General features: G+C 68.4%; 40 protein-coding genes, 1 tRNA gene and 1 pseudogene (2 of these 42 cut by a window edge). 22 read left to right on the top strand and 20 right to left on the bottom strand.

The genetic code is table 11. The features are described from left to right. Nucleotides 1-72 carry the beginning of a hypothetical protein gene (locus ACFWPH_RS07885; protein WP_378748825.1) on the bottom strand. Its footprint begins 183 nt before the window's first position, so 72 of the gene's 255 nt are visible here — the first part of the coding sequence; its start codon is at nt 70-72; the stop codon falls past the left edge of the window. Nucleotides 73-284: 212 nt separating this feature from the next. Here ACFWPH_RS07885 and ACFWPH_RS07880 point away from each other — a divergent pair, with 212 nt between their 5' ends. Genes ACFWPH_RS07880 through ACFWPH_RS07870 form a run of 3 tightly spaced genes read left to right on the top strand, consistent with a single transcriptional unit; the run spans nt 285 to nt 6,564 of the window. Continuing rightward, nucleotides 285-4,802: an AMP-binding protein gene (locus tag ACFWPH_RS07880; RefSeq protein WP_378748824.1), complete on the top strand. Its 4,518-nt coding sequence runs from the start codon at nt 285-287 to the stop codon at nt 4,800-4,802. An 8-nt stretch (nt 4,803-4,810) separates the two neighbouring features. Then, the gene (locus ACFWPH_RS07875; RefSeq protein ID WP_378748823.1) at nt 4,811-5,536 is read left to right on the top strand and encodes a DUF6875 domain-containing protein; all 726 of its coding nucleotides are present in this window, start codon (nt 4,811-4,813) and stop codon (nt 5,534-5,536) included. Between the two features lie 41 nt (nt 5,537-5,577). Next, on the top strand, nt 5,578-6,564 hold the full coding sequence (locus ACFWPH_RS07870) for an alpha/beta hydrolase (protein ID WP_378748822.1): 987 nt from the start codon (nt 5,578-5,580) through the stop codon (nt 6,562-6,564). A 6-nt stretch (nt 6,565-6,570) separates the two neighbouring features. On the opposite strand, the gene ACFWPH_RS07865 is transcribed toward ACFWPH_RS07870, so the two are convergent. Then, the gene (locus ACFWPH_RS07865) at nt 6,571-7,332 is read right to left on the bottom strand and encodes a hypothetical protein (protein ID WP_378748821.1); all 762 of its coding nucleotides are present in this window, start codon (nt 7,330-7,332) and stop codon (nt 6,571-6,573) included. Between the two features lie 487 nt (nt 7,333-7,819). On the opposite strand from ACFWPH_RS07865, the gene ACFWPH_RS07860 reads away from it, so the two are divergent. The 4 genes from ACFWPH_RS07860 (at nt 7,820) to narI (ending at nt 15,060) form a co-directional block, all read left to right on the top strand. Then, a complete protein-coding gene (locus tag ACFWPH_RS07860) occupies nt 7,820-11,512 on the top strand; it encodes a nitrate reductase subunit alpha (RefSeq protein ID WP_378749431.1) in 3,693 nt (1,230 codons plus the stop codon). Nucleotides 11,513-11,560: 48 nt separating this feature from the next. Next, nucleotides 11,561-13,477, top strand: a complete 1,917-nt coding sequence (gene narH, locus ACFWPH_RS07855) for a nitrate reductase subunit beta (RefSeq protein WP_378748820.1) — start codon at nt 11,561-11,563, stop codon at nt 13,475-13,477. 31 nt (nt 13,478-13,508) lie between these two features. Next, on the top strand, nt 13,509-14,189 hold the full coding sequence (gene narJ / locus ACFWPH_RS07850; RefSeq protein ID WP_378748819.1) for a nitrate reductase molybdenum cofactor assembly chaperone: 681 nt from the start codon (nt 13,509-13,511) through the stop codon (nt 14,187-14,189). Between the two features lie 130 nt (nt 14,190-14,319). After that, a complete protein-coding gene (gene narI, locus ACFWPH_RS07845) occupies nt 14,320-15,060 on the top strand; it encodes a respiratory nitrate reductase subunit gamma (RefSeq protein WP_378748818.1) in 741 nt (246 codons plus the stop codon). Between the two features lie 132 nt (nt 15,061-15,192). Here the strand turns inward: narI and ACFWPH_RS07840 are convergent, their stop codons facing one another. The 6 genes from ACFWPH_RS07840 to ACFWPH_RS07815 form a co-directional block, all read right to left on the bottom strand. Further along, a complete protein-coding gene (locus tag ACFWPH_RS07840) occupies nt 15,193-15,612 on the bottom strand; it encodes a PIN domain nuclease (protein ID WP_378748817.1) in 420 nt (139 codons plus the stop codon). Then, the gene (locus tag ACFWPH_RS07835) at nt 15,613-15,867 is read right to left on the bottom strand and encodes a type II toxin-antitoxin system VapB family antitoxin (protein WP_378748816.1); all 255 of its coding nucleotides are present in this window, start codon (nt 15,865-15,867) and stop codon (nt 15,613-15,615) included. Between the two features lie 148 nt (nt 15,868-16,015). Continuing rightward, on the bottom strand, nt 16,016-16,735 hold the full coding sequence (locus tag ACFWPH_RS07830; RefSeq protein WP_378748815.1) for a MerR family transcriptional regulator: 720 nt from the start codon (nt 16,733-16,735) through the stop codon (nt 16,016-16,018). A gap of 185 nt (nt 16,736-16,920) precedes the next feature. Beyond that, entirely contained in the window at nt 16,921-18,978 is a 2,058-nt protein-coding gene (locus ACFWPH_RS07825; RefSeq protein WP_378748814.1) for an NTP transferase domain-containing protein, read from the bottom strand. A 59-nt stretch (nt 18,979-19,037) separates the two neighbouring features. Continuing rightward, nucleotides 19,038-19,334, bottom strand: coding sequence for an MGMT family protein (locus ACFWPH_RS07820; RefSeq protein ID WP_378748813.1), 297 nt, complete (start codon nt 19,332-19,334; stop codon nt 19,038-19,040). A 7-nt stretch (nt 19,335-19,341) separates the two neighbouring features. Then, nucleotides 19,342-20,118 carry an alpha/beta hydrolase gene (locus tag ACFWPH_RS07815; RefSeq protein ID WP_378748812.1) on the bottom strand — a complete coding sequence of 259 codons (777 nt, stop codon included), beginning with the start codon at nt 20,116-20,118 and terminating at the stop codon, nt 19,342-19,344. Nucleotides 20,119-20,355: 237 nt separating this feature from the next. Between ACFWPH_RS07815 and ACFWPH_RS07810 the strand changes: the two genes are divergently transcribed. Both ACFWPH_RS07810 and ACFWPH_RS07805 read left to right on the top strand, forming a co-directional pair. Continuing rightward, the gene (locus ACFWPH_RS07810) at nt 20,356-25,053 is read left to right on the top strand and encodes a PD-(D/E)XK nuclease family protein (protein WP_378748811.1); all 4,698 of its coding nucleotides are present in this window, start codon (nt 20,356-20,358) and stop codon (nt 25,051-25,053) included. Next, nucleotides 25,050-28,445, top strand: coding sequence for a UvrD-helicase domain-containing protein (locus tag ACFWPH_RS07805; protein WP_378748810.1), 3,396 nt, complete (start codon nt 25,050-25,052; stop codon nt 28,443-28,445). The genes ACFWPH_RS07810 and ACFWPH_RS07805 overlap by 4 nt, the downstream gene beginning before the upstream one ends. Nucleotides 28,446-28,630: 185 nt before the next feature. Here the strand turns inward: ACFWPH_RS07805 and ACFWPH_RS07800 are convergent, their stop codons facing one another. After that, on the bottom strand, nt 28,631-29,035 hold the full coding sequence (locus tag ACFWPH_RS07800; RefSeq protein WP_378748809.1) for a hypothetical protein: 405 nt from the start codon (nt 29,033-29,035) through the stop codon (nt 28,631-28,633). A gap of 139 nt (nt 29,036-29,174) precedes the next feature. Here ACFWPH_RS07800 and ACFWPH_RS07795 point away from each other — a divergent pair, with 139 nt between their 5' ends. From ACFWPH_RS07795 to ACFWPH_RS07775, 5 genes are all read left to right on the top strand, one after another. Then, complete coding sequence (locus ACFWPH_RS07795; protein WP_378748808.1) at nt 29,175-30,251, top strand: potassium channel family protein; 1,077 nt, start codon at nt 29,175-29,177, stop codon at nt 30,249-30,251. Nucleotides 30,252-30,291: 40 nt separating this feature from the next. Further along, the gene (gene nudC, locus ACFWPH_RS07790) at nt 30,292-31,242 is read left to right on the top strand and encodes an NAD(+) diphosphatase (RefSeq protein ID WP_378748807.1); all 951 of its coding nucleotides are present in this window, start codon (nt 30,292-30,294) and stop codon (nt 31,240-31,242) included. 211 nt (nt 31,243-31,453) lie between these two features. Beyond that, the gene (locus tag ACFWPH_RS07785; RefSeq protein ID WP_378748806.1) at nt 31,454-32,896 is read left to right on the top strand and encodes a zinc-dependent metalloprotease; all 1,443 of its coding nucleotides are present in this window, start codon (nt 31,454-31,456) and stop codon (nt 32,894-32,896) included. A gap of 188 nt (nt 32,897-33,084) precedes the next feature. Then, entirely contained in the window at nt 33,085-33,948 is an 864-nt protein-coding gene (locus tag ACFWPH_RS07780; RefSeq protein WP_378748805.1) for a hypothetical protein, read from the top strand. A gap of 107 nt (nt 33,949-34,055) precedes the next feature. Next, nucleotides 34,056-35,375: an ABC1 kinase family protein gene (locus ACFWPH_RS07775; protein ID WP_378749429.1), complete on the top strand. Its 1,320-nt coding sequence runs from the start codon at nt 34,056-34,058 to the stop codon at nt 35,373-35,375. A gap of 135 nt (nt 35,376-35,510) precedes the next feature. Here ACFWPH_RS07775 and ACFWPH_RS07770 read toward each other — a convergent pair whose 3' ends face one another. Both ACFWPH_RS07770 and ACFWPH_RS07765 read right to left on the bottom strand, forming a co-directional pair. After that, nucleotides 35,511-35,792 carry a WhiB family transcriptional regulator gene (locus ACFWPH_RS07770; protein ID WP_378749427.1) on the bottom strand — a complete coding sequence of 94 codons (282 nt, stop codon included), beginning with the start codon at nt 35,790-35,792 and terminating at the stop codon, nt 35,511-35,513. A gap of 658 nt (nt 35,793-36,450) precedes the next feature. Beyond that, complete coding sequence (locus tag ACFWPH_RS07765; protein ID WP_378748804.1) at nt 36,451-38,580, bottom strand: ATP-dependent DNA helicase UvrD2; 2,130 nt, start codon at nt 38,578-38,580, stop codon at nt 36,451-36,453. Between the two features lie 634 nt (nt 38,581-39,214). On the opposite strand from ACFWPH_RS07765, the gene ACFWPH_RS07760 reads away from it, so the two are divergent. Further along, on the top strand, nt 39,215-39,445 hold the full coding sequence (locus ACFWPH_RS07760) for a mycoredoxin (protein ID WP_033243570.1): 231 nt from the start codon (nt 39,215-39,217) through the stop codon (nt 39,443-39,445). A 95-nt stretch (nt 39,446-39,540) separates the two neighbouring features. Beyond that, nucleotides 39,541-40,566: a PDZ domain-containing protein gene (locus tag ACFWPH_RS07755; RefSeq protein ID WP_378748803.1), complete on the top strand. Its 1,026-nt coding sequence runs from the start codon at nt 39,541-39,543 to the stop codon at nt 40,564-40,566. Between the two features lie 19 nt (nt 40,567-40,585). Here the strand turns inward: ACFWPH_RS07755 and ACFWPH_RS07750 are convergent, their stop codons facing one another. Beyond that, the gene (locus ACFWPH_RS07750) at nt 40,586-41,179 is read right to left on the bottom strand and encodes a PPA1309 family protein (RefSeq protein WP_378748802.1); all 594 of its coding nucleotides are present in this window, start codon (nt 41,177-41,179) and stop codon (nt 40,586-40,588) included. Nucleotides 41,180-41,359: 180 nt separating this feature from the next. Between ACFWPH_RS07750 and ACFWPH_RS07745 the strand changes: the two genes are divergently transcribed. Further along, on the top strand, nt 41,360-44,356 hold the full coding sequence (locus tag ACFWPH_RS07745; RefSeq protein WP_378748801.1) for a UPF0182 family protein: 2,997 nt from the start codon (nt 41,360-41,362) through the stop codon (nt 44,354-44,356). Nucleotides 44,357-44,473: 117 nt separating this feature from the next. On the opposite strand, the pseudogene ACFWPH_RS07740 reads toward ACFWPH_RS07745, so the two are convergent. Further along, nucleotides 44,474-44,806: pseudogene (locus tag ACFWPH_RS07740) on the bottom strand (transglycosylase family protein); the annotation flags it as partial. 537 nt (nt 44,807-45,343) lie between these two features. Here ACFWPH_RS07740 and ACFWPH_RS07735 point away from each other — a divergent pair. Further along, nucleotides 45,344-45,417 (top strand) — tRNA-Met (locus ACFWPH_RS07735). 668 nt (nt 45,418-46,085) lie between these two features. Next, a complete protein-coding gene (locus tag ACFWPH_RS07730; RefSeq protein WP_378748800.1) occupies nt 46,086-46,523 on the top strand; it encodes a nitroreductase/quinone reductase family protein in 438 nt (145 codons plus the stop codon). A gap of 137 nt (nt 46,524-46,660) precedes the next feature. Here the strand turns inward: ACFWPH_RS07730 and ACFWPH_RS07725 are convergent, their stop codons facing one another. After that, nucleotides 46,661-46,843 carry a hypothetical protein gene (locus ACFWPH_RS07725; RefSeq protein WP_156052248.1) on the bottom strand — a complete coding sequence of 61 codons (183 nt, stop codon included), beginning with the start codon at nt 46,841-46,843 and terminating at the stop codon, nt 46,661-46,663. A gap of 503 nt (nt 46,844-47,346) precedes the next feature. Between ACFWPH_RS07725 and ACFWPH_RS07720 the strand changes: the two genes are divergently transcribed. Continuing rightward, nucleotides 47,347-48,075, top strand: coding sequence for a TetR/AcrR family transcriptional regulator (locus ACFWPH_RS07720; RefSeq protein WP_378748799.1), 729 nt, complete (start codon nt 47,347-47,349; stop codon nt 48,073-48,075). Between the two features lie 48 nt (nt 48,076-48,123). Here the strand turns inward: ACFWPH_RS07720 and ACFWPH_RS07715 are convergent, their stop codons facing one another. Together ACFWPH_RS07715 and ACFWPH_RS07710 are read right to left on the bottom strand one after the other, a co-directional pair. After that, nucleotides 48,124-49,125: a diiron oxygenase gene (locus ACFWPH_RS07715; RefSeq protein WP_378748798.1), complete on the bottom strand. Its 1,002-nt coding sequence runs from the start codon at nt 49,123-49,125 to the stop codon at nt 48,124-48,126. A 318-nt stretch (nt 49,126-49,443) separates the two neighbouring features. Continuing rightward, nucleotides 49,444-50,253, bottom strand: a complete 810-nt coding sequence (locus tag ACFWPH_RS07710) for a nuclear transport factor 2 family protein (RefSeq protein ID WP_378748797.1) — start codon at nt 50,251-50,253, stop codon at nt 49,444-49,446. 156 nt (nt 50,254-50,409) lie between these two features. Between ACFWPH_RS07710 and ACFWPH_RS07705 the strand changes: the two genes are divergently transcribed. After that, nucleotides 50,410-51,204, top strand: a complete 795-nt coding sequence (locus ACFWPH_RS07705) for a DUF6319 family protein (RefSeq protein WP_378748796.1) — start codon at nt 50,410-50,412, stop codon at nt 51,202-51,204. A 67-nt stretch (nt 51,205-51,271) separates the two neighbouring features. Here the strand turns inward: ACFWPH_RS07705 and ACFWPH_RS07700 are convergent, their stop codons facing one another. After that, complete coding sequence (locus ACFWPH_RS07700; protein WP_378748795.1) at nt 51,272-52,789, bottom strand: diguanylate cyclase domain-containing protein; 1,518 nt, start codon at nt 52,787-52,789, stop codon at nt 51,272-51,274. A gap of 297 nt (nt 52,790-53,086) precedes the next feature. On the opposite strand from ACFWPH_RS07700, the gene galK reads away from it, so the two are divergent. Next, nucleotides 53,087-54,232 carry a galactokinase gene (galK, locus tag ACFWPH_RS07695; RefSeq protein ID WP_378748794.1) on the top strand — a complete coding sequence of 382 codons (1,146 nt, stop codon included), beginning with the start codon at nt 53,087-53,089 and terminating at the stop codon, nt 54,230-54,232. 349 nt (nt 54,233-54,581) lie between these two features. Here galK and ACFWPH_RS07690 read toward each other — a convergent pair whose 3' ends face one another. The 3 genes from ACFWPH_RS07690 to ACFWPH_RS07680 all read right to left on the bottom strand — a co-directional run. Continuing rightward, the gene (locus ACFWPH_RS07690; protein WP_378748793.1) at nt 54,582-56,027 is read right to left on the bottom strand and encodes a PepSY-associated TM helix domain-containing protein; all 1,446 of its coding nucleotides are present in this window, start codon (nt 56,025-56,027) and stop codon (nt 54,582-54,584) included. A gap of 166 nt (nt 56,028-56,193) precedes the next feature. Then, entirely contained in the window at nt 56,194-56,748 is a 555-nt protein-coding gene (locus ACFWPH_RS07685; RefSeq protein WP_378748792.1) for a hypothetical protein, read from the bottom strand. 518 nt (nt 56,749-57,266) lie between these two features. Beyond that, nucleotides 57,267-57,671, bottom strand: the 3' end of a protein-coding gene (locus ACFWPH_RS07680) for an acyl-CoA synthetase (protein ID WP_378748791.1). 1,242 nt of this gene lie beyond the right edge of the window; the window shows 405 of its 1,647 coding nt (coding positions 1,243-1,647); the start codon falls outside the window, past its right edge; the stop codon is at nt 57,267-57,269.

The following is a 57,671-nucleotide window of genomic DNA, read 5'->3' as shown; positions in this document are numbered from 1 at the left end:
GAGGCCGCGCTCGGTGGCGGCGATCTTGGCGGCGCGCATGAGTTCCGGCGGTAGGTCGATCGTTGTGCGCATAAAAACATATTAGCGCTGCATCCTGATTCGGCAGAGAGATTGCGCTGGAGAACGGAGCCGGTGCATTACCTTGCTGGGCAGGCGTAGTGTTCGCCGCAGGTGATTCCGCAGGTAGTCGTAGCGGCCGGCCGGGTACCGGACGCGCGTGGATCGGCGTCGCGCGCTGTTCCGCATTTCCGGGCCGACCGGACAATGCAGGAGGCGCGGTCCAGGTGAGGCACCAGGAAAGTACGGGATCGGATCATCCGCTGTCGGCCGCTCAACTGCGGTGGTGGGTGGCGCAGCAGCTGTATCCCGAGATTCCGAACACCGTGGCCATGTACCTGGATCTGCGGGGTCCCGTCGAGGTGGAGCTGATGCGCGAATGTGGGCGCCGCGCGGCCCGGGAGCTGGAATCGCCGTGTGTCCGGGTGCGGGAAGTGGACGGCCGGCCGCGGCAGGTGCTCGCGGAGACGGATCTCCCGTTCTCCGTCTGTAATCTCGCCGATCACACCGAGCCGGTCACCGCGGCGCTCGGCCGGATGGCGGACGACCACTGCGCCCCGCTCGATCCCCGCACCGACGACCTCACCGTCGCGACGCTGTACCGGGTGGCGCCGGACCGGCATCTGCTGTATCTGCGCAGCCACCACCTGGTTCTCGACGGTGCCGGTGCCGTCGCGCTGTTGCGGCGTACCGGTGAGCTGTACCGGGCCGCGCTCACCGGTACCGAGGCGGGCGAGGCCGGCGCGCTGGACACCGCCGGGCTGCTCGCCGCCGAGGAGACCTATCGGCGGTCTGCGCGGGCAGCGGCCGATAAGGAGTACTGGCTTTCCGCGCTGTCGGGCCTGGCCGAGCCGGTGGGCCTGGCCGGGCACCCCGCGGCGCCGCGGCCACGCCCGCACCGGGTTTCTGCGGTGGTCGAACCGGCGACCGCGGGTGCGGTCGCCGCCGTCCGCGAGCGGTACGGTGCCTCGTTCGGCGAACTGCTGATCGCCGCTTTCGCCTGCTACTTCGCCGAGCTGACCGGGAACGGCGACCCCGTGATCACGCTCCCGGTTCCGGCACGCACCACGGCCGTATTGCGCCGGTCGGCCGGGTCGGTATCGAATGTCGTACCCCTGCGGCTCACCGGTATCACCCGTGGAGCCGTCGGTGCCGCGGCGGCCGGGGTACGTACGAAGATCGTTGCGGCGCTGCGTCATCAGCGATACCCATATGAGGAGATCCAGCACGACCGCGGTCGCGGCCGGGTGGAGCGCGGCGGATTCGGGCCGGTGGTCAATGTGCTGGGTTTCGTCGAACCGATGCGGTTGGGACCGCTCACCGGGCAGGCGCAGCTGCTGTCGCTGGGGCCGGTGGAAGATCTGCTGGTCAACGGATATCAGCTGGGTCCGGACGAGAGCAGTATCAGTATCGATTTCCAGGGCAACCCCGCCCGCTATTCGGCTGCGGCACTCGCCTGGTATCACCGCGGATTCCTCACCTACCTGCACCGTTTCCTCGCCGCCGCGCCCGGTGAGCCGGTGGCGGGGCTGAAGGAATCCGAAAAGTATTCGGATGCTCCGGGTTTCGTTCCACGAAAAACAGAGACTTCGTGGGAATCCCCGACGCCTGCCACAAAGGTGCGGCTCCTGCCCGAGCTCCTGCGTACGGGAATGCGCCGCCCGGATGCGGTGGCCGTGAGCGAAGGCGCCCGGTCCCTGACGTATCGCCGGCTGGACGATCTCTCCCGCGGCTGGGCGCAGGAACTGATCGACTGTGGGGCGGGCCCAGGGACGCCGGTCGCGGTGGTCGTCCCGCGGTCGCTCGAATCGGTGCTCGCACTCTGGGCGGTCGCGACCGCGGGCTCTTGTTTCGTACCGATCGACCCCGCCGATCCGCCGCACCGGATCGCGGCGGTGCTCATGGCCACCGAAATCCGGTTCGGTCTCACGGTGGCGGCGCTGCGGCCGGGTTTGTCCGCAGCGGATGCGACCCGTGCGGTGACCGCCGGCCCGGACAGCGGTGAATCGGTGCGCTGGCTGGTGTTGGACGGTCCGCCCGCAAGGGCAGCGTGGTCGCGGCTGCTTGCACGCGATTCGAAAGACGCCGATACCTCGGAGCGCCTACCGGCCGAGGGTCGGCGGGATACTGTCGCTCCCGGTGCCGTACCGAGCGAACCGGATACCAGGCCGGCGCCGGATAGACGATGTGCGGTGAACCAGGACGATACGTGGGCGGAGGTTGCCGCACATCGAGCCGGGTACGACGGCGACGCCGTCGGGCCGTGTTCAGGGCGGAAACCGGATGGTTCGCCCGACGGCCGCCAACCCGGAACGGCACACGGAGGAAGGGGCACGTCCGCGAAAACAGGACCCGTGCACGCCGAGGCACGACCTGGGCGGGGTGCGGGTAGGTGCAGTGGGTCCTCTGGTTCCGTGCAGGCGTGGGAGGCCAGTGAGGACACCGGTGCGCAGCGGGTAGGCGTCCGAAGTGGCGAGGGTCGCGCGCCGGAGAGGCATTCGGCGGCGGGCAGCGGTGATCGGGAACCCTGGGCGGAGCTGCGTCCGGACCATCCCGCCTATCTGATCCATACCTCGGGCACCACTGGAACGCCGAAAGGGGTGCTCGTCGGTCACCGTGGGTTGGGACCGCTCACCGACTACCTTGTCGACCGGTATCGGGTCGAAACGGAGCCCATTGTGCTGCACGCACATTCGCCCGCGTTCGACGCGCACCTGCTGGAGTTGCTCGCGGCGTTTGCGGTGGGTGCGCGGCTCGTGGTCGCCCCCGCGGCTCCGGTGGCCGGGGCACAGCTCACCGAATTGATCCGTACCGCGGAGGTCACGCACCTGCTGAGTACTCCCGCGGTACTGGGCACCCTGGATCCGGCCCGACTGCCGAGCCTGCGGGTTGTGGTGACCGGTGGTGAGTCCCCGGGAAGCGAACTCGTCCGCAGCTGGGCGCCGCGGGTGCGGTTGTACAACGGCTACGGTCCCACTGAGACGACCGTGATGACGATGCAGAGCGAGCCGTTGTCCCCGGCCGACCCGGTTCTGATCGGGCCCGCATTGCCGGATGTGCGAGCGGTGCCACTGGATACCCGGCTGCGGCCGGTACCGGTGGGCGGGCGGGGCGAACTGTATCTGGGCGGACCGGGTGTCGCGCTGGGGTATCTGCACGATCCCGCGACCACGGCTGCCCGGTTCGTGGCCGATCCGGCGGGCACCGGGCAACGCCTGTATCGCACCGGGGATCTGGTGCGCGCCGACCCCGGCGGCTTCGAATACCTCGGCCGGGGCGATCGTCAGCTCGGCCTGCACGGCCGCCGGATCGAACCGGGCGAGATCGAATCGGCGCTCACCGCGGGTCCGGATATCGCGCAGGCGGTGGTGACGGTGACGGGCGAACCCGGACCGGCCGCTCGCCTGGCCGCCTACGTGGTGGTTGCCGCGGGGCACCGGTTCGATTCGGCCGCCACGCTGAGCCGGCTCCGCACCGTACTGCCTGCTGCTCTGGTGCCGGCGGTGGTCGTCGAGATCGATCGGATCCCGTTGACCCCCAATGGGAAGCTGGACCGGAATCGGCTGCCGGAACCGGTGCTTTCCCGTGCCTATCGCGCCCCGGAGACGGATGTGCAGCGGTTGGTCGCGCAGCGCGTGGGCGGTGTGGTCGGCCGTCCGGACATCGGCCTGGACGATGATTTCTTCGCTCTGGGCGGTAATTCACTACTGGGTGTTGGACTTTCGGCCGAACTCGCCGACGCGACAGGCGTTCCGGTGACTGTGCGCTGGTTGTACACCGCGCCGACGGTGGCGGAGCTGGCCGACCGTATCGCGGGGTACCGGCATCCAGGTGTCGTGGCGGAAGAAGGGACGGGCGGGAGCGGGGGGACGGCGAATTCGGTAGCGCTGCGCCGGGGGAGCAGCACGGGCGACGGTAACTGCGGCGACGAAACGGAGGGCCTGCAGATCTTGCTTCCACTGCGACGCAACGGTTCCCGGTCGCCGCTGTTCTGTTTCCATTCCGCGGTACCGCTGGCGTGGTGTTATGCGGGACTGTCGCACCGGATCGCCGACCGCCCGGTCTACGGAGTCCAGTCGCCGGTGCTGACTTCCCCGGACCCGGAGGTCACCACGGCCGATACCCTCGCCGATCGCTATCTGCGCGAGATCCTGCGGGTGCAGCCGGAAGGCCCTTACCATCTGCTGGGCTGGTCGCTCGGTGGTCAACTCGCCCATGCCGTCGGGGTGCGGTTACGCGATCTCGGCCATGAGGTCGCGTTGCTGGCCATGCTCGACAGTGTCGTCTTTCCGCCGGATTCCCCACCACCGCCGCGGCCGCGGATGCGGGATCTGCTCACCCACCTGCTCGGCGACGAACCCGATGCCGATACGGTGGCGCACGCCCCGGAACCGACCGCCGCCGAAGCGGCCGCGGCACTGGCGGCCGCGGGGGCGTCGCTGGGTGCGGGGCTGACCGCCGGCCAACTCGATCGCCTGCACCGGGCCTACATTGCGGGAGTCGAGATCTCGGCCCGATACCGTCCCGGCGTCTTCGACGGTGACCTGCTGTACTTCTCGGCGACCCGCGGCATGACCGAAATGCTCGATGTGCAGATGTGGCGGCCGTTCGTCACCGGGGAGCTGCGCGAGTATCCGGTCGATACCGAGCACGGCCGGTTGATGAATCCCGAATCCGTCGCGTTGATCGCGCCGATCCTGGACCGGTATCCCGCCGGGCGCGCCGCGCGGGCGGGTAGCCGATGAACAGGCCGGTGAATCCCGAGGTCCCCGCACCCGCGACCGCGTATCGCGGGCCGCGGACCGGCCGGAGCTGGCGTGATGTCTACGACGACGCCGAGCTGTGGGCCGCAGAACACCCCGACGCCGCAGTACTCACCCGCTGGATCGCCGAGCATCTCGTGCATCCACATCCGGACTTGGGCCGGGACGGCCCGGTATGCCCGTTCATCCGGCAGACCACGAACCACCACGCCCTGTGGGCCGCGGTGGTTCGCGGGGGCGACGAACTGTCCGTCGAGGACCTCTCGGCGGCCGTCCAGGACGGCCGCGAGCTGTACGACCGGTTGCGGGCCGGGGAGCCCGACGATCGCCGGCTGACCGCGGTGACGATCTTCCCCGGAATCACCCGCACCGACCGTATCGACGCCGTGCACCGCCGCCACAAGACCGAAGTGGTGCGCGACGGCCTGATGCTCGGCCAGTTCTACCCCGGATGCCGGGTCCCGGGCCTGTGGAACGCCGCCTTCCACCCGCTGGACGCGCCCCTGCCGATGCTGGTGATCCGCCCGATGATGACCACCGACTACCCGTTCCTGGTTGCGCGCACCGACTGGCTGTACGCGTATTTCGGCAAGGTCGCGCCGCAGTTGCCCCGTGCCCTGCGCTGGTCGATCGCCGAACGGATGCGGGTGCCGGAAGCCGACGCCGGCGCGATCACCGCGCTGCGGGTGCACGCCCGCGACGAACACGCCAGGTGATAACGCCGGGGCGGGTATCGCGCCGTGGTAGAAACCTCGGCATGTACCGGCTGCCGCGTTGCCTGGTGTACCTGTTCACGCTGTGCTTCGCGCTGGTGGCGACCGGGATCGCGGCGGGTCCGGCCGCGGCCGAGGGGCCGGCCCGGATCGTGGATGTGCGCCCGCTCGGCGGCCGGCAGTCCGAGGTGGTGGTGCATTCCGCCGCGATGGACAAACCGGTCACGCTGTGGATCTCGCATCCGGGGCCGGGGGCGCCGGCGCTGTATCTGCTGAACGCCGTCGACGGTGGTGAGGACGGCGGCCCGTGGATGCGGCGCACCGATGTGGCCCAGTTCTTCGCCGATAAACCGGTCAACGTGATCGTGCCCATGGGCGGGCGGGCCAGTTACTACACCGATTGGATCGCCGACGACCCGGTGCTGGGCCGCAACAAATGGGAAACCTTCCTCACCCGCGAACTGCCGCCGCTGCTCGACGCCCGGTTCGGGATGACCGGCCGCAATGCGGTGGCGGGGCTGTCGATGTCGGCGACCTCGGCGTTGAATCTGGCCATCCACGCCCCCGGCCTCTACCAGGCGGTCGGCGCGTACAGCGGTTGTCCCCGCACCAGCGACCCGGCGGCGCGCGCCATCGTGTACTCGCAGTTGGCGCTGTTCGGGGCGAATGCCACCAATATGTGGGGCGGCCCCGGTCATCCCGCGTGGCTCGAACACGACCCGATGCTGCACCTGGACCGGTTGCGGGGGACGGCGCTCTACCTCTCCTCCGGCAACGGGGCGCCCGGCCCGCACGAGGTACTGAATTCCCGCGGTATCGACGGCGACCCGCTGCGGTTGGCCGACCGGGTGCTGGTCGGCGGCACGATGGAATCCATCGTCAACAACTGCACCGGCCCGCTGGCGGCCGCGCTGGCCGCCCGGCACATCCCGGCGACCGTGCATTTCCATCCGGGCACGCATGCCTGGGCCTACTGGCAGGACGATCTGCACCGGTCCTGGCCGGTTTTCGCGGCCGCGCTGGGCGTCTGAACCGGGTCAGACCCGGTACCAGACGAACGGATTGTCGCGGGTCGGGCCGTACTTGTCGATCTGATCGAAAAGCCATTCCGCGGGCTCCACCACCGCGCTGTGGCCGGCGTCCTGGTCGAAGGCCACCAGGAGGCCGACGAAGGCGGCGTGCCCGTCGGAGGTCTGCCGGTAGACCACCGCACCGGAATCGCCGCCCTCCGCGCCCAGGGTGTTGGTCGTATAGAGGTAGCGCTCCGTGATTTCGGTGATCGTTCCGCAGCTCCAGCCGGTGGTCGCGCCGAGTTTGCAGACCTGCTGGTTCCGCTGCGGCTTCATATCCACCGACGACAGGCCGAAGCTGCCCATACTGGCCGCGACCCCGACACCGTCGTACAGCCGGATCAGCGCGAATCCGAAGGTGAGGCCCTCGTCGGGCCGGTGGAATTCGTACCAGCCGATCGGGTTGCTGTCCTTGTCGGTGACCACTCCGTCGCGGTAGCAGTGTCCCGCGGTGACCGCGTACCGTGCCGTGCCGATCATGCCGGTGAGCCCCACGGTGCAGCGGCTGATATCGACCTTGCCGCCGACGATCGCGCTACGCCTGACCTCCATACCGGGATACACGGTCACCGCTGGGGTGGCGGCCGACGGGGCCGCGGACGCCCGGCCGGCGACGGAGACCGTACCGACGGCGGCCACCGCGCCGGCGGCCAGCATTATCGCCGCGACAGCGGCCAGGAGGCGAGCGGTAGTTCTCTGCCTCCGCGACACCGGCACAGGCCTGACCATGGTGCACCTCGAAGCTGATCGGGCGACCGCCGGCGGCAGTCGGATCGGGCAGCAATCGTAGGCGAACCGTGTCCCGGGCACGAAGCGGGCGGCTTCCCGCTGTGTAGAAGGGTCCCCGCCCGGCCGCGTGTTCCGGTCCGATGTGACCGCCGCGATATGTAAACAAATGTAAACCACTGGAGAAGCGGTCATTTCCGAAGTTTCACCGGTCCGGCCGGCGGGTGCGGCCGAAACGTCCGATCTTTCGACTCGCGGCCCGTTTCCCCAGGTGGTCTTTCCCGGCCGTCGTATCCCCCGGACCCGCGCAGTGACCACCACATTGCGGTGCCCTCACAGCTCACCGACCTGCGATTTTCGTTGTGAGAAAGCCGTTTGGCCTGGTCCGGCACCGTCCTTACAGTCGAGGCGTCAGCCCGATTTCACCGCTTGCAGAGAAGGGGGCGTCGTGGTTGCTTCACGTACTCCGGAATCACTTACCGCTTCGGATATCGCTGCCGGGGAATCGGGCGCGGGCGATGCGCTGCTGCGGCTGGGGAAATATTTCCAGCGCGGCGAGGTCTCGGCCGATCACCGCACCGTGCACAAGGTCGGCGGGCGCAGCGCCGACGAGTTCTATCGCGACCGCTGGTCGCACGACAAGGTGGTGCGCTCCACCCACGGAGTGAACTGCACCGGCTCGTGTTCCTGGAAGATCTACGTGAAAGACGGTGTGATCACCTGGGAATCGCAGCAGACCGACTATCCCTCGGTGGGGTCGGACAAACCCGAGTACGAACCCCGCGGCTGCCCGCGCGGCGCGTCCTTTTCCTGGTACACCTATTCACCGGCGCGGGTCCGGTACCCATATGTGCGGTCGACCCTGCTGGAGCTGTACCGGGAAGCCAAACAGCGGTTGAAGGATCCGGTGCTCGCCTGGGGCGATATCGTCACCGACCCCGAACGGTCCCGTCAGTACAAGGCCGCGCGGGGTAAGGGCGGATTCGTCCGCGCCGAATGGTGGGAGGCCGCCGAGATCGCGGCTGCCGCGCATGTGCACACCATCAAGGAGTTCGGTCCCGACCGGGTCGCCGGATTCTCGCCGATCCCGGCGATGTCCATGGTCAGCCATGCGGTCGGCGCCCGGTTCATCTCCCTGCTCGGCGGGTCGATGCTGTCGTTCTACGACTGGTACGCCGATCTCCCCGTCGCCTCACCGCAGGTGTTCGGCGATCAGACCGATGTGCCGGAATCCGCAGACTGGTTCGATGCCGGCTACCTCATCATGTGGGGCTCGAACGTCCCCGTGACCCGCACCCCGGACGCCCACTACATGACCGAGGCCCGATACCGCGGTCAGAAAGTTGTGGTGGTGTCGCCGGATTACGCCGACAACACCAAATTCGCCGACGAATGGGTCGCCGCCCGGCCGGGAACCGATGCCGCGCTGGCCATGGCGATGGGTCATGTGGTGTTGCGGGAGTTCTTCGTGGACCGCAGTACGCCGCGCTTCCTGGACTATGTCCGCAAATACACCGATCTGCCGTTCCTGATCACCGTGGACGAGGGCGCGGACGGGGTCGCGGTACCGGGAAAATTCCTCACCGCCGCCGATCTCGGCAACACCGACGAGGGTGCCGAGTTCCGGACCGTGGTGCTGGACTCGGACGGGACTCCGGTGGTGCCGAACGGGTCGCTGGGGGATCGGTTCGGTGCGAACGGCACCGGGCGCTGGAATCTGGACCTCGACGGTGTCGAACCGCTCCTGACGCTGTACGGCCGCACCGACGACGCTGCGGCCGTACAGTTCCCCCGGTTCGACAGCGATGTGCCCGGGGTCCTGACCCGCGGGGTGCCGACGAAAGTCGTTGCCGGTAAAAGGGTCACGACGGTGTTCGATCTCCTGCTCGCGCAGTACGGTGTGGGCCGCCCGGACCTCCCCGGTACCTGGCCCACCGGCTACGACGACGCCACCGAGCCCTACACCCCGGCCTGGCAGGAAGCCATCACCGGTGTCCCGGCCGTGCAGGCTCGGCGGATCGCCCGCGAATTCGCCGATAACGCCGACCGTTCCGGCGGCCGGTCGATGATCCTGATGGGCGCCGGCACCAACCACTGGTTCCATTCCGATCAGATCTACCGGTCCTTCTTCACCCTGACCTTGCTCACCGGCTGCCAGGGCGTCAACGGCGGCGGGTGGGCGCACTATGTGGGCCAGGAGAAATGCCGTCCGGTGACCGGCTGGTCCACGCTGGCCTTCGGCCTGGACTGGCAGCGCCCGCCGCGGCAGATGCAGGGCACGGTGTTCTGGTATCTGGCCAACGACCAGTGGCGCTACGATCCGTTCACCGCCGAAACCTTCGCCTCACCCCTCGGTAAAGGAAAGTTCGCCGGCCGCACGGCCGCGGACAATATCGCCCTGGCGACGCGCCTGGGCTGGATGCCTTCCTATCCGACCTTCGACCGCAACCCGCTCGACCTCGCCGACGAAGCCGATGCCGCCGGACGCACGCCGGCCGAGCACGTGGTCGACGGCCTGAAATCCGGTGAGCTGCGCTTCGCCTGCGAAGACCCGGACGCTCCGGAGAATTTCCCGCGCGTGCTCACGGTTTGGCGGGCCAATCTGCTGGGTTCCTCCGGTAAAGGCAACGAATACTTCCACCGGCATCTGCTCGGCGCGGATTCCAATCTGCAGACCACCGACACCGCCGGTGTCCGCCCCGAAGAGCTGGTCTGGCGCGACGAGGCCGCCACCGGCAAACTCGACCTGCTGCTGTCCCTGGACTTCCGGATGACCAGCACCACGCTGTTCTCCGATATCGTGCTCCCGGCCGCCACCTGGTACGAGAAACACGATCTGTCCTCGACGGATATGCATCCGTTCGTGCACGCCTTCACACCGGCCATCTCGCCGCCGTGGGAGGCGAAAACCGATTTCGAGGCGTTCCACCGGATCGCCCGCGGGTTCTCCTGGCTGGCCGAGAAACATCTCGGGGTGCGCAAGGATATCGTCGCGGTGCCGCTGCAGCACGATTCACCCGATGCCATGGCGCAGGCCGGGGGCACGGTGCTGGACTGGAAGGCCGGAGAATGCGAGCCGATTCCCGGCAAAACCATGCCGAAAATTGTGGTGGTCGAACGGGATTATTCGAAGATCGCGGAGAAGATGGCCGCGCTCGGGCCGCTGATCGATACCCTCGGGGTCACCACCAAGGGAATCACCACGCACCCCGACGCCGAGGTCGAATACCTCGCCGGGATGAACGGCACCGTGGTGTCCGGGGTGGCGCAGGGGCGGCCGTCGCTGGCCAAGGACAGCCACGCCGCCGAGGCGATCCTGGCGCTGTCCGGTACCACCAACGGCCGGCTCGCGGTGGAGGGCTTCCAGGCCCTCGAACGGCGCACCGGCACCGAACTGGCCGATCTGGCCGCCGAACACGAGGGTAAACGGATCACCTTCGCCGATACCCAGGCGCGCCCGGTACCGGTGATCACCTCGCCGGAATGGTCGGGATCGGAAACCGGTGGCCGCCGGTATTCGCCGTTCACCATCAACACCGAACGGCTCAAACCGTGGCACACCCTCACCGGGCGCCAGCATTTCTACCTCGATCACGACTGGATGATCGAACTCGGCGAACAACTGCCCACCTTCCGGCCGCCGCTTGATATGACGGCCTTGTTCGCCGAACCCGGGGTCGGTGAGGTGAGCGAACGCGGTATCACCGTGCGCTATCTGACCCCGCACTCCAAATGGTCCATCCATTCCGCATACCAGGACAACCTGCATATGCTCACGCTGTCGCGCGGCGGGCAGACCATCTGGATGTCGGACAAGGATGCCGCGAAAATCGGTGTCGCCGACAACGACTGGATCGAGGCGATCAACCGCAACGGTGTGGTGGTGGCCCGCGCCATCGTCTCGCACCGGATGCCCGAGGGCACCGTGTTCATGTACCACGCGCAGGACCGCGCGGTGGACGTCCCGCGGATCGAGGGAACCGCGGAACCCGGCGAAACCTTCAAAGGCAAGGGCAAACGCGGCGGCATCCACAACGCGCTCACCCGGATCATGATCAAACCCACGCATCTCATCGGTGGCTACGCCCAGCAGTCGTTCGCGCTGAACTACCACGGTCCCACCGGCAACCAGCGCGACGAGGTCACCACCATCCGCCGCCGCAGTCAGGAAGTCAGGTACTGATATGGCGCAGCCGGCTCATCCACACATTCCCGGAGAGGGGGACCAGCTATGCGTGTGATGGCGCAAATGGCCATGGTCATGAATCTGGACAAATGCATCGGCTGCCACACCTGTTCGGTCACCTGCAAACAGGCCTGGACCAACCGCGGTGGCACCGAATACGTCTGGTTCAACAATGTGGAAACCCGGCCCGGCCAGGGGTATCCGCGGCAATATCAAGACCAGGAGAAGTGGAAGGGCGGCTGGACTCTCGACAAGCGGGGCAAGCTCACCCTGAAATCGGGGTCCCGTTTCAAACGGCTGCTGAATATCTTCGCCAACCCCGATCTGCCGACCATCGAGGACTATTACGAGCCCTGGAGCTACGAATACGACAATCTGCTGTCCTCCCCGGCCATCGACACCACACCGGTTGCCCGGCCGAAATCGCTGATCACCGGCGAGGATACGAAGGTCACCTGGGGCGCGAACTGGGACGACGACCTCGGGTCCGGGCCGCAACAGGTCGGTAAGGATCCGCTGCTGGCACGGGTCTCCGAGCAGGTGAAGCTCGAATTCGAAGAAACCTTCATGTTCTACCTGCCGCGGATCTGCGAACACTGCCTGAACCCGTCGTGCGCGGCATCGTGCCCCTCCGGTGCGATCTACAAACGCTCCGAAGACGGCATCGTCCTGGTGGACCAGGACAAATGCCGCGGCTGGCGGCAATGCATGACCGCCTGCCCGTACAAGAAGATCTACTTCAACCACAAAACCGGTAAAGCCGAGAAATGCACATTCTGCTATCCGCGGGTGGAGGTCGGTATCCCGACCGTATGCTCGGAAACCTGCGTCGGCCGGCTGCGCTATATCGGCGTCATGCTCTACGACGCCGACGCGGTCCTCGAGGCGGCCTCGGTCACCGAGGACGAGGATCTGTATCCGAGCCAGCTCGGGGTGTTCCTCAATCCACATGATCCGCGCGTCGTCGCCGAGGCCGAACGTGCCGGGATATCCCCGGAATGGATTCAGGCCGCGCAGGATTCACCGGTCTACAAACTCATCGTCGACTACCAGATCGCGCTACCGCTGCATCCGGAATACCGCACCATGCCGATGGTCTGGTACGTGCCACCGCTCTCACCGGTGGTGGATGTGCTGACCGAAACCGGGCACGACGGCGAGGACCACGCCAACCTGTTCGGCGCCATCGATGCCCTCCGCATCCCAGTGGAATATCTGGCCGAATTGTTCACCGCCGGTGATGTCGGCCCGGTACGCGCGGCGTTGCAGCGGCTCGCCGGGATGCGTGCGTTCATGCGGTCGATCAACCTCGGGCAGGAACCCGATCCTGCCATCGCACCTTCGGTCCGGCTGGAACCGGAAGAGATCGAGGCCATGTACCGGCTGCTCGCCATCGCCAAATACGAGCACCGCTACGTGATCCCGACCGGCGCGGGCGCGCAGGCACACGAACTGGACTCCCTCGCCACCGGCTGCAGCCTGGACAACGACGGAGGTCCGGGAATGACCGCCTTCGACCAGATGGTGGAGAAGTTCCAGCTCACCGACTCGAACGACGCGGCACCGGAAGAGAAGTCGGGACGGATCAACCTGCTCAACTGGGACGGGAAGAGCACCGAGGGGTTGATCCCCGTCAGCACGAACGGTGCGGCCGCAAAAGAACCGGATCGGGAGCTCGCCGCGGTCGCGAATGGCGTGGGCGCACGCGTGGGTAACGGCTCGAACGGCCACGGATCCGAGTCGGCGTCGACCGGGCCCGATGAGATCGGCGCGAATGGATACACGAGCGACGACGGCGCTGTCGGCAGTGCTCCGCACGCCGTTGCCGGGGCACCGGCCGGTGAAGGAAAGGGGCCGGCGTCCACGGGAACCGGGAACCCGGACAGCGGTTCACCCGGCTACGATGCCGCCGCGAACGCGGCAGGCGCTGCCCAACCCGAACCCTCGGAGGTCGGCCGGTGACCTACACGATGAGCTGCGAGCGGAGTGCTCGATGGCGCTGCTGAAACTACGCCGCCGGCCCGAACCCACGGTCGCGATGAGCGAACGGGACCGCCGGCTCGTCTGGCGTACCGCCGCCCTGCTGCTCGACTATCCCGCCACCGCCACCATCACCATGCTCGACCAGGTGAGCGCGGCCGTCGGCGAGCTACCGGAACCGGTGCGCACCCACCTCGCGGAGTTCTGCGACCACTTGCGCACCACCCCGCAACTCGACCTGGCCGCGCACTATGTCGAAACCTTCGATATGCGGCGCCGCGCCAGCCTGCACCTCACCTTCTACGCATACGGTGACACCCGCAAACGCGGTATGGCGCTGCTGCGGTTCAAACACGCCTACCGGCACGCCGGGGTCGAACTCGACGACACCGAACTCCCCGACCACCTGCCGGTACTGCTCGAATTCGCCGCGACCGTGGACCCCGTCGGCGGCGAACGTCTCCTCGGCGAACACGTCCCGGTGATGGAGCTGCTGCGACTGTCGCTGTCCGACGCCGGTTCGCCCTATACCGGGGTATTGGCCGCCGTACTGGCGACCCTCGCCCCGCCGACCACCGCGGACCGGCGCAAGATCGCCGAACTCGCCGCGCAGGGCCCACCCGAAGAAGAGGTCGGGCTGGAGCCCTTCGCCATGGACCCGACGATGCCGGACCGATCGGAAGGCCGCCGATGAGGCGGTCCCGCTGCCCCGGTCTCCGCGGATCGCAGGCACCTGCTCCGATGGGGCTTCCGGTGAGGTGCTCCCTCCTCCGCACTCGCTCCGGCCTCGGCGGACCACATATCCCTGTTCAGAGGAGGACCTGGTGACCACCTTCTTGTGGATGACCCTTCCCTACGTGGCCTTCACATCGTTCGTGCTCGGCCATATCTGGCGCTACCGCAACGACCAGTTCGGCTGGACGACCCGCTCCTCACAGATCTACGAATCCCGCCTGCTGCGCATGGGCAGCCCACTGTTCCATTTCGGCATGCTGGGTGTGTTCTTCGGTCATGTGATCGGAGTGCTCATCCCGGAATCGTGGACAGCTGCCATCGGGATAAGCGAACACACCTACCACCTGTTCTCGGTATCGGCGGGCAGCGTGGCGGGTCTCGCGGTGATCACCGGTATCGGGATCCTGATGTACCGCCGTCTCACCGTGCCCGCGGTGCGCAAGGCCACCACGGCCAACGACAAGTTCATGTACTTGCTGTTGGCCGGGGCTTTGATCACCGGACTGCTCAACACGATGGGCAGCAACCTGCTGTGGGGGACCTACAACTACCGCGAAACGGTCTCCCCATGGTTTCGCAGCCTGTTCACCCTGAGCCCCCAGCCGGAACTGATGGTCGGCACCCCGTGGACCTTCCAAGCCCACGGCCTGTTCGTCCTGGCCCTGGTCGCCGTCTGGCCCTACACCCGCCTCGTCCACATGTTCTCCGCCCCCGTCGGCTATCTGGTCCGCCCCTACGTCGTCTACCGCAGCAAGGAGATCGCCGGCCCCGACAAACGCCGCTACTCCCGCGCCTGGGAAGCCCCGGTAACCCCGGAACGCTGGAATTGAACGGGCTGGTTTCTCCGATACGCCGCTCAGCTTGGCCCGCCAGGCAGTCTGCTGGGGACCTCGAAGAGGCGGCGGTTTTCGAAAGTCGAGGGCATGTGGATCACTGCTCAGCCGACTCGGCCCTGCCCAGGATCACAGCGACCCCTTCGGAGCGACCCATTCAGTGGCTTGGCTGGTGATCGTCGCAATTCGATCGTAGTCGGCGTCGTAGTGCAGCACAGTAGCCCCGGCGCATTCGGCGGTGGCGGCGATGATGAGATCCGGCAACCTGAAGTGACGGTGCTGACTCGCCGCGGCCAGTTGTCGGTGCACGTCCAGTGCCCTGTCCATCGCTTCGTTGGTGACATCAATCCACCGCATTCCGTGTAGCGCAGACCAGAGTCGCTCGTACCCTGCGGGGTCTGGTGCGTTGTTCAGGTACTCCAGTGATGTCATCTGGCACGCTGCCAGCCGGCCTTGGGAAAGGAGGTCGGCGAACCGGTCGCGAACCCGGTCGTGTTTCGATTGCAGGACGAATACTGAGGTATCGGCGAGATAGATCGAGCCTGCCATCTACGCGACTCGGTCTCGCCGCGCCTCCTCGGCGAATGCCGATAGATCGCGTCCGCCGCTTTCCCGCCAGGCATCTTTCGATCCGGAGTAGTCCATCTGCACACTGTCGAATGCTTCGAGGATGTCGGCTGCTTTCCTGCGTACAGCGAACGAGCGCAGCGCCTCGTTGATTGTCGCGACTTTGGTGTCTGTGCCCAAGACTTCGCGGGCTGCCTCCAGCCACTCGTCGTTGATGTCAACGGAAATGCGCGTCATGGTGTCCAATATACACCAATATCAAGGCCGTAAACGCACCAATATTTCTCAGACATGGTGCCTTGTACGCCGCAATCGGCGTGCATCCGAGGCCTGATGTGAACGGCCGGTGCGATGTGGGCGTGTAGATGTAGCGGATTTCTTCGGGTCAGTCGGTGGTCGTGAGTAGGCGGTTCACGCGGAGGAGGACGTCGAACTGAGCCTCGTTGTAGAGGTCTTTGAGGGCCAGCGCGAGAGCTTGGGCCGCGCGTTCGGGGCCGACCGGTGAATCGTGCACCGTGTTGAGGTCCGGGTAGGTGGTATGCAGTTTCCGGGCATACGGTGCGACCTGTTCGGCAACTTTCTCCCGGGTCTGTTCGTCGGCGTCGGCGGGGAGGTTGTCGAAGTCGGTCATGGCGAGATCGGCCGCGTCGCTGGTGCTGAGCATTTCGCGCAGCGAACCCAGGGCGGTCGGGCCGAGAACCCGGTTCAGGATGACGGTGTAGGCGCGATCGGCCTCGGTGAATTCCGCGGCGGTCGGCGCCAGGTCGGGTGGGAGGTCGGAGTGGGTGCCTTGGCGGAGGATGAGGGCGAGTTCCATGCGGATACGCTGCAGGCGCTCGATGGTCGCGGCCAGTTCGGCGTCCAGCGTGTGTAGCGATTCGCGCGGATATCCGTCCTCACCCATCTCGGCGATCCGGGACAGCGGTATGCCGAGGTCGGACAAGCGTTTGATCCGCAGCACCCGTAGCAGGTGCGCGACGCCGTAGCGCTTGTAGCCGTTGCTGCCGCGTTCGGGCTGCTCGAGGAGGCCGACATCGTGATAGTGCCGCACCGTCCGCACGCTGGTGCCGGCGAGTTCGGCGAGCTCACGAGTACTCCAGGTCATGATCGGCTCCTCGAATCGGATCTGCCGGCGTGTGCTCGCCGACCTGTACTACAGGATGAACCCTGCCGTAACGGCATAGTCAAACGGCTACGGTGGCGCCGACCTCGTTGGCCTCCCGGCCCTGCATGACGGTGTCTTCCCGGTGCAGCTACCGGCACTCGAGAGTGCTGCCGAATGCGGCGGGGTCAGCGGGGGACCGGGATGAACTCGACAGGGCTGCCGTTTTGGGCGCCTGCGGGGACTATGACCACACCGTCGCGGTCTACGAGACCGCCGAGGTGGGCGGTTCGGATGGTCGGGTCGCCGATCCAGCCGCCCGGGTCGGTCGCGTTGCGGGCGGGGACGATGCGGGTTACCGAGCCGGAGATTTCGGTGGCGTTGTGCAGTGGGCCGATCAATGGCCGGGGTGGGTGGGCGCCGGTGCGGCCCGCGACTACGGCGGGGGACAGGGCGAGCAGGGTGGCGACTGCGGCGAACGGGTTGCCGGGAAGTCCGAGGACCGTTGTGGTCGAGAAGAGTTCGGCTGCCACGGTGGAACCGCCAGGGCGTAGCGCGAGGCGGGGGACCAGGATTCGGGCTCGGGCGCGGTCGAGGGCGCCACGGAGTTGGTCGGCGGCGCCGCCGCCGGTCGCGCCGACCACGACGAGGAGATCGCAATCGGTGGCGGTGGCCAATACCTCGTCGAAACCGTGGGCGGTATCGCGGAGATGTACCTGGTCGAGGGTCTGTACCCCGTGCGCGGCGAGTAGGACGGGCAGGATGGGGCCGATGGAATCCCGGGTCTGCCCGGCTTGTAGCGGGCCGGTACTGCGGATCTCGTCGCCGGTCATGACGATGCGGGCGCGGACCGGTCCGCGGACGGCAGCGGTGGTGACCTCGACCGCGGCGGCCGCGGAAACGAGTGCGGTGGTGACCACGGAACCGGCCGGTGCGACGACATCACCGGGTGTGCGGTCCTCGCCGCGCCGGCGGATATCGGAACGCTCCGGAGTATCGGGAAGCCGGTGCAGCCGCCCGTCGTACCGGGCGAACTCGTCGCGCAGGACACGGGTGGTGCCCTCGGGAACCTGGGCGCCGGTGGCGATCCGAACCGCCTCACCGGGGTGTAAACCGTCCGGCCGCTGCCCGCCGGCGAAACCGATATCGGCGCGAAGCTCCCACGGCCCCTCCCCGCGGACCGCGTAGCCGTCCATCGCGGAGACATCGAATCGCGGCAGGGCGCCGAGCGCGGTGATCGGGGTGGCGAGCGCCGCGCCTCGGGCAGCGGTCAGCTCGCAGTGACGTCCGGGAAGCCGGGACAGGCTCTCGCGCAGGGCTTCGCGCGCCTGATCCAGCGGTAGCGGCGAGTCGGCGGCGGGTTCCCGGATTCCAGCGTGATGCGGGGGGCGAGTGCCGGTGACAGGTTGTGCAGTGGTTACGGAAATCGGTGCGCCGATATCCCGCGTCGCCGAGTCACCGGCGGTGGCCGGCCCGGCGCTGCCGGCAGCGAACGCGGTAGGAAGGTCGACTACCTCGGAACTGCCGCTGTGCCCGGGCGCGCCGCGACCGCTGTCGGGTATCTCGATGGTGCCCGTGCCGAACGTCGCGTCACCGCCGGCGCCGTGTGCTGAACCGTCGGCGGTGTTGTGGGGATCGTCGTGGCCGACGCGGTACGTCCAATCCCGGCTCGTTCCGAGCGCGGCACGGGCGGCATCGATATCCCCCGGAGTATCGCAATCCTCGACCCCCGCCAGCGTCACCATCTTCGTGTGCGGTGGCACCAGAGCTTTCATCGGCTGATTGACCACCGTGCCGAGTTCGCGCAGCCCGGCGGCCAGGGCCTCGTACCGCCACACGCCGATCAGGTATTGCGGCCGGCCGTTGCCGTCGGCCGCGAACACGGCGTCGAAATCCGCAGACTGCTGCAGTAATTCACCGATCACGGCGGGGGTCAGGAACGGCATATCGGCGGCCAGGACGATCACCTGGGTGGTGGCCTCGGCGCCGAGCGCGGCCACACCGGCCGCAATGGCCGCCACCGGGCCGGACCCGGGTTCTGGTTCGCGGGTTTGCAGGATCGACGCGGCGAGTTCCGGTCGCGGTGGGCCGACGACCACAGTGCGACCCGATCCCGCCGCGACCAGCGCGGTTTCCAGCATGGACCGTCCGCCCACCACGAGCCCCGGTTTGTCGACGCCACCCATACGACTGGCCCGGCCCCCGGCGAGCACGATCACGTCCGGGGCGGGCGCGGAATTCGGCATACCCCTCATGCTATGCGCCGTCTGGGACGATATCCCGGCTCGGTGACCACTGCACCGGATCAGCCGAACCGGTGCCGCGCGGTCCGGAGGTCGACCCGGCCGTCGGAGATGGGTACGCCCTCGGCCGCGAGTAATCGCAGCTGCCGTTCGGCCAGATGAGCGGCGGGTTTCCCGGAGGCGCCGAGCACCCGGTGCCAGGGCAGGTCGCCGGAGTCGGTGCGCATGATCCAGCCGACTGTGCGCGGCGTCGACAAACCCACCGCGGCGGCGATATCGCCGTAGGTGGCGACCCGGCCCGGGGGGATCGAGGCGACCAATTCCCGGACGTGCTCGACTTGTGCGTCACTGGTGACCATTGCGGCCCTACACTGCCGCGCGGATCAACGCCGCGGCCCGCTCCGGCAGGATCTGCGCGACCATATGTTCGCAGTCCCACTCCTCGACGGTGAGGTTCGTGCCCAGCCGTTCGGCGAGCACCGCTTCCACCGGCGCGGCGAGGAAAGGCGGGTCCACTTTCGTGGCGCGCACCAGCACTGTCGGCATATCGGGCGGCGGTAGCGCGGGTTCGCGCGCGAGCTGACTCCAGTACGCGATCAGCGCCGGCAGGCTCACTCGCCACCCGACCCGCCCGTCGCGTGCCGGGACGAGATGGTCGTCGAGTTCGGCCTGGAGCAGGCTCGGGTCGGCCGCGCCCCAGCCGGTGGCGAGTTTGTCCATCCGGGCTTCCTCCGCATCGGTGTAGTCGGGGGAGTCGAGGGTGGCCCGGGCGATCTCGTGCAGCCAGGCGGGGTCGAGCGCGACCGCCGGATCGAGCAGTACCAGGCCGCGGACGAGGTCGGGCCGGCGTTCGGCCAGCTGCAGCGCGCACGCACCGCCGAAGGAATGCGCGACCACCACCACCGGTTCCTCGGTTTCCGCGGTGAGCAGCGCCACCAGATCCGCCACGATCGTCTCGAGATCCCAGGGCGGAAGCGCGGTGGAATGCCCGTGTCCACGCAGGTCGGGTGCGATGACGCGGATATCGGGCAGCAACCGGGTGGCCAGGTCGGCCCAGCGCCTGCCGTGGCCGGTGAGACCGTGCAGGGCCAGCAGCGGCGGGCCGGTGACCGGGCCGAATCGGTGAACATGCAGTGTGGACACGATGACATTCTTATCGCCGTGCCGCGGACCCGCAGCGCCCGCGGGTGCGACGGGGTATCGGCGGTGTCGGCCCCGTCTGTTGCAATAGCGGTTGTGGTGCGTTCGGATAGGCCGGTGCGGCTGGTGCGCCGGAGAACATCGGCTCCCCGGGCTCGGACCTGGGGCGCCGGGATTCGCGCGCTCTTCGCCCCTACCCCGGCAACTCCTGCGCAATCCGCTTCCGGGCGGTTGTGGCGTGTGCTGGGCGGGCCCGGGACAGGGAAATCGGCGCTGCTGGTCGATGTGGCGGCTGCCCGGATCGCCGGCGGTGCCGATCCGGAATCGGTGCTGCTGCTCACCCACTCGAAACAGGCCGCGGCCGCTGCCCGGGATGCTCTCACGGAGCGGTTGGCGCACTGGGATACCTGCGCGCCCGTGTTCGACAACGGTCCGGACGGATACGGCGTCGCCGACCTCGCGCTGTTCCCGCTCGCCGACCCGGCACCCGACGACGGGCTTTTCCCGGGCGTCGGCTCGCCGACTGCGGCCGGGACCGATCAGACACCCACCACGACGGCGGCCGGCGATTCGGCCACCGTCGCCGGGCCCGGTAGCCCGTCCACCCCCGCGGGGGTCGGTCGTTCGCCCACCTTCGCCGGAACCGATCACCCGCTCGCTACCGGCGCGTCCGCTGCCGAGGCTGATCACCTGGCCGGCAAGGCGAGCGACCCCTCCCTATCCCTCCCGGGTACCGCTTCCGGACTGCCGATCTCCGGAGCAACCCGTGAACCGCTGGCCCGCACGATCCACTCCTATGCTTTCGGGATTCTGCGCCGCCAGGCCGCCCGGCACGGGAACCCGCCGCCGCGGCTGCTCACCGGCGCCGAACAGGACGCCGTCCTGCGTGAAATGCTGCGCGGCGACCTCACCGATATCGCCGCCGGTGCCCGCGACCTGTGGCCGCGGCGACTGCAGCCAGCCCTGAGCCTGGACGGTTTCGCCGACGAACTCCGCGACCTCATGCTGCGCGCCACCGAACGCGGGCTCGGCCCGGAGGATCTGATGGAGCTGGGCCGGCGGCAGGACCGGCCGGATTGGGTGGCGGCGGGCCGGTTCGCGCTGCGCTACGAACAGGCGATGCTGTTGCGCTGGTCGGTCGGGGTGGCGGCGCCGGAGGCGTCGGCGCCGGCCTTGAACGCGGCGGAGTTGGTGGGCGCCGCGCTCGATGCGCTGGCCGGTGACGCCGATCTGCTCGCCGCCGAACGCGCCCGGTTGCGCTGCCTGCTGGTCGACGACGCGCAGCACCTGGACCCACAGGCCGCGCTGCTGGTGCGGATCCTCGCCGAAGGCGCCGGAACCACGGTGATCGCCGGCGACCCGGACCAGGCCGTCTACACCTTCCGCGGCGCCGATGCCCGATCCCTGACCGACCTCGAAGTTCCGGCGTCGCGACGGATCGTTCTGCACACCAACCACCGTTCGGGCCCGGCCATCCACACCGCGACCGCGCGTATCGCCTCCCGCCTGCCGGGCAGCGCCGCACATCGCACCACCTTTGCCGACCTGGGTCCCGCGGAACGCGGCGAACCGGAAGCGGGGGAAACCGCGCCCGCCGCGCAGGTCCGGGTCCGGGTGCTCGGCAGCCCGGCCAAGGAGGCCTCGCTCATCGCGGACCAGTTGCGCCGCGCCCATCTCACCGACGGGGTCCCGTGGTCGCAGATGGCGGTGATCGTGCGATCGGTCCCGCTGCTGCTACCGCCGTTGCGCCGGGCGTTGCTGGCCGCCGGGGTCCCGGTCCGGCAGCCGGCGATCGATACGCCGCTGGCCCGCCGCCGCGGGGCCGCCTGGATGTTGCTTTCGCTGCGCGCCGTGCTCGCCGGGGAAGCCGCCCGCCGGGGTACGGGATCCACGGATTCGCTGTTCGCCCCGGACAATGCCCTCGACCTGCTGGGCGGCCCGCTCGGCGGCGCCGACCAGATCGCCCTGCGCCGTCTGCGCCGCGGAATCCGGCGCACCACCCTCGAACTCGCCCGATCGACGCCGGCAGTCGGAGATGCTGCGGGCGATCCGCGCGAGCCCGGAGATGTTGCGGTCGAACTGCCCGAGCCCGGGGATTCGCTGCCCGAACCTGGAGCCGGTCTGTCCGAACCCGGATACGCGCTATCCGACCCCGAATACGCGCCAACCGAACCGGAGTACGAGCCGCCGATCCCCGACCCGGAATCACCACAGGCGCAACGCCCCGACGACTTCCCGCGCCAGGAATTCTTCCGTGACGCGGACCGTCTGGCCGACGACACGGTCCGCTATGCCGACGACGCGGACTGGTTCGGCCTCGACGGGGACCACCGCTACGACGACCCGTGGGACGGGCTACCACCGGAGCGCCCGGACGAAGACGACGAATTCGATCCCCCACCGGATTTTCCCGACGAAGATACGGCACCCACGGCGGTGAGCCACCTGGTGGCGGCGGGCCGGGAGCGCGACGAGTTCGGGGCGCAGCCGGTTTCCGCCGATACAGACGACGGGTTCGGGTCACCACAGGAGCACTCGGGCGGCGGCGATGGATTCGGATCGCCGTCGGAGGGCCCGGACAACGACAACCTCTCGGGCTCCCTGTCGATTGCCCACGACATGCAGCGGACTCCGGTGGACAAGACCGAGGTCCCGGCCCGGTCCGGAGGGCACGGACCGCACCATGTCGGCGCGCCCGGGGACGACCGCGCCGGTCACCCCGGTCCGGATCGTCGGTGGCCGACCGGCTCTCATCCGGCTGCGCAGCGTGCTGTGGGCCTTCGAGACTCCACACGTGGCGACGGCGCGGTTGCCGGTCGGACCGAGACCGTACAAGCGCACCGGTCGCCCGGCGCAGCTCCGGATCCGACGGGGCAGTTGGTGAACGAGGAAACCGGCGCACCGCCTGGGCGGGAAATCCGGCCGGCGGAGGGAGCCGGCAGCGAGATCGGTCTCCAGGACGCCGAACGTGTGTCGGCCGGGTACCCGGCCGCGGACAGCGCCGGGCCGGCGGGTCGTCGCGCCGCACCAGGAAGCCGTGCCGGTGGCAGTACCACCGGTTCGCCTCGGGGCGCTCGTCCGGCGGCCGGTGGCGACGCCCGAGACAGCAATGCCTCCACGGGTTCGCCTTCGGGTTCCGGCCGAATGGCCGTCGGCGATGCCCGTACCGTCAACGGCCCGGGGCTCGTTGCCGATCGCCCTTCGGTGGATACCCTGCGCGACATACTCCTGGGTTCAGGGGACGAGCGGATCCTCGCGGGTCTCACCGAGGTCGAGCTCGCACCGCTGAACCGAGCGTTGCGCGCGCTGGACCGGGCACGCCGGGTCCGGCGCGACGGGGGCAGCCTCGAGGATGTGCTGTGGGCGCTGTGGACCGGGTCGCGGCTGGAGAAGCGCTGGCAGGCGCAGTCGGAGCGCGGCGGGGCGGCGGGAATGCAGGCCGATCGCGACCTCGACGCGGCGGTGGCGCTGTTCGATGCGGCGGCCACCTACACCGACCGCTTACCGGGCGCGACCATCGAAGGGTTCGTGGAATACCTGTCCCAGCAGCAGATCGCGCAGGACCGGGCGGCGCGGTCGCGGCAGGACGAGGCCGTCGATCTGCTGAGTGCGCATGCCGCGGCCGGGCGGGAATGGGAGGTTGTCGCGGTCGCCGGGGTCCAGGAGGGGATCTGGCCGGATCCACGCCCCCGTGGCACCTTGTTGCATACCGAGGACTTGGTGGATCAGGTTGCCGGTATCACCGAGCGGGTGAGCCGGTCCGCGCCGATTCTGGCGGAGGAACGCCGGCTGCTGTTCCTCGCCTGTAGCCGGGCCCGGCGTTCACTGCTGGTGACGGCGGTGGAATCGGTGACCGGTGAACGCGATCTGGTGCCTTCGCGATTCCTGGCCGAACTGATCGGCGGCGAATCCGACGGTGAGCCGGGCGCACTGCCGATCGCGGAGCCGGGCCGGGTGCTGGCGCTGCATGCCTTGGTGGCCGAACTGCGCGCGGTCGTCTGTGATCCGGATGCCGGTGCCGAGCGGCGTCGCCGCGCCGCATCGCAGCTTGCCCGGCTGGCGCTGGCCGGGATACCCGGTACGGCGCCCGGCGACTGGTACGGCGTCCCCGGTCTCAGTTCCACCGAGACGCTGTGGGACGACGACGGGCCGATCGCGCTGTCCCCGTCGACGGTCGAGCTGCTGCGCACCTGCCCGCTGCGCTGGGCGCTGGAACGGCACGGCGGGTCGGACGGTGAGAACCCGCACGCCGTGAAGGGGACCCTGGTGCACACCCTGGTGCAGGCGCTGGCGGGCCGGGTCCCGCTCGACCGGGTGCGTGCCGAACTCGCCCGCAGCTGGACGAGTATCGATCCCGAAAACAGCTGGCACTCCCGGCAGGAACTGCGCCGTACCGAGGCCATGCTGGACGCATTCGTGGCCTGGGTGCGCAGTACCCGGGACGAACTGACACAGGCCGGTGTCGAAGTACCCGTCGACTGTGAACTGCCCGGTCGCGGCGCGGAGGCGCCCGCGGTCCGGATCCGCGGCCGGATCGACCGTCTGGAACGCGACGACCGGGGCCGGTTCGTGATCGTGGACGTGAAAACGGGCAAGAACCCGGTCAGCGAGGCCGATGCCGCCCAGCACACCCAGTTGGCGACCTACCAGGTCGCGGCGGCTGCGGGCGCGCTCGACGAAACCACGGAAGACCCCGAACCCGGCGGCGCGCGGCTGGTATATGTCGGACTGCCGGCTTCCAGCGGGGTCGCGAAGGAACGTGTCCAACCGGCATTCGACGCCGAAGCCCTCGACGCCTGGCGGGAGACGATCCACACGGCCGCCGCCACCACCGAGGGCCCCGGCTTCCTGGCGATCCGTAACGACGGGTGCCGCCACTGCGCCGTGAAGAACAGCTGCCCGGTTCAGGATGCCGGACGTCAGGTGACCGACGAGTGAGCGCCCGGGTCACACCGGGGCAGCTGGCCGACGCGCTCGGCCTACCTCCGCCGACCGCGGAACAGGCCGCGGTGATCGCCGCGCCACCGGGCCCGGCGCTGGTGGTGGCGGGTGCGGGCGCGGGTAAAACGGAGACCATGGCGGCGCGGGTCGTATGGATGGTGGCCAACCGCCTCGTCACCCCGGAGGAAGTGCTGGGCCTGACCTTCACCCGGAAGGCCGCCCAGCAGCTCACCGCCCGGATCCGGACCCGGCTGGCCCGGCTGGCCGGATCCCGTCTGCTCCGCGACCTGGATCCCACCGGCGAGCTGCGTACCACCCTGACCGCCGCGGAACCGGAGATCAGCACCTATCACTCCTACGCCGGCCGGTTGCTGCGCGAACACGGGTTGCTGCTGCCGGTGGAACCGTCGGCGGCGCTGCTCACCGAAACCCAGCTGTGGCAGGTCGCGCATCAGGTGGTGCGCGGCTGGGACGGCGATCTGGAGACCGATCGCGCACCGCTGACCGTCACCGAGGCAGTTCTCGCGTTGTCCGGTCAGCTCGCCGAACATCTCGTGGAACCCGAACAGCTGTCCGAAGCGCATACCGAGCTGGAGAAACTGGTCCATACCCTGCCGCCCGGCCCGCGCCAGCGGGGCGGGCCGAACAAGGAGCTGCTGTCGATTCTGCGGGCGCAGCGGGAACGGGTCGCGCTGCTGCCGCTGGTCCGGCAACTCCGCGAAACCCTCCATCAGCGCGGCGCACTCGACTTCGGCGCCCAGATGTCGCTGGCGGCGCGGCTCGCGGCCGAACATCGCGAGGTCGCCGATGCCGAGCGGGCGCGGTTCCGGCTGGTTCTGCTCGACGAATACCAGGACACCGGGCACGCGCAGCGCATCCTGCTCTCGTCCCTGTTCGGCGCCGGGTACGCGGCCGAACGCAGCGGCCCCCGGCGCAGTGAACCGCGGGCGCCGGCGGTGACCGCCGTCGGCGATCCCATGCAGTCGATCTACGGGTGGCGTGGTGCGTCGGCGGCCAACCTGCCCAGGTTCACCACCGATTTCCCGCGCGGCCCAGGTGATCCGGCGCCGGTCCTGCCGCTGCTCACCAGCTGGCGCAACCCGCCGGAGGCGCTGAACCTGGCGAATACGGTCGTCGAGCCGTTGCGTGCCGCGGCCCGTGCGAGCGGTGGGGTCACGGTGGATCCCCTGCGGGCCAAACCGGAGGCGACTCCAGGTGATCTCGCTGTCGCGCTGTGCGCCACTGTGACCGATGAACGCCGCTGGATCGCCGAGCGGATCGCCGCCGAATGGTCGCGCGCCCGCGAAGCGCAGCGCCCACCGCCCACCTCGGCGGTGCTGATTCGCCGTAACGCCGATGCCGCCGAACTCGCCGAACAGCTACGTGCGCAGGGGTTGCCGGTGGAGATCGTCGGTCTCGGCGGGCTGCTGGCGACACCGGAGGTCGCCGATATCGTCGCGACCCTGCGACTCGTCGCCGATCCGGCGGCCGGCAGCGCGGCGGTACGAATCCTCACCGGCGCCCGCTGGCGGCTGGGCGTGGCCGATCTGGCTGCGCTGGCACGGCGGGCCCGGGAACTGTCGATCGGGCACGACCCCGGCGGCGAAATCACCGATGCGACCACGCTGGCCGCGGCGCTACGCGAGGTGGCGCCGGAACCTGCCGAACGTGCCGGCCTGGCGGATGCGATCGCCGACCCGGGTCCGCCGCAACGCTATTCGGCCGCCGGATATCGGCGGATCACCACACTGGGTGCGGAACTTTCGACGCTGCGGGAACGGGCCGGGCAGCCGCTGACCGAACTGGTCGCCGATGTGGAGCGCACCATCGGGGTCGGTGTGGAGGCGCAGGCGCGTCGTGCCCTGACCGGTTCCGGTGCGGGACGTGAACATCTGGATGCCTTCGCCGAGGTCGTCGCCGGTTACGCGGCCGATACCGGGGCGAGTCTCGGCGGGTTGCTGGCGTTCCTCGCGGCCGCGGAATCGGTGGAGAACGGCCTGGAACCCGGGGAGGTGGAGGTCGCCCCGGACCGCGTCCAGGTGCTCACCGTGCACGCGGCCAAGGGCCTGGAATGGGAGGTGGTCGCGGTACCCCATGTGTGCAAGGAGGTGTTCCCGTCCACCCGCGGGGTGAACACCTGGCTGGGCGCGCTGGCCGAGCTGCCCACCTCGCTGCGTGGTGACCGTGCCACCGCGGATTCGCCGGACGGGGTGCCGGTACTGGATCTCGCCGACTGCGCCGACCGTGCCGATCTGCAGCATTGCCTGACCGCGCACAAGAAGTCGCTCCAGCGCCGCCGGTTGGACGAGGACCGTCGGCTCTTCTATGTCGCGCTGACCAGAACCGAACGTGTACTGCTGGTCTCGGCCCATCACTGGCCCGAATCCGGTGACAAACCGAAGGGTCCCTCGGACTTCCTGCTCGAGGTGAAGGCAGCCGCCGAGTTACCGGACAGCGGTATGGAGATCGCGTATTGGGCGCCGGAACCCGAAGAGGGCGAAACGAACCCGCTGGCCGCGACCCCCGACACCGCGCCCTGGCCCGGCGACCCGCTGGGCGCCCGCCGCACCGATATCGAGGAGGGCGCCGCCCTCGTGAACGCCGCGCTGGCCGACCTCGCCGCCGGCGCAGCCGAACCGGAACCGGGCGACGATCCGGACGGCTGGGCCGCCGATGTCGATGCGCTGCTCGCCGAATTCCGGTCGACGGCGGCCACGGTCACCGATGTGGAACTGCCCAGCCAGCTTCCCGCCACCGCGCTGGTCGAAATGCGCGCCGACCCGGGCAGACTCGCCGCCCGGCTGCGCCGCCCGCTGCCGTACCCGCCGAATCCGCTGGCTCGCCGCGGTACTGCCTTCCACGCCTGGGTGCAGCGCTGGTTCGCCACCGACCAGCTACCCGGCCTCGACGATCTGCCCGGCTCCGCGGACGCCGGCGCCGCGGCCGATGTGGAACTGGCCCGGATGCAGGAAGCGTTCCTGTCCTCGCGCTGGTCGGCACGCCGTCCGGTGGAAGTCGAGGTGCCGTTCGAAACCACCCTCGCCGGGATCGTGATCCGCGGCCGGATGGACGCCGTTTTCGCCGAACCGGGAGACGGCTGGACCGTCGTCGACTGGAAAACCGGCGCCGAACCCGGTCCCGCCGACGAACCTGCGGTCGCCGTGCAGTTGGCCGTCTACCGCCTGGCCTGGGCGCGCCTGCTGGCGGCACGAACCGGGGAAACCGAAGAGCAGGTGCTGAAACGGGTGGGCGCGGCCTTCCACTATGTGCACACGGGCCGGACCGTCTCCCCGGACCGGTTGCCCGGACCTGCGGAACTGACCGAGCTACTCATGAACACCCCCGGGGCCGAACGTGCCGGTTACCCGGACGAGGAATCCCGGCAGTAACGACCGGGCCGGTGCCGTGCCGGACAGTGTCCGCGTCCCGGCGAGTGCCTCGAGCCCCCGGGCCGACCGAGCGTCCGGTCGAGGTCGGGACGCAGGCCGTAGCCGTGGGCGACGCTCTGCCTCCGATCCGGCCCCAGTGGCGGAAGCCTGTCCGATCACGCGCCCCCATACGCGCGCGTGTCCGTTCAGGGACGTGGTGTCCGGCGGCTCACCGCCAAGGCCTGGGTGATCAACGGCACCTGTAGGGGCAGCCGGAGCAGCGAGATCGCCTTGAGTGCGAACGGTGCCTTCGGGTTGCCCACCGAATCGGTCGTGAACTGGATATTGGCGGGGAACACCGCGATGAACAGCAGCGCCGCCAGCCGGCCACCCAGCCGCCGGGTCCGCGGGATCAACAATGCGGTCCCGACACCGATTTCGGCCACACCGGACCAATATGTGTAGGAGCGTGCTTTCCCCGGCAACTGTTTCGGGACGATGGAATCGAACGGTGCTGGAGCCACGAAATGCATGACCCCCGCACCCAGGAGGATCGCGGCCAGGTGCAGGGCGGGGGTGCGGGTGATATCCGGAGATGTGTCGTCTGCCATGGGCTCCACCGTAATCCGGGGACACGGGCGAAGGTGGCCCGCGGACCAGCGGGCGCGCAGCGGGCCCGGCGGTCTGCGAGCGGGTAGGCTCCCGAGCTGTGTCGGAGGGACTGAGGGTGTCGAATTCCCGGGGTAGCGGATGGTAGCCCCGGTCAGTGCCCGGTTCGCCCAGCTGGGCGGCCGGGGGCGGCTCGGCGGTGAGCGCCCGGATTTCGCACTGGTCGGGTTGCTGCGTATCCCGGAGGCACAGAGCAGTCCGTGGATTTCGCTGACCCGCCGGGTACTGTTCGCGATCGGCTTGCTGTGCACCGCCGCGATCGTCGTCTACCTCGGCCGCGACGGCTACAACGACAATTCCGACGGTTCGGTGGACCTGCTCGACGCGTTCTATTACGCGACCGTATCGCTGTCCACCACCGGATACGGTGATATCGCACCGGTCACCGATTCAGCGCGGTTGGTGAACATCTTCGTCATCACACCGCTGCGGGTGCTGTTCCTCATCGTCCTGGTCGGCACCACCCTGGCGGTGCTCACCGAACGTTCCCGCCAGGCCTTGAAGATCCAGCGTTGGAGGCGCACCGTGCGTAATCACACCGTCGTCGTCGGGTACGGCACCAAAGGCCGCACCGCCATCGACGCCATGATCGGGGACGGGGTGCAGCCCGCCGAAATCGTCGTGGTCGATACCGACGCGGTGGCCCTCGAAGCCGCCGCCACCGCGGGTCTGGTCACCGTGCACGGGACGGCCACGCAATCCGATGTCCTGCGGCTGGCGGGCGTGCAGAACGCCGCATCGGTCATCGTGGCCGCCAACCGCGACGACACCGCGGTGCTGGTCACCCTGAGCGCCCGGGAGCTCACCAAGAAAGCGAAGATCGTCGCCTCGATCCGGGAATCGGAGAACACCCATCTGCTGCGCCAGTCCGGCGCCGATTCGGTGGTGGTGTCCTCGGAGACCACCGGCCGGCTGCTCGGTATCGCGACCACCACACCCAGCGTCGTGGAAATGATGGAGGATCTGCTCACCCCGGAACACGGTTTCGCGGTCGCCGAACGCGAGGTCGAGCCGGGTGAGGTCGGGGGATCGCCGCGCCACCTCAGCGATATCGTGCTCGGTGTGGTGCGCGACGGCGAGCTGGTCCGGGTGGGCGAACCGTCTGTCGACGCGCTGGAAACCGGGGACAAACTGCTCTACATCCGTCGCGCTCGCTGACCCGGATACCCCGCGGTTCGCGTCGCGATACCCTCGGGACGTGGCGGTATTCGAGCTCAACCAGATCCCTCTGTTGTCCCGTTCGGCGCTCGACCGCGCCGACCATCTGCGCGGCGACGCGCATGTGCTGAAGGAAGGCTGGGCCACCGCCCGGCTGTTGCGGATCGGGCGGCGCGGTGCGGTGCGTTACGAATCCGGGGCTCTGGTCTGGGAAGCCGCTACCGAACTATCGGCCGAGCCGAGCCCGGACGCGGTGTTTCTCGGTGTCCGCGACGGTGTGCATCTGTGGGCTGTCCGTGATCGCGACCTCGCCGGCGAACTACGTGACCTGCGCCAGCTCGCCGACAGCCGGGTCGACGATTTCACCGCCGGGGTGCTGTCGGCCGCGCTCGCCTTGATCAACTGGCATGCCGGCGCGGCATTCCACGGCGCCGACGGCAGTCCGATGATCCCCGCCAAGGCCGGGTGGTCGCGGGTGACCGAGGACGGTCGCGAGGATTTTCCGCGCACCGATCCGGCGGTGATCTGCCTGATCCACGACGGGGGCGACCGGGTCCTGCTGGCTCGTCAGCACAGCTGGCCGGCGACGATGTTCTCCCTGCTGGCCGGGTTCGTCGAGGCCGGGGAATCGCTCGAACGCTGCGTCGAACGCGAGATGCTCGAGGAGGTCGGGCTCGAGGTCGGCGATATCCGCTATCTCGGCAGCCAGCCGTGGCCCTTCCCGCGGTCGCTGATGCTCGGCTTCTGCGCGCTCGCCGATCCGGAGCAGCCGTTGGCGTTCACCGACGGTGAGATCGCCGAGGCCCGCTGGTTCACCCGCGACGAGGTGCGCGCGGCACTGGCGTCCGGCGGCTGGCCGGCCCGGCCGGGTGCGGGAATCGACCCCGGCCCGGAGGCGCCGCCGAAGCTGCTGCTGCCGGGTGCGGTCTCCATCGCCCGCACCATCGTGGAATCGTGGGTCGCCACCGGCGCCGATTCGCCCGCGGAATAAGTGGTCACCGGGCAAGGCCGGGCGATGCGCCCGGCCTTCACCGGATCGGCCGGATGTTCACCGAGCGCGAAGCTGCCCCGCCGTGGCGGACCGGCCGGTTCGTCACGCCTACTATGGAGAACATGCAGCTTCACGAAGCGCCGGCCGGTTCGCTCGGTGCGCGCGCGCTCCCCGGACACCACCCGGACGTCGTACCGGCGGGTGAGGCGTAATGAGCGATTTCGGATTCGGATTCTCCCAGGGCGGTGACGACGACGACCGTCGCCGCGGCGATAAGCCGGGGGGCGGTAACGACCCGTTCGGTCTGGGCGGTGGCGCGGCCGGTTTCGATCCGGCGGCCCTGGGCCAGATGCTCACCTCGCTCGGGCAGATGCTCAGCGGTATGGGACAGGGCGTGGCCGGTGGTGCTGGCTCCGGCCCGGTGAACTACGACGTGGCCAAACAGCTCGCCCGCCAGCAGCTCGGTAAGACCGTTGAGCCGGTGTCGAGTGGGACGGCCGCGGCCGTTGCCGATGCCGCCCACCTTGCCGAGCTGTGGCTCGACGATGCGACGACCTTCCCCGCCGGGGCGACGACCACGGTGGCCTGGACCGCCAACGACTGGATCGAGAAAACGCTGCCCACCTGGCAGCGACTCTGCGATCCGGTGGCGCAGCAGATCTCCGGTATGTGGACCGCCGGGCTGCCCGAGGAAGCGCGCGAAATGGCCGGGCCCATGATGGGCATGCTCGGCCAGATGGGTGGGCTCGCCTTCGGTTCGCAGCTCGGGCAGGCGCTGGGCCAGCTTGCCAAGGAAGTACTGACCGGAACCGATATCGGTCTGCCGCTGGGGCCGGCCGGTACGGCCGCGCTGCTGCCCACGGCGATCTCGGAGTTCAGCGAGGGCCTCGAGCAGCCGGAGAGCGAGATCATGGTGTTCCTCGCCGCCCGCGAGGTCGCCCATCAGCGCCTGTTCGTGCATGTCCCGTGGCTGCGCCAGCAACTCCTCGGCGCCGTCGAGGACTACGCGCGCGGGATCACCATGGATTTCTCCGCACTCGAGGAGGCGGCCCGCGATCTCGATCCCTCGGCGCTGACCGATCCGAGCAAACTCGAGGAGATCCTGTCCCAGGGCAGTTTCGAACCGCAGACGACGCCCGAGCAGAAGCAGGCCCTGGACCGGCTGGAGACCTTGCTCGCGCTGATCGAGGGCTGGGTGCAGGTCGTGGTCGGCGCGGCGGTCGGCGAGCGGCTGCCCGGTGCGGGCGCACTGGCCGAGACACTGCGGCGGCGCCGCGCGACCGGTGGTCCGGCCGAACAAACCTTCGCCACCTTGGTCGGCCTCGAGCTGCGACCCCGCAAACTGCGCGAGGCGGCCACGCTGTGGCAACGCTTGACCGACGATGCCGGTCTCGCGGCCCGCGACGGTGTCTGGGCGCACCCGGATCTGCTGCCCGACGCCGCGGATCTCGACGCGCCCGCCGGGTTCATCGATTCGGTGATCGGCGGCGGTGCCGGCGCGTTCGACGATCCCATGGCCCAGCTGGCTGCCACCGAGGCAGCGGAGCGGGAACAGGCCGGTAAGGCCGAAAAAGGCGAGAAGCAGGATCCGCCCGCCGAAGGCGGGGACGAATCCGGTCCGGAGAATCCCGAATCCGGTAACGGCAAGGACTGAGTCCGAACGAAGCGCTGTGGAGTCGTGCTCGGCGGGCTGGGTTTCGCACGAATTTCCTGCGCGGCCGTACGCAGTGCCGCGAACCGCCCGCCAGCTGCGATAATCGGAGTTATCCACAGGCCGTGCGCCTGTGGATAACTCCCTTCCGGGAACCTGTTGCGGCACAACGGCCGTCGCATACTTCGGGCATGACGACGCTTCGGCCGCGCGGCCCGCTCCTGCATCCCCGGGTACCGATCCTGGTGCGCTCGACCGGCCAGGTCCAGCTGGGCTGGGATCCCGAGACCGCCGTACTGTGTGAGGCTCCGGGGCTGGAGACTCAGCAGGTTCTGGGATTCCTCCGCCTCCTCGACGGACTGAACAGCCGGCCGGCGATCGTCTGGCGAGCGCGTTCGTTCGGTCTCGAGCCTCGGCACGCGACAGCGTTGTTCGAGGTGATCGACGCGGCAGGCCTGGTGGTCCATCCCTCCTGCCCCGCAGGTTGTGTCCGAACCATCCGTGTCCACGGGACAGGCCCGCTCGCCGACGCGATCGGTTCCGGCCTGTGTGCGCTCGGTATCCGGCCGTCCCGCTCCCGCGACCGGAGCGGCCGGCTGCCCGGCCCGGTCGCGCCGGCGGATCTGGTGGTACTGGCCGATGCGCTGATTCCCGATCCGTTTCTGGTCCGGGAGCTGTCCCGTGCCCGCATCGCGCATTTGGTGGTCCGGTTGCGCGACGGTAAAGGACTCGTCGGCCCGCTGGTTCTGCCCGGGCTCACCAGCTGCCTGCGCTGCGCTGATCTCGCCCGAGTCGATCGCGATGCCGAATGGCCGCGATTGGCCGCTCAGTTGCTCGGCCGGACGGGGCATGCGAGTCCCGCCGGAATCGCCGCCGTGGCCGCGCTGGCGCTCGGCGAACTCGAGACGATTCTCGCTTGTGACCCGGCTTCCCCACCGGAGACGCTGAACCGCACATTGGAGCTCGATCTCGGCGCCCGCCGGCTGCACCGTCGTCCGTGGACACCGCACGAACGATGTGGCTGCCTGGTAACGCAAAACAGCGGTGCGCTGTGATGACACTCACACTTGTGGTCGCTGTGGTAATTCTCTTCGGTTTTCCGTGGCAGATCCGCCGGTCCGTCGGCCATGATGGGGGAGTGTCTGAGATCGTGCGCCGGCCCATGTCCCGCAATGCGAAGTTAGCCAAGATTCCGCTCGGTGTGGCGGGTCGTGCCGCGGTCGGTTTCGGCCGCAAGCTTGCGGGTGGCGATCGCAAGGAGATCAACACCGAGATGAACCAGAAGGCGGCCGAACAGCTGTTCGCCGTGCTCGGTGAGCTCAAGGGCGGCGCGATGAAATTCGGTCAGGCGCTGAGTGTGATGGAGGCCGCGGTTCCCGAGGAGTTCGGTGAGCACTATCGCGAGGCCCTCACCAAACTGCAGGCCGCGGCCCCGCCGATGCCCGCGGCCACCGTGCACCGCGTCCTCGATCAGCAACTCGGCACCGACTGGCGGAAACGTTTCGAATCGTTCGACGACACCCCGGCCGCTTCGGCCAGTATCGGCCAGGTGCACAAGGCGGTGTGGTCGGACGGCCGCCAGGTCGCGGTGAAGGTCCAGTACCCCGGCGCGGACGAGGCGCTGCGCGCGGATCTGCGGACGCTGAACCGGATGACGGGCCTGTTCGCGAAGGTCATCCCCGGTGCCGATGTGAAACCGCTGCTCGCCGAGATCAACGAACGTACCGAGGAAGAGCTGGACTACCGCAACGAGGCCGCGAATCAGCGAGCCTTCAGCAAGGCCTACGACGGACATCCGGAATTCGTGGTGCCGAAGGTGGTCGCGAGCGCGCCGAAGGTCATCGTCAGCGAATGGCTCGACGGCACATCGGTTTCCGCCATCATCGCCGCGGGCGAAGCCGATCCCGAGGGTACTCGCGTCCTGCGTAACCGGGTCGCCGGACTGATGGGCCGATTCCACTTCTCCTCGCCCGAAATCGTCGGGCTGCTGCACGCGGACCCGCATCCGGGCAATTTCATGATCACCCCCGAGGGCAAGCTCGCGGTGATCGACTACGGCGCCTGCGCCCCGCTGCCGGGTGGTTTCCCCGAGCTCCTGGGGCGGATACTCGCGCTGGCGGTGGCCGAGGAGTACGGCCGGCTCACCGAGCTACTGCACGCCAACGGCTGGGTGCTGCCCGGTAGAACCCTCACCGAGCAGGAGATCGAGGAGTATCTGCGCCCGTTCACCGATCCGATCCGCTCCGAATCGTTCCATTTCACCCGCCGCTGGATGCAGCGGGTGGCGGGTAAGGCCACCGACTATTCCTCGCCGGAGATGAAAACCGCGCGGGCCATGGTGCTGCCCGCCGAATACGTGATGATCTTCCGGGTGCTGGGTGGATCGATCGGTATCTGTGCCCAGCTCGATGCCGAGGTGCCCTTCATGCAGCTGGCCTCCCGCTGGCTTCCCGGGTTCCGCGAGGAACGCGACAGCGCCTGAAAACCTTTGGAGGCCAACGTGTGCCCGCCTCCGGGAAGTGCACCCAGAACGCGAACGAGCCGCTCATCGGCGAAGCGATGAGCGGCTCGTTTCCGGTATCGGCGCGAATCCGCGGGCGGGTGTCCGCCGTCGCGGTCAGACACAGCCGGCGACCTTACGCGGCCGGCCCCGCGGGCGCTTGCGGGCGATGACGACCCCCTGATCGAAGATCTCCCCGCCCCAGACACCCCACGGCTCCCGCCGATCCATTGCGGCATTCAGGCAGCCCTTACGGATCGGGCAGGACGCGCACAGCGCCTTGGCCTGCTCCAACTGGACCGGGCTCTCGGCGAACCACAGATCCGGATCACCCGCTCGGCAAGGCAGGGTGGTCAGCGGCTGAGTTTCGGGATCGGCTGCCACGGTGCGACACGCCACATCAGTAGCGGCCTGCGGCCAACTCTGGGTGGTGGTGACCACGTCGTTCTCCTTCAGCTTGTTGTGCAGCGGTTCGGTGTTTCTGCTGCGAAACCGCTGCCTTGTGGGCTGAAGGCCAGATAAAAATGGCCACGGTTTCGCATATGCGACCCGTGGCCAGGAGGTTCGGGGTGTTACCCCGGACCTGGTCGGCGGTGGGGCCGCCTGTTCACGGTCGCGTGGTGTCCTTTGCGGAGGCTTTCCGCTCCCTTATCGGCCACGGCGGGTGCTGCGGCACGATCGATAGCGAGCGAGCCGGCGGCTGCGAAGGCAGCTGCCGGGTGCCAGATCGCGACGGACTGGTCCTGCTGTTCGACGAAGTTCGGCTCATGCGAATAGCGCATACGCGGCTGCGCACCGAAACGATCGATGCAGGACGGGCCGGTCCCCTGCAGAGCGAGGACCCCCCGGGAAGCAGCCGACAAGCGCGTATTCGGGATTACGGTGACGAATCCGAAATTCGTAACGCCGTTCATCTGTCTGCCTCCCTCCTGTACTCGTGATCCGAAAATTCCAATGATGCGCGTGGATGTACCCTCCCGAGCGCGATTCCCACCTTAAGCCAATCGCGCCGGGCTCGACAACCTATTTTCTACCTGCGGTTTTGCGCTCGCCTTCGCTACGGCTGCGACAGGGAACGCCGCCGGGACCTGATGATCGCAAGGACCTCGGCGCCGTACCGGCGCACCTTCGCGGCGCCGACCCCGAGCGCCGCCAGTCCCGCCTCGTCCTCGGGGAGCTGTTCGGCAATTGCGGTGAGCGTGTTCACCCCGAGGATCCCGCGCGGGTCGATCGCGAGTTCCGCCGCCTTCTCGCGGCGCCAATCCTGTAGTGCCCCCAGCAGTTCCAGATCCGGTTGGCCCGCGCAGCCTTTGCAGCGGCGCAGCAGCACGGTCTCCGAATCGAGCAGCGCCCGCCCGCAGACCCGGCAGACCGGCCGGGCGGCTTCCGCACCGGGGCGCGCAGGTGCGGCGATGCGGGATGCCGGCGATTCCTCGGGTATCAGGCCGGTGAGGAACCGGGAGCGCCGACGGCTGCGGCGATCTCCGTCACCCCGCGACAACGCCCAGGACAAACGCAGATGGCTCCGTGCCCGGGTGACCCCGACGTAGAGCAGTCGGCGTTCTTCCTCGAGCGCGGCGGGGTCGGCGACCGAACCGTCGCCGTTGAGGACATAACTGATCGGCAGTGTGCCGTCGGTCAGGCCGACGAGGAATACCGCATCCCATTCCAGCCCCTTGGCCGCGTGCAGGGAGGCCAGGGTGACGCCTTGCACAGTCGGTGGGTGGCGCGCCTCGGCGCGCGCGGCGAGTTCGCGCAGCAGCCCGGCCGGATCCAGTTCGGGCTCCTGTTCGGTGAGTTCCTCGGTGAGCCGCACCAGCGCGACCAGCGATTCCCAGCGTTGCCGGGCCTGCGCGCCGGCCGGCGCCGCGGCGGTGAGCCCGATCGGGGCCAGTGTCGCCCGGACCAGGGTGACCAGTTTCTCGCCGGTGCGCGATGCGGCGGGCAGATCGTCGCGGGCCGCGGTTTTGCGTAGTTCCTCGACCGCTTGGCGGACCTCGGGCCGCTGGAAGAATCCCTCGCCGCCGCGAACCTGGTAGGCGATGCCCTGTTCGGTCAGTGCCTGTTCGTAGGCCTCGGATTGGGCGTTGATCCGATACAGCACGGCGATCTCCGCGGCCGGGGTACCGGCGGCCAGCAGATCGGTGATCCGGTGCGCCACCGCGACGGCCTCTTCGCGCAGATCGGCGTATTCCGCGAAGGCGGGCTCCGGTCCGTCGTCGCGCTGGCCGATCAACTGCAGCCGGGTTCCGGCTATCCGGCCCTTCGCCATCCCGATCACCCGGTTGGCCAGATCGACCACCTGGGGTGTGGAGCGGTAGTCACGTTCCAGCCGGACCACTGTCGCGTCCGGATAGCGGCGGGAGAAGTCCAGGAGATACGCGGGGCTGGCGCCGGTGAACGAATAGATGGTCTGGTTGGCGTCGCCGACGACGGTGAGATCGTCCCGGTCACCCAGCCAGGCATCCAGTACGCGTTGCTGGAGGGGAGTGACGTCCTGGTATTCGTCGACGACGAAGCAGCGGTAGCGTTCCCGGAACACGTCGGCGACCGCCGGATAGTCCTCGAGCGCGGCGGCAGTGTGCAGCAGCAGATCGTCGAAATCGAGAAGCATGCCTTCCGGTGTGGTCTTCAGCGTTTCGTAGGCCGCGTAGACCTCGCCGATACGCGCCGCCGGGAAGGGGATATCGCGCTGCCGGGCGGCGGCCGCGGCCGCGTAGTCCTCGGGCGCCACCAGCGCGGATTTCGCCCATTCGATTTCGCTCAGCAGATCCTTCACGCTGTCGGTGCCCGATGCGACTCCCACCCGGTTCGCGGCCTGGGCGACCACCGGGAACTTGCGGTCGAGCAGACGCCACGGGACCTCACCCACGATCTGCGGCCAGAAGTACCGCAGCTGCCGGAGCGCCGCCGCGTGAAACGTCCGAGCCTGGACGGTATTCGCCGCCGCTCCCAGCCCCAGGCCGCGCAACCGCCCGCGGAGTTCGCCCGCGGCGCGCGCGGTGAAGGTGACTGCCAGCACCTGGTCGGCGCGGACCTGCCCGGCTGCCACGAGGTGTGCGATGCGATAGATGATGGTGCGCGTCTTACCCGTCCCGGCGCCCGCGAGTACACAGACCGGCCCCCGCGGTGCTCGGACAGCGGCGGCCTGCTCCGGATCCAGTGCGGAAAGATCGACTGCGGCCACGCACCCATTGTGCACAGGCGGCCCGGCGGGCCCCGACCCGCACGCCTCGGCCCGCACGCCCGGACTCGCCTCGACCCGCACGCCCTGGCTCAGATCGGTTCGCCCCGACTGGCTCGCCCCGACTGGCTCGCTGGGACCGGCTCGCTGGGACTGGCTCGCTGCGATCGGCTCGCCCCGACCGGCTCGGCTCGGGAATGTGAGCAGCGGTCTGCGCTGTGCAACCGTTCGGCCCGGGCGAACGTAACGGCACGACGCATATTGCGTGACGCCCGCCGTCCTCGTGTCCGGCCGGGGCGGCTGAACTTGCGTGGTGGTCGGTGATCTCGGGATGAGTACCGGCCGGTCGGCGTGCAGCCCGTCGAGTTCGCCAGGCCCAGCGCCCAGCGCTCGGGGGCGAGCGCCCGGCCAGGGATCCGACCTTCCCATCCGCCGAAGCGGACAACGCGATCTCCGGAGCGCTGTCGAGCAGTACCCGGCCACGGCGATGTGATCGACCGAGCGCGTCGGCGCTGTGGAGATTCGAGACAGCCGGGCCCTTGCGAGCCAGGGCGGGAAATCAACGGGCCCGAGCTGGAACACCGGCACCGGTGGCGGCGTTGCTCTCTGCGTGAGTGATTCGACACCCGATCTGACCATGTACTCCACCACCTGGTGCGGCTACTGCCGCCGGCTGAAGACCCAGCTGAAAGAGGCCGGGATCACCTATGTGGAGGTAGATATCGAGCAGGATCCGGCCTCGGCGGAGTTCGTGGGCAGTGTGAACAACGGCAACCATGTGGTTCCGACCGTGAAGTTCGCCGACGGCTCCACGGCCACGAACCCGTCGCTGGCCGATGTGAAGCAGGCACTCGCCCGTCAGGCGTGACCAGCTGGGTGCCGCCCACCTGAGACAGCGCGAGCGCGGTCGGCTCGCGCGTGCCTGCGGGCGCCGGGCGGGGTCGGATCGCTAGTGTTGACCGGGTGAATCGTCGGATCATCACGCTCCTCGTCGCCCTGGTCCCCATTCTGTTGCTCGGTGTGATCGGCACTGTCTACACCGTGCCGTTCGTCGCGCTCGGACCCGGGCCCACCCATGACACGCTGGGGAAATTCGAGGGCCGCGAGGTCGTGGGGGTGACCGGCGCCGAGGTGGACCGGACCTCCGGCCAGCTGAATATGACCACGATCGCCATGCGCGACGGCCTGACCCTGTTCGAGGCGCTCGGGTTCTGGGTCAGCGGCCGGCACGGCATCGTGCCGCGGGCCGAGGTGTACCCGCCGGGGCTGACGCGCGAGGAAGTGGACAAGTCCAACGAACAGGAGTTCACGAACTCGGAGAGCAATGCCGAGGTCGCGGCGATGCGTCAGTTGAACCTCCCCACCGCGGTGCTGGTGCACCAGGTGTCCGAGGACGGTCCGTCCCGGGATGCGCTGCGCCCGGGTGACCAGATCGTGAGCGTGAACGGCACCCCCGTCTCCACCCCGCAGGATGTCGTCACCGCGGTCTCGAACAGTGCGCCGGGGACGGTGCTGTCGCTGGTCATCCGCCGCGACGGTGCCGAGCAGACGGTGAACGTCACCCTCGGTGCGCGCCCCGACGACGAGACCAAGGGATATCTGGGCCTCACTCCGACCGAGGCCGCGGCGCCGCCGATGCAGGTCGATTTCTACCTGCCCGATATCGGCGGGCCCTCCGCCGGACTGATGTTCAGCCTGGCGCTGGTCGAGAAGTTGAGCCCGGGTGATCTGGACGGTGGCACGTTCATCGCCGGCACCGGCACCATCGACGGGGACGGCAATGTCGGCCCGATCGGCGGAATCCAGTACAAGATGATGGCGGCCAGTGAAGCGGGCGCCGAAACCTTCCTGGTGCCGTCGGACAACTGCAGCGAGGCGATCCAGCGGGTGCCGGACGGGCTGCGGCTGGTCCGGGTGGAAACGCTGGCGGGCGCGGTACAGGCGCTGGAAGATCTCTCGGCGGGCGAGCAGGCCCCGAGCTGCGCCTGATCCCTGGCCCCGGCGGCGGTCAGTCGCCGGAGTCCTCCAGCGTATGGCGCAGCGCCTCGACCAGATTCGGCGCGAGGTCCGGATAGGTCCGCAGATCCAGGTCGCCGTCGTCGTCGGATTCGTCCTCGGGCCGTAATTGCAGCAGGCACAGGCTGTTTCCGGCCCGCAGCGCGGCGGCGAACAGACGGGCGTCGCGGCGTCCCGGATGGGCGTGGGCGGCGGCCCGGCCGGCCGCATCGGCGGCGTCGGCATCGGCCAGCAGCGGAGTGAGTGCGTCGTCGAGATCCGCTTCGGCGTCCGGTGGCAGGACGACGATTTCCTGGACCAGGACACACCCGGCGACCGCGGGCGGCCAACTCGTGGTGGCCAGGAATTCGTCCAGCGGCATCGTTCCGGCGGTGACCTCGTCGGGCAGCGGGTCCTGCGCCACCGGAGTCAGTTCGTTCGCGGTGTCGATCTGATCGATGAGGGTGGGCTCGGCGACCACCAGATCCGCGGTCCGCACCAGGGCGAACATCTGTGGTGCGGCGCCCCAGCCCTCGGCGTCCACGAATTCGGCGACCTCGTGGACGGAACGGGCAAGGACTATTTCGGCATGCAGGTCGTCGCTCACCGGACCATCCTCGCATCCTGCGCGGCGACACCGGCCGAACCCTGCGCTCGCCAAGATGTCCGTTTTCCGTAAAGTGGGCGCTGAAGGTCCGCACGGACCCGACCGCAACAATTCGGACTGCGGTGCAGCGGCCGGTGGCGCTACCGGTTCGCCCGCCGCCGGACCCTGGAGAGTGGCATCGTGGGCATGCGCCCCCAAGCCGGTTTACCCTCGCTGTCCCGGCGCAGCCGTCTGCTGCTGGTGGCGGCGGTAGTGCTGGCCGCACTGCTGTTGGTAGGGCCACGGCTCGTCGACACGTACACGAACTGGTTGTGGTTCGGGGAGGTCGATTTCCGTGGTGTCTACCTGACCGTTCTACTGACCAGGGTCGCGGTCTTCCTCGCGGTCGCGATCGTCGTCGGCGCGATCGTCTGGCTGGCGCTGCTGCTGGCCTACCGATCCCGGCCGGTATTCGTGCCGACCTCCGGGGCCGGTGATCCGATCGCGCGCTACCGCACGACCGTGCTGAGCAAGCTGAAGCTGTTCGGTCTCGGTATCCCGGCGCTACTGGGTGTTCTCTCGGGCCTGGTGGCGCAGTCGAACTGGGTTACCGTCCAATTGTTCCTGCACGGCGGCTCGTTCGGCCGTACCGATCCCCAGTTCGGGTTGGACGTCGGTTTCTACGCCTTCGATCTGCCGTTCTACACCATGGTGCTGAATTGGCTGTTCGTCGCCGTGGTGATCGCTTTCTTCGCAAATCTGGTGACGCACTACATCTTCGGCGGTCTGCGCCTGACCGGGCGTGAGGGCGTGCTCACCACGCCGGCGCGGGTCCAGCTCGCGGCCCTGGCCGGGACCTTCGTGTTGCTCAAGGCCGTCGCCTACTGGTTCGACCGGTATCAGCTGTTGATGAGCAGCCGTAAGGAACCCACCTTCAACGGCGGCTCGTTCACCGATATCAACGCGGTGTTGCCGGCCAAGCTGATCCTGTTGTCCATCGCGGTCATCTGTGCGATCGCGTTCTTCGCCGGGATCGTGCTGCGTGACCTGCGGGTGCCCGCGATGGCGGCGGCGCTGCTGGTGCTCTCGTCGGTGCTGGTCGGTGCGGTGTGGCCGCTGATGGTCGAGCAGTTCTCGGTGCGCCCGAACGCGGCGGAGAAGGAACGCGAGTACATCGAACGCAATATCGCCGCCACCCGGGACGCGTACGGCATTACCGACGACAAGATCGAATACGTCCCCTACAAGGGCGAGAGCAGCAAGAACCCGGTGGATGTGCCGGTCGACCATGCCACCATCGCCAACGCCCGGCTGCTCGACCCGAATATCCTGTCGCCGACATTCACCCAGTTGCGCCAGCTGAAGAACTTCTACGGGTTCCCCGAGGCACTCGATATCGACCGGTACGAGATCAACGGGCAGGTTCAGGACTACATCGTCGCGGCTCGTGAACTCTCGCCGTCCACCCTCAGCGGTAACCAGACCGACTGGATCAACAAGCACACGGTCTACACCCACGGCAACGGGTTCGTCGCCGCTCCGGCCAACCGGGTCAACCGGCCGCAGTCCGAAGATCCCAACTCGGGCGGCAGCAGCGACTCCGGATACCCGATCTTCCTGGTCAGCGATCTGTTCACACCGAAGGATCAGCAGCGGATCAAGGTCGATCAACCGCGGATCTACTACGGCGAACTGATCTCGCAGTCGGACCCGGATTACGCCATCGTGGGTTCCGAGGAGGGCCAGGAGCCCCGCGAGTACGACACCGACCGGGAACGGTTCACCTACGACGGTGCCGGTGGTGTGCCGATCGGCAACTGGTTCAACCGGGTGGCGTTCGCCGCCAAGTACGCCGAGCGCAATATCTTGTTCTCCTCGGCGATCGGCAGCGATTCGAAGATCATCTACAACCGCTCCCCCCGGGAGCGGGTACAGAAGGTCGCGCCATGGCTCACCCCGGATGGCAACGCCTATCCCGCGGTCGTGGACGGCCGGATCAAGTGGATCGTCGACGCCTACACCACGCTCGACAACTATCCCTACGCGCAGACCACATCGTTGGAGGGCGCGCTCGAGGACAGTATCGACCAGCGCACCGGCCGGTTGCTGCCCCGTAAAGAGGTCAGCTACATCCGTAATTCGGTGAAGGCGACCGTCGACGCCTATGACGGCACCGTCGAGCTCTACGAGACCGACCCCTCCGATCCGGTCCTGCAGGCCTGGCGCGGGGTGTTCCCCGACGCGGTGAACCCGGAGAGCGAGATCAGCCCCGAGCTGCGCGCGCATTTCCGTTATCCGGAGGATCTGTTCAAGGTCCAGCGCGAGATGCTCACCAAGTACCACGTGGACGATCCGCGCGAGTTCTTCACCAACAACGCGTTCTGGTCGGTGCCTGCCGATCCGACGGTGGAGGGTGTCTCGGCGAGCCAGCCGCCCTACTACGTGCTGCTGGGCGATCCGGAGACCGGTAAGCCGACGTTCAACCTGACCAGCGCGATGGTCGGCTACAACCGGCAGTTCCTGTCGTCCTATATCTCGGTGCGCTCCGATCCGGAGGGGTACGGCCAGTTCAGAATCTTGCAACTGCCGACCGATACCCAGACCCAGGGTCCGCAGCAGACGCAGAACACGATGACCACAGCGCCGCAGGTCTCGCAGGAGAAAACCCTGCTGTCCAACTCGAACAAGATCAGATACGGCAATCTGCTCACCCTGCCGATCGCCGACGGCGGGATCCTGTACGTCGAGCCGTTCTACAACGAACGCAATACCGGCCAGAACACGGCGACCTTCCCGCAGCTGCTGCGCGTGCTGGTCAGCTATCGCGACCAGGCCGGCAGTGTGAAGGTCGGGTACGGGTCGACACTTGCCGACGCGCTGAACCAGGTGCTGCCGGGTGCCGGTGCGCTGGCGACGCCGTCGGGTGGCGATCCGGCCACCCGGCCGAGTCCCGGCGACGCGCCGCCGACGGAGGAAACGGATCCGCAACCCGAGGACCAGGGCGCCGGTACCGCCGAGGGGACTGCCCCGCCGCCGGCGGCCACGGGTTCGGCAGCCCAGAGTGCCGCCGCGGCCGAACTGAACCGCAAGATCGAAGCGGTGCGCACTGCGATGCGTACCGGGAACTTCGAGGACTTCGGCCGGGCACTGGACGAGCTGGATGCCGCGGTCAAGGCATATCAGGACGCCGGGAGGTAACAACCGGCCCGGGCCCCGGGCCGGCAGATAACGCAAGAGGCGCTGCCATCCGTCAAGGATGGCAGCGCCTCTTGTTTACGCGGTGACCGGCGCTCGATCAGGCGCCGTGCGGTGTCACAGGTTCGAACCGCACACCGGCCAGGCGCCGGGGCCCTGGGTGGCGAGGACGTTCTCGGCGACGCGGATCTGCTCCTCGCGGCTGGCGTTGTGCGCCGAGCCGCTACCACCGTTGGCCTCCCAGGTGCTCTGGGAGAACTGCAGGCCGCCGTAGTAGCCGTTGCCGGTGTTGGTGGACCAGTCGCCGCCGCTCTCGCACTGGGCGACAGCGTCCCAGTTGCCCGAGTAGGCCGAAGCGGTGGCAGTGGAAAGACCGAACGGTACGGCAACGAGTGCCCCGGCGATAGCGGTCATGCCGAGGGCGCGAGTGCTGAACTTTCGGGTCTTGGTCATATGCGAATCCCTCCCTGTGCCCACCGGCAGCGCGTTGGAAGCTGCGTGCCCCTGTCCCCAGGTGTTGTGTCGGGGTTTGTTCCGAACCGTGGGACAGGGTTTCCGGTGTTCTCCGGTTCGGCCGGCCCGTCCCGGTCTGGTCGGGGCCTGGGAACGACCGTAACGAAGAAATCTCCGCAGATCACGTATCGATAACTATCAATATGTGTATTGGCGAGATCTGGGAATATATGGAAAACTGCTGGTCATAATCCGAATTTCCGCTACCCATCCGGTCGTGTGATAACACGGAAATGTGACGGGGATCACCAAAAAATCGTAATCCGTGTCACGCGTATTGCGTTCGAGACCCTGGGCAATCGATCCGCTAACACTCATTGCGGTCGGTGTGCACGAAACGGCAACGGTTCGATCGACGACTTTCGCTCTCGGGCCTGTTTCGAGGTGTCGATCGGTTCGTTGGTGAAGTCCGAAAATGCCGTTGACCTGGCGATTTGTCATTCCCGAGAAGTCGTGTGTAATGTTGTGTTCACCCAACGCGGGGTGGAGCAGCTCGGTAGCTCGCTGGGCTCATAACCCAGAGGTCGCAGGTTCAAATCCTGTCCCCGCTACTACCGGGAAGGGCCCCGGAGAGGATCTCCTCTCCGGGGCCTTCTCTTGTCTTCAGGGCGTGTCGCCCGGATGTTCCGGCCTGACAGTGCGCCGCTACGGCGGTTTCGGCGGGAGGGATGCCGTCCTTTCCCGGCCTAGGTGGGCGGTCTGGCGAACGGTCGGAAAGCCGGGAGTTGCGGCGCGCGCCGATGCTGGACCGGCTGTATATCGGGGCTTCGGCCGGCCGGGACCGTCCTCGCCACCGCTCGGTGGGTGCGGTGCAATGTGCCGCGCTTTCGGTCGGCGAGTTACGGCAAATAGCTAGCTAATCAAGTGGTGTGTGGTCTTTTCCAGTGTTGTGCGGGCTCGGTGATTCCGAATAGAGGCATCGAGAACTCGGTGAGATAAGGCATTTTCGGGTCCTCGGTAAATCGCTCCGGCGAATTGCATTCGTGTAATTCACCGCTTCGCTCCCTGGTAGGTCACGTAGCGGCAACGAACCGTAAAATGAGGCGATGGTGAACATCGCGCGGACGCAACGAGTTCGGGCGCAACGTGCGGGGCGGTCGTTGGGCAGTTGTCCTCGGGGACGCTGCGCGCGTACGTCTACACCGGCGCATGCGTTGCCGGACCGCGACCCGAACTGGTTTGCTGGTACGCGCTGCCGCCGACCGGAGGATGATCTGCCATGCCGTCGAATTTCACGCTCAGAGCCGTCAATACGGCGCACCGCGCACTGCTGCGCTTCAGCTTCGGCCGGATGGGGACCGAGTACTTCGGGATGCCGGCTCTCGAACTGATCACCATCGGCCGTAAATCCGGTCGTCCTCGTTCCGTCATGCTGACGGCGCCGGTCGTGGACGGCACCGACTACATCATCGTCGCCTCCCGCGCCGGCGACCCGACGAATCCCGCGTGGTATCACAATCTCCGGGACAACCCCGCGGTCGAGGTCGCGTTCCGCAACGGGCCCCGTAAGCCGATGACCGCTCGCGTTCTACCGCCGGAGGAGCGGGCGCCGCTGTGGCCCCGGATCGTCGCCGACTACCCGGTCTACGGTGACTATCAGAAACGGACCACACGTGAGATCCCGCTGGTGCGGCTCACCCCTCGGCTGGACGGATAGTCGACGCGCCCCCGGGGTCAGTGGCCCCGTGTGGCGCCCCGCTGACCGGACTCGGAGGTCGCGACGCCACGGCAGGGGCAGCGGCGCGAAGTCACTGGCAGGTACAGCCCTGTGCCGTCGGCCGACCGGCCGCCGGATCAGGCATTGCGAGTGAGGGACGGCGGGAACGGTTCGGGTTCGCCGGCCGGGCCCGGTGCGCCCGGATCGGCCATGATGTCACGCCACCAGGCCTCCAGCCTGCTGGGCTCGGGCCAGATCACCGGGGTGTGGTCGGTGCTGGTTTCCACGTCGTTCTCCTCGGGGCCGGTGTTGTCGGGCATCCTTGCCTCCTGTACGCGTGGTGCGCCGGCGGGTCGCCACGTGTGGGTACGCAGCTTCGATTTTCGCCGCCCCCGAAACCGGTTCGCCGGAAACTCCCGCGACCGAGCAACGTTGTGACAGCAGATCGCCGGACCCGCCCGGTACCAATGTGCCGCAATTCTAGCCTTTTTCGATGGGGCCGCGCTCAGATTTGTGCCGCTCCGATTTTCCGGATTCGAAGCGTGGCCGTGGTTCTCGATCGACCGGTAATGTGGATAAGTCTGTGCGGGAACGGGTTCGGGGATACCCGCAGGTGGTGGACAAGATCATGATCGACAAAACGACCGGTTCGTAGAAATATGGCGGGAGCATTAAGTGATCCGCGTGGGAAATATCGCATTAATGTATGTGTAAATGTTCTTTCATTTGCCGGTGCAGGATCCGGGCGCAGGTGAAATCGTCGTGAAGAACCGGCCCCGGCATGCGTGCGCCCGCGTCCGCGATGCTGAGTACACTGCCAGGCATGTCGGTGGCTTCACCGCGGTCGCGGATCCCGGGGGCGGTCAATGGGTACGAGGCGCGGTGGCAGCAGCACAACACCGAACGGCAGCGCTCGATCCTGCAGGCCGCGGTGGAACTGCTCGAGGAGAAACCGGCCGGCGCGGAGATCCCGGTACTCCAGATCGCCAAGCGGGCCGGGGTTGCCAAATCGGTCGTGTACCGGCAGTTCAGCGGGCGCGAAGATCTGGACCGGCGGATCCGGTCGTATCTGATCGACGATCTCGGCGCTGTTCTGGACGCGCAGCTGGACGTGTCCAGCGGTTCGGTGCGGGAGATCATCACCCGCACGGTGCGGGCGGTGGCCGATTGGATGGGCGATCACCCCAACCTCACTGCGTTCGCGCGTTCCGGGCCACCGGCGGGCGGGCCGGACAATGTCGATGCGATCAGCAGCCTCAAAACCCGTATCGCGGCACGGTCGCGCGAACTCATCGAGGCGATCGGCGCGATCGTGGGGGTCGATTCGGCAGCTTTGGAACCGGTGCCCTTCGCCGTGGTGACGATGGTCGAGGGAGTACTCGCCGCTTGGGTCGCCGATCCGGGGCCGGCGCGGACCCGTGCCGAAGTGGTGGCCGATCTGGCCGGCTACGCGTGGTTCGTTCTCGACGGCGCCGCTCGTGCGGTCGGTGTGGTGGTGGACCCGGACCGGGAACTGGCCGAGGTGATCGCCGGGCTCAGCGTCACCCCGTGAGTATCCGGGCCCGGACCGGAGGTGACCGGTCCGGGCCGGAGGTATCGGTCAGGCGACCGCGGGCCGGATCCGGCGTTCCGGTTCGCTGCGGTAGCGCGAACGGTCGCCGTCGATCCCCAGGGCCCGCCACAGCCGGGTGGTGACCGGGTTCATCAGCCCCAGTTCGTCGGCGAGGGTGCGCATATCGCCGAAGTAGCCGGACAGGATTCCACGGGAGTGCGGGCTACGCCAGAAGGCCTCTTTGATCACCGAGCGCGGTATATCGAATCGGCGGGCGAACTCGGGCGGGGGCGCCATGATCTCGCCGGCCAGCCAGCGCAGCGCCAGCGGGAAGGAGATCCCGCACAGTGCGGTCGAGGCCGGGCCGAGTTTCTCGATATGCGCGCGCAGAAATTCACCCGCGAACGAGATATGCCGGGCTTCCTCGGCGATATGGATCTCCATCGTCCGTACCACCAGCGGCGGCAGATCGGCGCCGTTGCGGATCATCGCCTTCTGATAGTGGTCGATCGGTTCCTCGCCGCCCAGGATGCCGAGGAAAAGGACGACATGGGCGTACCCGCCGGCCACTCCGATGAACGGGGACAGTGCCTTGAAGATCGGCCGCATCCCGGGGACATCGTCGCCGATCCGGTTCACCAGCTCCTGGAACATCTGGATGTGATTGCACTCTTCGGTCATCTCGTGCAGGCAGTAGCGGAACTCCGGCGAGCCGTTGGGCAGTTTCGCGATGTACTGCATCATGCCGCGGATCAGCACGGTTTCGAAGGCCGCACCCACCTTGATGGCGTTGGCGATACGCCAGCGCCCGATCTCGATCTGCTTCTCGACCGGCAACTGCCGATACCAGTCGGTGGCGCCGAGTGGATCGTATTCGGGGGAGAGGATCCAGCGGGGATCGTCGCGGTCGAGGGCCAGCTCGGGTGCGTCCCAATCGATATCGAGATAAGGGTCGAAGCGGCGGCGCACCGAGCCTTCCGACAGCGTTTCCAGCATCTCGCGGTACCGGGCGCCCAGCTTCGGGGCCCGGGGCAGAGTCGACGGCGTCATCGGTGCCTCCTCGTGCGTTATGGCGTACATCTCTCTATCGAAATTTACCGGGACTTGGAGTCTCAGTAAATAGCCGAGGGGGTTGTCGCAACAGAATCGTGCTCTGAGCTGGGCGGGTGATGTGACACCCGCTCCGGGGCCGTCGTCTCGCCACTGTCCGGCGGCAGGGGTCCGGGGCGGTGATCGTGGTTGCCGCGAGGCCCGGGCGCTCACGGATCGGGTGTCTGCAGATGCCGGGGAGGTGCCGGAGAGGCGCGGATCAGGGCTCGACACGTGTGGCCGGGCGCACCGGATATCCGGTGGATGGACTGCTCTGCGTCAGGCGACCCGGTGCGTGTGGACGCGAAGGGTGTCCAGGCGTGGGGTGGCCCGGTGGAAGTCGAAGATCAAGAGCACCGGACCGTCGGGGGTTTCACCGCTGACGGTCACCGAGCGACCTGCCGCGAGCGTTTTCCCGCAGCGCAGGCCGCGGGCCCGCGCGACCAGTTCCGCAGGAGTGATCGACTCACCCGACCACAACCGCACCGTCTCGCGGCCACCCGCCAACTCGGTGACGGTCGCCGTATCTCCCGCGGCCGCGGCCGCGCACAGCCGGTGCGCGATCTCTTTGCCGGTCCGGCCGATACCGGTACAGGCCTGGGCCATACCCATGAGCCCGGATACGCCCTGATTGCGTAGCAGCAGGCCGCCGAGGCGGGTGCCCGCCCGCAGGCCGGCGATCCCGGTTCCCATGAGCTGTCCGATCATCGGCAGCAGTTCCCAGTAGGCCGCGAGATGGGAGATGCGCAGGTCGCCGTCTTCCGCGGTGATCTCGTAACGCAGATGCATCGGAACCCGCACCCGGGCGCCGGTCGACATGGTGATCGTGATGGCGAGGTCGCGGACGACGGTTGCCGGGCCCGCGAAATCGTGGGCCACGTCGAAAACGATGTCGTTGGGGGCGATGAAGGTGTCGTAGAAGCGGGCGATCGCCGCGTGCCCGCGGTGCGGGGCGGAGCCGACGGGGTCGTTGACCACCGCGTCACGGGTGAACAGGCCCACCCAGGCGGCCCGGTCGTGTACGGCCACCGCGCGCGGCGAGGCCAGTACGGCGTCCCGTAGCTCGATGGCGGTCGGGTCGAGCGGCACGATGCCTCCTTCGGTCTCCGTTTCGCGGCCATAGTAGAACAGGTTCTACCAGGCTCGGAAGGTCTCGCCATGCCTGCGTGTGAAGATGTCGGTGCGGTGCGGCATCATCTGTGCACGCAGCTATTCGACGAAACAGTGAGATTGCCGGAGTACCCCATGCCGTCGCGAACGCCCTCGAGCGCGAAGCCGAAACCTCTGTCCGACAACGACCTCGAGCAGATCTCCACGGAGATCGAAGCGGGCCGCCCGCCGATGGTGTGGTTCACCGCCGCGGCGGTGGGGGTCACCGAAGGGCGTTCGGGCAAGGTCGTCTCGCTCGGCGACCCGGCCGACGGTGATTTCCTGCAGGTCCGCCCCACCGGGTCGAAGGATGTACTGTCCTTCGGGCCCACCGAGGTGACACTCACCAAACCACCGCGTGACCGGCCGGCGCCCGCGGCGTCGAAAGCCGCACCCGAACCGAAATCCGCACCCGAACCGAAATCCGCGCCCCAGCCGAAAACCGCCCCCGAGCCGAAGGAAGCGCCCGTGCCCTCCGCCGCGTCCCAGACCACCTCCGAGAAACGGGCCGCCGAATCCGCTGCCGCCACCGCGAGCAAACCCGCGGCCGAAGCGAAACCGGCTGCCGCGTCGCGCACTCCGGCTCCGGCCAAGGCGGCCAAAGCGCCCGCCGCGCGCAAGGCCAAGACACCGGAGGTCGTGGTCACCATCAACGGCACCGCGGACGGTGAGTGGACCGTCGATGTGACCAGCGGTAAGAAACGCACCGCGCGCGCCGCGCCGGTCGCCGGTCCGGCGGTCGCCCAGGCGGCGAAACTGCTGCACCCCGAGGTCGCCGAGGTGGTCGAAGGCCTGCTCGAAACGGTGCGTGGTGCGCAGGAAGCCAAAGTCCAGCAACTGCAGGCCGAACTGGAACAGGCCCGCAAACTGCTCGAGGAACTGACGGACTGAGCCTGCTCGCGCCCGAATCGGATTCGGACTGTACGGCGCGGTTCCCGCTGCGGTCCGAATACGGTTGTCAGACCGCTGTCTCCCGCTGCCAGCCGTGCTGGATCGGCTCGGCCGGAGTATGCCGCATGGCGTCGTGGAACATGTAGCCGAAACCCCGGCGCTTCGCCAGATACATGGCCGCATCCGCGTCGCGGATGAGATCGTAGACGGTGGCGTCGATCGTGCGCGGGCCGCCGCAGGCCAGTCCGATACTGGCGGTGAGCGGTACCTCGCCGATACTGAGCCGGAACGGTTTCATGAAGGTGCCCAGCAGACGTTCGGCCATTTTTGTCGCCTCGTCGCGATCCAGCGGTGCCAGCACGACGAATTCGTCGCCGCCGTACCGGGCCACCACATCGTCGCGGCGTACAGCGGTGCGAATCCGGTTCGCGGCCTCGGCGATCAATTCGTCGCCGACCGTATGCCCGTAACTGTCGTTGATCGCCTTGAACTCGTCCAGATCGACGAACAGCAAGCACAGCGACCGCTCGGCCCAATCCCGATGTTCGCGGTGCAGAACGCGCAGCAGCGCCGAACGGTTCAGCAGTCCGGTGAGCGGATCGTGATCGGCCTGGTACTGCGCCTGGCGTTCACTGCGGGCGCTGCGCCCGATGGCGCGTTCACTGCGGATCAGCAACCCGATCAGCAACAGTGCCAGCACCACCGACACGATGACCTGATCGAGCGGGCTGAGCGGGGCCCGGGCCACCGGTACGAGTGAGGAAACCACCAGGGCCACCGCGATAACGCTGGCGCGCTGCCGGGAATGGTGCGGGCGGGTCGGCCGCGGTGCGCTCAACGTCGTCATCGTCGGGTGCAGCGCCGCCGCGCCCACCGCCGCATAGGTACCCAGCAGCGGGAGCAGCAGCACGTCCGGATCCACCGTCAGCGTGCCCGCCGCCGCCAAGCGGTAGCCGATATCGGTGAGCAAGGCGCCCGCCACGCCGAGATGCAGTAGCCGTAGCGAGGTTTCCGACCGGCTCGAGGTGGCCAGCGAATGCGCGAGCAGGGTGAGCAGTAGCGCATCGAAAACGGGAAAGACCACCGCGGTCGGCGTATTCATGGCCGCCTCGTCGGAGTGCAGGACGGGGGCGATGAGGAAGATCCAGGACGCCAGCAGGGCACCGAGCCCGATCAGGCCCGAATCCAGTAACACATCGGGATGCGCGCGGGCCTGGCGCGGCCGCAGCCACAGCAGCCCTGCCAGCGAGGTTCCGATATATCCGGCGAGCGTGCAGATCTCGTCGAGAGGGGTGGACGCCGCCGGCGGCATTTCGCGGACAACGATACCGACGGCGAACGGGACCGCCGCGACCGCCAGCAGGTACCAGGGCAGGGCCGGAACCGACCGGTGCCGGCGTACCCCGATCACGATCGCCGCCACGGTGCCCAGCGCGGCCGAGACCGCCACCAGCAAGGACAGCACGCGGGAGTCGACAACCAGGTGAACCGTGATCGCGGCACCCGCGATCGCAGAAACTACCGCCCAGCAACGTAACCCGTGGAAACCGTACCGTCCTGCACGCTGTGGATCGCTGATGATCATCAGCCCCCCTTGTTGTCGCTCCATTCCCGGTGAAATCGAGCCGCGTCTCAGGTCGGAAATCCTTGTCTGTCGTGCTCTACCTGCCCAGCGAGCGGCGGCTGACGAAACCGAGTCTTCCTGTACGAGGGGATGTCCGAGCCGGGCGCTGTGCGTCCGGCCCCAAAACTGGACTATTGGTCCGATGATGACATGCAGTGCCGAATTTGTCGCTGTCTTGGCGCAACAACGTCGTAACGGGTGTCCCGAGTACCGGCGGCGTACCGACCGGCCGCCCGGCGCAGCTCGTACGGTGGTCCGGTGACTGAGAGCGAGGAGAGGACCGGCATACACCGCGCCTGGTCGGCGCCCGGCCGAGTCAACCTGATCGGGGAGCACACCGACTACAACGACGGGTTCGTCCTGCCGATCGCGATACCGCTGGCGGTCACCTGCCGCGGCGTACGGCACACCGACGAGCCGGTGCGGGTACGGTCCCGCCAGCGCCCGGGCGAACCGGTGCGCCTACCGGCCGCGGACCTGGCCGCCGAACGCGACCGGGTACCCGGCTGGGCGCGGTATCCCCTCGGGGTGCTGGCCGAATTCGGGCGCCGTGGGCATCGGGTCGAGGGACTGGACCTCGAATTCGACGGCGAAGTACCGGCCGGCGCCGGATTGTCGTCCTCGGCCGCCTTGTGCTGTGCCACCGCGGTGGCCGTGCGAGATCTCTGCGCGCCGGAGACCGGCGACCGGGAACTGATCGACATCGCCCGCGCCGCCGAGAACGACTACGTGGGCGCGCCCACCGGGATCCTCGACCACGCCGCCTCGATCCTGTGTACCGCAGGACATGCGCTGTTCCTGGATGTGCGTGCCTTCCAGAGCTCGGAAACCGGCGGTTTCGAACAGCTTCCGTTCGATCTGGCGGCGACCGGTCTGCGGCTGCTGGTCATCGATACCGGTCAGGCCCACGAGCACGCCGGCGGCGGATATGCCACCCGCCGGGCCGAATGCGCCGAGGCGGCGGCGGCGCTCGGGGTGGGTTCGCTGCGCGATATCGGCGGTATCGAGCAGCTCGCCGGTCTCACCGACCCCGTGCTGTACCGGCGCGCACACCATGTGGTGAGTGAGAACGAGCGGGTACGCCGGGTGGCCGCACTGCTCCGCGAAGGGGTGGACCCCCGGGCGATCGGCCCTCTGCTGAGCGAAGGACATGCCTCGCTGCGCGACGATTTCGCCGTATCCACCGAGGTCCTGGACACCGCGGTCGATACGGCGCAGGAGGCCGGGGCGCACGGATCCCGCATGGTGGGCGGTGGATTCGGCGGCAGCATCATCGCCCTGGTCGATACCGCCGACGCCGAACGGGTAGGGGAGGCGGTACGGCAGCGCCTGGCCGAAATCGGCTACGACCGTTCGAGAACCTTCGAGGCCATCGCCGGACCGGGCGCCGGACCACTCGGATGACTCCGCACAGCGGAGCCTGGCCGGGGCCCGCGGGACGCCGGCTATCCGATCCAGGACCGCTACTCCGGGCGCAGCAGTGCTCCGGTCGGGGCGCGGGCTCCGGATCGCGGTAGCCCGCCGACCCCGGGATTCAGCTTGCCGGAACCCCGCAAACCGCCGAGGCCGGCGCGGGGCCATAAGACGTGTTGGCAATCGGGGTGACAGCCGAGTTCTGCGGCCGGACCCCGAGGGAGAGTGCCGTGACCGCCCCGTATCGGCCTTGCCGGGACGCTGGGTACGAAGGCACGCGCGGGGGCCGGCCGGACGAGGCCCCGGGCCGGCCCCGGCGTGGGCGTGGGTGTCGGGTTGCTCAGTCGGCCGTACGTGGCCTCCGTACCCGGCCGACGATGATGTCGGCCACCAGGAAGCCCAGCAGGCTCACGCCGAAAACCGGCGCGAACCAGCCGATCAGCGCGGCTACGGCAAGAACCGGGACCGCGAGCCGCACGGAACGGCGAAACGCACCGCGCTGTGGCGGTTTACCCGCGGCGCGCCAGGTACCGGCGGTGGCGGGGCGGCGCTGCCACCACATGCGGTAGCCGCGCACGATCACGGTGATCAGGCCGATCACCGCCGCCAACAGCAGTAGCTGGTTGAGCAGGCCGAACATCAGGCCCATATGGAGCTGGATACCCCAGTTGGCCAGTTTGGCCATGAGATTCCACTCGGAATAGGGCAGCCGGTCGGTGATCGCGCCGGTGGCACCGTCGACCGCGACCGCGTCCACCGTGAGGGTGCCCGACCGGCGCAGTTCCTTCACGGCGAAGGCCCCCGCGTCGTCGCCGGGGACGCTGATCTCGGCGGCCTGGGTTACTCCGGCCGCGCGGGCGGAGGACAGTACGGTGTCCAGTTGTTCGATCCGCTCGGCGGGGACGGTATGCGTCATTGCGGGCCCGCTGTGATGGCCGGTATGGCCGGAGTGATCCGGGACCGGTGTATTCGGTAGCGCGGTGTCGACCGCGGGGGTGGTCCAGCTGAGGTTTTCCCGTAGCTGCTCGATATTGGCGCCCGCGTAGGTCGACCAGGTGAGTCCTGTTGCCGACAACAGGAGCAGGATCGGCAGGATCCATATGCCGACCGCGCCGTGCCAGTTCAGCCGCCGTCCGCGCGTATTCGGTGTCAGATCGGGGGCGAACAGCCAGGCGGCGGAGTTGCGCCGGCGGCGCGCCCGCACCCGCCGCACCCACAACACCAGTCCGGCCAGGGCGATCAGCCACAGCCACGAGGCCGCCAGCTCGGAGTACAGCCGGCCCGGTTCACCCAGGTGCAGGTGGCGGTGTGCCTGCGATATCCAGGCCCGGACCGGCAGCGCGCCGGAGCTGCCGTAGACCACGGATTCACCCACCGGTTGCGCGGTGACGGGGTCGACGAAGACCGCGTGACGGTCGGATTCCCCGAGAGCGGGATCGCTGAACAGCACCCGGGTTGTTTCACCTGAGGCCGGCGCGGGCGCGACCGCGACCAGGGTGAGGTCGGGGCGAGTCGCAACACCCGCGGTCACCTGCTCGGACAGTGGTCGATGCGGGCCCTCGGAATCCGTGTACAGCACGTCTCGGCCGGTAAAGGATTCGATGGTCGGGGAGATCGCGTACAGGGCTCCGGTCACCGCCGCGATCAGGAGGAACGGCCCCACGAAGAGGCCGGCGTAGAAATGCAGCCGGAGTGCGAGCGCGCGGAATGCGCCTCTGCCCGGCCTGTTCGTATTCGTCGCGGGAGCGGCGCTATCGCGCGCCGCGGCGACGTCGGTGGTACTCAAGGTTGCTACCTGCCTGTGCTGGTTCGGGCGCACCACCGGACGGTGCCGGGCGTGCGCACAGACCCCGGCGGCCGGCTACGGCACGACCGGGATGGGGAATCCGGCGCGGACAAAGGCGCAACCGTGCGGCAAGGCATGGGCGCGGCCCGCAGGCCGGAACGAGAGATCAGACCAGGGCGGTTGCGGGCGGGGCGCGGGTACCGCCGGCACCGGTGACGAGGATGCGGGGAATCAGGCGGTCGCGGTGCGTCGTACGCAGCGGCGCCGGTCCGGCGATCGCCGGGACTCGCGGAAAGAACGGGATGATCCGGGCAAGCGCCGCCGCACCGGTGCGGTAGGCGGTCTCGGCGCCCCGGACGAGCAGCGCGGCTGCCCACGCGGCCAGTACATGCGCCGCGATCATGGCGGGTGTCAGTTGCAGGTCACCGTGATGCAGATGTCCGCTGCCCCAGCCGAGACAGAAATGGCCCAGCAGCTGACCGGCCGCCAAGGCCGCGGTGAGCCCGGCCGGCCCGGTGCGGAACCCGGATACCAGCGCACCCAGTACCGCGGCGGTGGCACCGAGCAGCATGATCGCCGTACTGTCCGGGACAGCCGTCGGTGCGGCCCATCCGTGAGCGGCTACCGCCACGCTGCCCGAGATCAGTCCGGCCACCGCACCGCGGACCCGGGCGGCACCACGGCGGTCCACCGGAAGGGTGGCACCGAACCTGATCTGCACCGGCCGATGATAGCTGTGTTTTCGGCACGCCGGCGCGCACGGGGTCCGGTCCCTCGACGGGCCGACTCCTCTCAGGCCTCGCTGAACTCCGCGCCGACCTCGCATCGGTTCAGCGGGCGCCGAGGTCGGAGCCTCGGACCGGCGTCGGTGCTGCTGTTCGTCGGCTGAGCGCCGACGGGGTCCACGTCCTCGCTGCTTCGGTGCTCTGTCGGCCGCGAGGTCGGACGAGCGGCGCTACCGATCACCACCCACCCGTCGCCGGTCGGTGGAGGCCGGCGCAGGTGTATTCGCCCGGCGTGGTCGTGCTGAGCCGGAACCTGCGGCAAGGTGAGTCAGGTCCACCGGTGAGCCGGTCCGCGACCGGAATGTTGGTCGCGGAGGTCGGCGAACCGACACTGCTCGGGGCGGGGGAGCGCCGCGCCGCCGTTCGAGGAGTTCAGTGGTGGTGCGGAACCGTGCCGAGGCACGGCAAGTGGCCGGCCGTCCGGTACGGGCTCGTAGCCGCGGTCGGCCCGGCTTTACTGGTTCGATTCCAGCTCCGTCAGGGGTTTGCGGAGCAACTTACCGGTGGCATTGCGGGGGAGTTCGTCGAGGAAGATCACTTCGCGGGGGACTTTGTAGCGGGCGAGGTTCGCCTTGACGTAGTCCTTGATCTCCTGCGGGTCGCGTGCCGAATCCGGTCCGGGGACCACCACGGCCCGTAGGCGTTTACCGAATTCGTGGTCGTCCACGCCGACCACCGCGGCCTCCATGACATCGGGACGGTTGGCGATGAGATGCTCGACCTCCTGCGGGAAGACGTTCTCGCCGCCGGAGACGATCATGTCGTCGTCGCGGCCGTCGATGAACAGCAGGCCGTTACGGTCCAGATGCCCGACATCGCCGGACGACATCATCCCGTCCACCTGTTCCTTGGTGCGGCC

It is taken from the genome of Nocardia sp. NPDC058499, from assembly GCF_042719915.1.
Taxonomy (GTDB): Bacteria; Actinomycetota; Actinomycetes; order Mycobacteriales; family Mycobacteriaceae; genus Nocardia.
Note: the sequence above shows the minus strand (reverse complement) of the source record. Positions and strands in the feature narration are given on the sequence as shown.

What these genes read in the sequence shown, in the direction of transcription:
- ACFWPH_RS07725 (WP_156052248.1), bottom strand. Translation starts at nt 46,843, where the DNA reads ATGCCCGACAACACCGGCCCCGAGGAGAACGACGTGGAAACCAGCACC.
- ACFWPH_RS07870 (WP_378748822.1), top strand. Translation starts at nt 5,578, where the DNA reads ATGTACCGGCTGCCGCGTTGCCTGGTGTACCTGTTCACGCTGTGCTTC.
- narJ (WP_378748819.1), top strand. Translation starts at nt 13,509, where the DNA reads ATGGCGCTGCTGAAACTACGCCGCCGGCCCGAACCCACGGTCGCGATG.
- ACFWPH_RS07825 (WP_378748814.1), bottom strand. Translation starts at nt 18,978, where the DNA reads ATGCCGAATTCCGCGCCCGCCCCGGACGTGATCGTGCTCGCCGGGGGC.
- ACFWPH_RS07835 (WP_378748816.1), bottom strand. Translation starts at nt 15,867, where the DNA reads ATGACGCGCATTTCCGTTGACATCAACGACGAGTGGCTGGAGGCAGCC.
- ACFWPH_RS07865 (WP_378748821.1), bottom strand. Translation starts at nt 7,332, where the DNA reads ATGGTCAGGCCTGTGCCGGTGTCGCGGAGGCAGAGAACTACCGCTCGC.
- ACFWPH_RS07700 (WP_378748795.1), bottom strand. Translation starts at nt 52,789, where the DNA reads ATGATCATCAGCGATCCACAGCGTGCAGGACGGTACGGTTTCCACGGG.
- ACFWPH_RS07720 (WP_378748799.1), top strand. Translation starts at nt 47,347, where the DNA reads ATGTCGGTGGCTTCACCGCGGTCGCGGATCCCGGGGGCGGTCAATGGG.
- ACFWPH_RS07785 (WP_378748806.1), top strand. Translation starts at nt 31,454, where the DNA reads ATGAGCGATTTCGGATTCGGATTCTCCCAGGGCGGTGACGACGACGAC.
- ACFWPH_RS07795 (WP_378748808.1), top strand. Translation starts at nt 29,175, where the DNA reads ATGGTAGCCCCGGTCAGTGCCCGGTTCGCCCAGCTGGGCGGCCGGGGG.
- ACFWPH_RS07830 (WP_378748815.1), bottom strand. Translation starts at nt 16,735, where the DNA reads ATGACCTGGAGTACTCGTGAGCTCGCCGAACTCGCCGGCACCAGCGTG.
- ACFWPH_RS07730 (WP_378748800.1), top strand. Translation starts at nt 46,086, where the DNA reads ATGCCGTCGAATTTCACGCTCAGAGCCGTCAATACGGCGCACCGCGCA.
- ACFWPH_RS07715 (WP_378748798.1), bottom strand. Translation starts at nt 49,125, where the DNA reads ATGACGCCGTCGACTCTGCCCCGGGCCCCGAAGCTGGGCGCCCGGTAC.
- ACFWPH_RS07820 (WP_378748813.1), bottom strand. Translation starts at nt 19,334, where the DNA reads ATGGTCACCAGTGACGCACAAGTCGAGCACGTCCGGGAATTGGTCGCC.
- narH (WP_378748820.1), top strand. Translation starts at nt 11,561, where the DNA reads ATGCGTGTGATGGCGCAAATGGCCATGGTCATGAATCTGGACAAATGC.
- ACFWPH_RS07705 (WP_378748796.1), top strand. Translation starts at nt 50,410, where the DNA reads ATGCCGTCGCGAACGCCCTCGAGCGCGAAGCCGAAACCTCTGTCCGAC.
- ACFWPH_RS07840 (WP_378748817.1), bottom strand. Translation starts at nt 15,612, where the DNA reads ATGGCAGGCTCGATCTATCTCGCCGATACCTCAGTATTCGTCCTGCAA.
- ACFWPH_RS07780 (WP_378748805.1), top strand. Translation starts at nt 33,085, where the DNA reads ATGACGACGCTTCGGCCGCGCGGCCCGCTCCTGCATCCCCGGGTACCG.
- ACFWPH_RS07800 (WP_378748809.1), bottom strand. Translation starts at nt 29,035, where the DNA reads ATGGCAGACGACACATCTCCGGATATCACCCGCACCCCCGCCCTGCAC.
- ACFWPH_RS07760 (WP_033243570.1), top strand. Translation starts at nt 39,215, where the DNA reads ATGTACTCCACCACCTGGTGCGGCTACTGCCGCCGGCTGAAGACCCAG.
- ACFWPH_RS07775 (WP_378749429.1), top strand. Translation starts at nt 34,056, where the DNA reads ATGTCCCGCAATGCGAAGTTAGCCAAGATTCCGCTCGGTGTGGCGGGT.